This window comes from Chitinophaga chungangae (genome assembly GCF_017742215.1).
GTDB classification, from domain to species: domain Bacteria; phylum Bacteroidota; class Bacteroidia; order Chitinophagales; family Chitinophagaceae; genus Chitinophaga; species Chitinophaga chungangae.
This window is the reverse complement of the sequence record NZ_JAGHKP010000001.1, coordinates 1613824-1670309: the sequence shown is the minus strand read 5'-3', so window position 1 is coordinate 1670309 and position 56486 is coordinate 1613824. Positions and strand designations below refer to the sequence as shown.

Annotated in this window: 58 protein-coding genes; 20 read left to right on the top strand and 38 right to left on the bottom strand. The window is 52.2% G+C overall.

The window, feature by feature from the left end; translation table 11 throughout:
• Positions 1 to 215 precede the first annotated feature (215 nt).
• From J7I43_RS07090 to J7I43_RS07065, 6 genes are all read right to left on the bottom strand, one after another.
• Positions 216 to 794 (bottom strand): YdeI/OmpD-associated family protein, encoded by a 579-nt coding sequence (locus tag J7I43_RS07090; RefSeq protein ID WP_209144666.1) that lies wholly within the window; start codon positions 792 to 794, stop codon positions 216 to 218.
• Positions 795 to 835: 41 nt separating this feature from the next.
• Positions 836 to 1408 (bottom strand): DUF4256 domain-containing protein, encoded by a 573-nt coding sequence (locus J7I43_RS07085; RefSeq protein ID WP_209144664.1) that lies wholly within the window; start codon positions 1406 to 1408, stop codon positions 836 to 838.
• 69 nt (positions 1409 to 1477) lie between these two features.
• The gene (locus J7I43_RS07080; RefSeq protein ID WP_209144662.1) at positions 1478 to 1873 is read right to left on the bottom strand and encodes a DoxX family protein; all 396 of its coding nucleotides are present in this window, start codon (positions 1871 to 1873) and stop codon (positions 1478 to 1480) included.
• A gap of 6 nt (positions 1874 to 1879) precedes the next feature.
• Positions 1880 to 2344, bottom strand: coding sequence for an SRPBCC domain-containing protein (locus J7I43_RS07075; RefSeq protein ID WP_209144660.1), 465 nt, complete (start codon positions 2342 to 2344; stop codon positions 1880 to 1882).
• Between the two features lie 6 nt (positions 2345 to 2350).
• On the bottom strand, positions 2351 to 2674 hold the full coding sequence (locus tag J7I43_RS07070; RefSeq protein WP_209144658.1) for an ArsR/SmtB family transcription factor: 324 nt from the start codon (positions 2672 to 2674) through the stop codon (positions 2351 to 2353).
• Positions 2675 to 2823: 149 nt separating this feature from the next.
• Positions 2824 to 3504, bottom strand: coding sequence for a hypothetical protein (locus tag J7I43_RS07065; protein WP_209144656.1), 681 nt, complete (start codon positions 3502 to 3504; stop codon positions 2824 to 2826).
• 180 nt (positions 3505 to 3684) lie between these two features.
• Between J7I43_RS07065 and J7I43_RS07060 the strand changes: the two genes are divergently transcribed.
• From J7I43_RS07060 to J7I43_RS07045, 4 genes are all read left to right on the top strand, one after another.
• Positions 3685 to 3876, top strand: a complete 192-nt coding sequence (locus tag J7I43_RS07060) for a hypothetical protein (RefSeq protein ID WP_209144654.1) — start codon at positions 3685 to 3687, stop codon at positions 3874 to 3876.
• A 228-nt stretch (positions 3877 to 4104) separates the two neighbouring features.
• Complete coding sequence (locus tag J7I43_RS07055; protein WP_209144652.1) at positions 4105 to 5391, top strand: DEAD/DEAH box helicase; 1287 nt, start codon at positions 4105 to 4107, stop codon at positions 5389 to 5391.
• Between the two features lie 100 nt (positions 5392 to 5491).
• Positions 5492 to 5836, top strand: a complete 345-nt coding sequence (locus J7I43_RS07050) for a YciI family protein (protein ID WP_209144650.1) — start codon at positions 5492 to 5494, stop codon at positions 5834 to 5836.
• A complete protein-coding gene (locus J7I43_RS07045; protein WP_209144648.1) occupies positions 5829 to 7058 on the top strand; it encodes an RNA polymerase sigma factor in 1230 nt (409 codons plus the stop codon). The genes J7I43_RS07050 and J7I43_RS07045 overlap by 8 nt, the downstream gene beginning before the upstream one ends.
• Here J7I43_RS07045 and J7I43_RS07040 read toward each other — a convergent pair.
• A complete protein-coding gene (locus tag J7I43_RS07040) occupies positions 7055 to 7483 on the bottom strand; it encodes an SRPBCC family protein (protein ID WP_209144647.1) in 429 nt (142 codons plus the stop codon). The two genes, J7I43_RS07045 and J7I43_RS07040, sit on opposite strands and share 4 nt — an antisense overlap.
• A 109-nt stretch (positions 7484 to 7592) precedes the next feature.
• Here J7I43_RS07040 and J7I43_RS07035 point away from each other — a divergent pair, with 109 nt between their 5' ends.
• The 8 genes from J7I43_RS07035 to J7I43_RS07000 all read left to right on the top strand — a co-directional run bounded on the left by J7I43_RS07035 (position 7593) and on the right by J7I43_RS07000 (position 19448).
• Positions 7593 to 7904 carry a DUF6660 family protein gene (locus J7I43_RS07035; RefSeq protein WP_209144645.1) on the top strand — a complete coding sequence of 104 codons (312 nt, stop codon included), beginning with the start codon at positions 7593 to 7595 and terminating at the stop codon, positions 7902 to 7904.
• Positions 7905 to 7993: 89 nt separating this feature from the next.
• Entirely contained in the window at positions 7994 to 12358 is a 4365-nt protein-coding gene (locus J7I43_RS07030) for a CusA/CzcA family heavy metal efflux RND transporter (protein ID WP_209144643.1), read from the top strand.
• Between the two features lie 2 nt (positions 12359 to 12360).
• A complete protein-coding gene (locus tag J7I43_RS07025; RefSeq protein ID WP_209144641.1) occupies positions 12361 to 13533 on the top strand; it encodes an efflux RND transporter periplasmic adaptor subunit in 1173 nt (390 codons plus the stop codon).
• Between the two features lie 77 nt (positions 13534 to 13610).
• Positions 13611 to 14426: an SDR family oxidoreductase gene (locus J7I43_RS07020; RefSeq protein ID WP_209144639.1), complete on the top strand. Its 816-nt coding sequence runs from the start codon at positions 13611 to 13613 to the stop codon at positions 14424 to 14426.
• Between the two features lie 129 nt (positions 14427 to 14555).
• Positions 14556 to 15380, top strand: a complete 825-nt coding sequence (locus J7I43_RS07015; protein WP_209144638.1) for an SAM hydrolase/SAM-dependent halogenase family protein — start codon at positions 14556 to 14558, stop codon at positions 15378 to 15380.
• Between the two features lie 11 nt (positions 15381 to 15391).
• Positions 15392 to 15676 carry a putative quinol monooxygenase gene (locus J7I43_RS07010; protein WP_209144636.1) on the top strand — a complete coding sequence of 95 codons (285 nt, stop codon included), beginning with the start codon at positions 15392 to 15394 and terminating at the stop codon, positions 15674 to 15676.
• A 108-nt stretch (positions 15677 to 15784) separates the two neighbouring features.
• Positions 15785 to 19024, top strand: coding sequence for a glycosyltransferase family 117 protein (locus tag J7I43_RS07005; RefSeq protein WP_209144634.1), 3240 nt, complete (start codon positions 15785 to 15787; stop codon positions 19022 to 19024).
• Between the two features lie 91 nt (positions 19025 to 19115).
• Positions 19116 to 19448, top strand: coding sequence for a DUF2185 domain-containing protein (locus J7I43_RS07000; protein ID WP_209144632.1), 333 nt, complete (start codon positions 19116 to 19118; stop codon positions 19446 to 19448).
• Positions 19449 to 19567: 119 nt separating this feature from the next.
• Here the strand turns inward: J7I43_RS07000 and J7I43_RS06995 are convergent, their stop codons facing one another.
• Positions 19568 to 20410, bottom strand: coding sequence for a sugar phosphate isomerase/epimerase family protein (locus tag J7I43_RS06995; protein ID WP_209144630.1), 843 nt, complete (start codon positions 20408 to 20410; stop codon positions 19568 to 19570).
• Between the two features lie 130 nt (positions 20411 to 20540).
• Between J7I43_RS06995 and J7I43_RS06990 the strand changes: the two genes are divergently transcribed.
• The 4 genes from J7I43_RS06990 (at position 20541) to J7I43_RS06975 (ending at position 25371) form a co-directional block, all read left to right on the top strand.
• The gene (locus J7I43_RS06990) at positions 20541 to 21635 is read left to right on the top strand and encodes a vWA domain-containing protein (protein WP_209144628.1); all 1095 of its coding nucleotides are present in this window, start codon (positions 20541 to 20543) and stop codon (positions 21633 to 21635) included.
• A 3-nt stretch (positions 21636 to 21638) separates the two neighbouring features.
• Positions 21639 to 23141 carry a hypothetical protein gene (locus tag J7I43_RS06985; protein ID WP_209144626.1) on the top strand — a complete coding sequence of 501 codons (1503 nt, stop codon included), beginning with the start codon at positions 21639 to 21641 and terminating at the stop codon, positions 23139 to 23141.
• A 197-nt stretch (positions 23142 to 23338) separates the two neighbouring features.
• The gene (locus J7I43_RS06980; RefSeq protein WP_209144624.1) at positions 23339 to 24622 is read left to right on the top strand and encodes a Gfo/Idh/MocA family protein; all 1284 of its coding nucleotides are present in this window, start codon (positions 23339 to 23341) and stop codon (positions 24620 to 24622) included.
• An 8-nt stretch (positions 24623 to 24630) separates the two neighbouring features.
• A complete protein-coding gene (locus J7I43_RS06975) occupies positions 24631 to 25371 on the top strand; it encodes a 3-keto-disaccharide hydrolase (RefSeq protein WP_209144622.1) in 741 nt (246 codons plus the stop codon).
• A gap of 93 nt (positions 25372 to 25464) precedes the next feature.
• Here the strand turns inward: J7I43_RS06975 and J7I43_RS06970 are convergent, their stop codons facing one another.
• Both J7I43_RS06970 and J7I43_RS24985 read right to left on the bottom strand, forming a co-directional pair.
• Positions 25465 to 25770, bottom strand: coding sequence for a hypothetical protein (locus J7I43_RS06970; protein ID WP_209144620.1), 306 nt, complete (start codon positions 25768 to 25770; stop codon positions 25465 to 25467).
• A gap of 428 nt (positions 25771 to 26198) precedes the next feature.
• On the bottom strand, positions 26199 to 26426 hold the full coding sequence (locus tag J7I43_RS24985; protein ID WP_209144618.1) for a helix-turn-helix domain-containing protein: 228 nt from the start codon (positions 26424 to 26426) through the stop codon (positions 26199 to 26201).
• A gap of 139 nt (positions 26427 to 26565) precedes the next feature.
• Here J7I43_RS24985 and J7I43_RS06960 point away from each other — a divergent pair, with 139 nt between their 5' ends.
• Positions 26566 to 26799: a hypothetical protein gene (locus J7I43_RS06960; protein WP_209144616.1), complete on the top strand. Its 234-nt coding sequence runs from the start codon at positions 26566 to 26568 to the stop codon at positions 26797 to 26799.
• Between the two features lie 252 nt (positions 26800 to 27051).
• Here J7I43_RS06960 and J7I43_RS06955 read toward each other — a convergent pair whose 3' ends face one another.
• The 27 genes from J7I43_RS06955 to J7I43_RS06825 all read right to left on the bottom strand — a co-directional run bounded on the left by J7I43_RS06955 (position 27052) and on the right by J7I43_RS06825 (position 54152).
• Positions 27052 to 27675, bottom strand: coding sequence for a hypothetical protein (locus J7I43_RS06955; RefSeq protein ID WP_209144614.1), 624 nt, complete (start codon positions 27673 to 27675; stop codon positions 27052 to 27054).
• Positions 27676 to 27849: 174 nt separating this feature from the next.
• Positions 27850 to 28512, bottom strand: coding sequence for an SOS response-associated peptidase (locus J7I43_RS06950; RefSeq protein ID WP_209144612.1), 663 nt, complete (start codon positions 28510 to 28512; stop codon positions 27850 to 27852).
• A 55-nt stretch (positions 28513 to 28567) separates the two neighbouring features.
• Positions 28568 to 29077, bottom strand: a complete 510-nt coding sequence (locus J7I43_RS06945) for a glycoside hydrolase family 108 protein (protein WP_209144610.1) — start codon at positions 29075 to 29077, stop codon at positions 28568 to 28570.
• Entirely contained in the window at positions 29077 to 29562 is a 486-nt protein-coding gene (locus tag J7I43_RS06940; protein ID WP_209144608.1) for a hypothetical protein, read from the bottom strand. The genes J7I43_RS06945 and J7I43_RS06940 overlap by 1 nt, the downstream gene beginning before the upstream one ends.
• Positions 29540 to 31321 carry a right-handed parallel beta-helix repeat-containing protein gene (locus tag J7I43_RS06935; protein WP_209144606.1) on the bottom strand — a complete coding sequence of 594 codons (1782 nt, stop codon included), beginning with the start codon at positions 31319 to 31321 and terminating at the stop codon, positions 29540 to 29542. Before J7I43_RS06935 ends, J7I43_RS06940 begins: the two co-directional genes overlap by 23 nt.
• A gap of 34 nt (positions 31322 to 31355) precedes the next feature.
• Positions 31356 to 31640 (bottom strand): hypothetical protein, encoded by a 285-nt coding sequence (locus tag J7I43_RS06930; RefSeq protein ID WP_209144604.1) that lies wholly within the window; start codon positions 31638 to 31640, stop codon positions 31356 to 31358.
• Complete coding sequence (locus J7I43_RS06925) at positions 31637 to 31882, bottom strand: hypothetical protein (RefSeq protein WP_209144602.1); 246 nt, start codon at positions 31880 to 31882, stop codon at positions 31637 to 31639. Before J7I43_RS06925 ends, J7I43_RS06930 begins: the two co-directional genes overlap by 4 nt.
• Positions 31883 to 31900: 18 nt before the next feature.
• Positions 31901 to 34342, bottom strand: a complete 2442-nt coding sequence (locus J7I43_RS06920) for a glycoside hydrolase family protein (protein WP_209144600.1) — start codon at positions 34340 to 34342, stop codon at positions 31901 to 31903.
• Positions 34343 to 34372: 30 nt separating this feature from the next.
• Complete coding sequence (locus J7I43_RS06915) at positions 34373 to 35446, bottom strand: hypothetical protein (protein WP_209144598.1); 1074 nt, start codon at positions 35444 to 35446, stop codon at positions 34373 to 34375.
• A 3-nt stretch (positions 35447 to 35449) separates the two neighbouring features.
• A complete protein-coding gene (locus tag J7I43_RS06910; RefSeq protein WP_209144597.1) occupies positions 35450 to 36385 on the bottom strand; it encodes a hypothetical protein in 936 nt (311 codons plus the stop codon).
• Positions 36385 to 38460 carry a hypothetical protein gene (locus J7I43_RS06905; protein ID WP_209144595.1) on the bottom strand — a complete coding sequence of 692 codons (2076 nt, stop codon included), beginning with the start codon at positions 38458 to 38460 and terminating at the stop codon, positions 36385 to 36387. Before J7I43_RS06905 ends, J7I43_RS06910 begins: the two co-directional genes overlap by 1 nt.
• Entirely contained in the window at positions 38460 to 41759 is a 3300-nt protein-coding gene (locus J7I43_RS06900; RefSeq protein WP_209144593.1) for a tape measure protein, read from the bottom strand. The genes J7I43_RS06905 and J7I43_RS06900 overlap by 1 nt, the downstream gene beginning before the upstream one ends.
• Entirely contained in the window at positions 41734 to 42303 is a 570-nt protein-coding gene (locus tag J7I43_RS06895; RefSeq protein WP_209144591.1) for a hypothetical protein, read from the bottom strand. Before J7I43_RS06895 ends, J7I43_RS06900 begins: the two co-directional genes overlap by 26 nt.
• Positions 42304 to 42353: 50 nt before the next feature.
• Positions 42354 to 42713 carry a hypothetical protein gene (locus J7I43_RS06890; protein ID WP_209144589.1) on the bottom strand — a complete coding sequence of 120 codons (360 nt, stop codon included), beginning with the start codon at positions 42711 to 42713 and terminating at the stop codon, positions 42354 to 42356.
• Entirely contained in the window at positions 42685 to 42987 is a 303-nt protein-coding gene (locus J7I43_RS06885) for a hypothetical protein (RefSeq protein ID WP_209144587.1), read from the bottom strand. Before J7I43_RS06885 ends, J7I43_RS06890 begins: the two co-directional genes overlap by 29 nt.
• 12 nt (positions 42988 to 42999) lie before the next feature.
• Positions 43000 to 43962, bottom strand: a complete 963-nt coding sequence (locus J7I43_RS06880) for a hypothetical protein (protein WP_209144585.1) — start codon at positions 43960 to 43962, stop codon at positions 43000 to 43002.
• Positions 43963 to 43980: 18 nt separating this feature from the next.
• Positions 43981 to 44511, bottom strand: a complete 531-nt coding sequence (locus tag J7I43_RS06875) for a hypothetical protein (protein ID WP_209144583.1) — start codon at positions 44509 to 44511, stop codon at positions 43981 to 43983.
• 2 nt (positions 44512 to 44513) lie between these two features.
• On the bottom strand, positions 44514 to 45596 hold the full coding sequence (locus tag J7I43_RS06870) for a hypothetical protein (protein WP_209144581.1): 1083 nt from the start codon (positions 45594 to 45596) through the stop codon (positions 44514 to 44516).
• Positions 45597 to 46619, bottom strand: a complete 1023-nt coding sequence (locus J7I43_RS06865; RefSeq protein ID WP_209144579.1) for a hypothetical protein — start codon at positions 46617 to 46619, stop codon at positions 45597 to 45599.
• Positions 46620 to 47102: 483 nt separating this feature from the next.
• The gene (locus J7I43_RS06860; RefSeq protein WP_209144577.1) at positions 47103 to 47936 is read right to left on the bottom strand and encodes a hypothetical protein; all 834 of its coding nucleotides are present in this window, start codon (positions 47934 to 47936) and stop codon (positions 47103 to 47105) included.
• 3 nt (positions 47937 to 47939) lie between these two features.
• Positions 47940 to 48311 carry a hypothetical protein gene (locus J7I43_RS06855; protein ID WP_209144575.1) on the bottom strand — a complete coding sequence of 124 codons (372 nt, stop codon included), beginning with the start codon at positions 48309 to 48311 and terminating at the stop codon, positions 47940 to 47942.
• 10 nt (positions 48312 to 48321) lie between these two features.
• Positions 48322 to 49920, bottom strand: coding sequence for a zinc finger-like domain-containing protein (locus tag J7I43_RS06850; protein ID WP_209144573.1), 1599 nt, complete (start codon positions 49918 to 49920; stop codon positions 48322 to 48324).
• Between the two features lies 1 nt (position 49921).
• A complete protein-coding gene (terL, locus tag J7I43_RS06845) occupies positions 49922 to 51292 on the bottom strand; it encodes a phage terminase large subunit (RefSeq protein ID WP_209144571.1) in 1371 nt (456 codons plus the stop codon).
• Entirely contained in the window at positions 51276 to 51908 is a 633-nt protein-coding gene (locus J7I43_RS06840; protein WP_209144569.1) for a terminase small subunit, read from the bottom strand. Before J7I43_RS06840 ends, terL begins: the two co-directional genes overlap by 17 nt.
• Positions 51909 to 52002: 94 nt before the next feature.
• The gene (locus tag J7I43_RS06835) at positions 52003 to 52563 is read right to left on the bottom strand and encodes a hypothetical protein (protein WP_209144567.1); all 561 of its coding nucleotides are present in this window, start codon (positions 52561 to 52563) and stop codon (positions 52003 to 52005) included.
• 400 nt (positions 52564 to 52963) lie between these two features.
• A complete protein-coding gene (locus tag J7I43_RS06830; protein WP_209144565.1) occupies positions 52964 to 53596 on the bottom strand; it encodes a hypothetical protein in 633 nt (210 codons plus the stop codon).
• Positions 53597 to 53606: 10 nt separating this feature from the next.
• Positions 53607 to 54152: an SHOCT domain-containing protein gene (locus J7I43_RS06825; RefSeq protein ID WP_236023299.1), complete on the bottom strand. Its 546-nt coding sequence runs from the start codon at positions 54150 to 54152 to the stop codon at positions 53607 to 53609.
• Positions 54153 to 54383: 231 nt separating this feature from the next.
• On the opposite strand from J7I43_RS06825, the gene J7I43_RS24980 reads away from it, so the two are divergent.
• Positions 54384 to 54713, top strand: coding sequence for a helix-turn-helix domain-containing protein (locus J7I43_RS24980; protein ID WP_378108703.1), 330 nt, complete (start codon positions 54384 to 54386; stop codon positions 54711 to 54713).
• A gap of 264 nt (positions 54714 to 54977) precedes the next feature.
• Here J7I43_RS24980 and J7I43_RS06815 read toward each other — a convergent pair whose 3' ends face one another.
• On the bottom strand, positions 54978 to 55358 hold the full coding sequence (locus J7I43_RS06815; RefSeq protein ID WP_209144561.1) for a hypothetical protein: 381 nt from the start codon (positions 55356 to 55358) through the stop codon (positions 54978 to 54980).
• A gap of 126 nt (positions 55359 to 55484) precedes the next feature.
• Here J7I43_RS06815 and J7I43_RS06810 point away from each other — a divergent pair, with 126 nt between their 5' ends.
• Positions 55485 to 55724: a hypothetical protein gene (locus J7I43_RS06810; RefSeq protein WP_209144559.1), complete on the top strand. Its 240-nt coding sequence runs from the start codon at positions 55485 to 55487 to the stop codon at positions 55722 to 55724.
• Between the two features lie 66 nt (positions 55725 to 55790).
• Positions 55791 to 56075 carry a hypothetical protein gene (locus J7I43_RS06805; protein WP_209144558.1) on the top strand — a complete coding sequence of 95 codons (285 nt, stop codon included), beginning with the start codon at positions 55791 to 55793 and terminating at the stop codon, positions 56073 to 56075.
• Positions 56076 to 56486: the final 411 nt, after the last annotated feature.

Sequence of the window (56486 nt, the reverse complement as noted above, 5' to 3'; positions counted from 1 at the left end):
CATGTACGTTTATGCAAGGGGCTTTATGAATGCGGGAAAATCCAACATCAAAGGCAGGTTCCGCATTAAAAAGTTTTTGGGAATTAAACTGAGGATCAGGGCCGGAGCACGGCTTTAGCCGGGCAGTTCAAATCCATGCACTTTCAGTGCAGGGAATACATGGCCGGCATAAGTCGGAAAGTCTCCGGAAATTGACAGCCTGCGACGCAACCGGGTCAATCTTCCAGCCCTTTGCCGTCGAGGATCTGCTGCGTATATTTTTCAACCCGTGATTCACGGGTTTTGGATTGTTTGGCGGAAGAAAAATACAACAGGTACCCTCTTTGCCGGCCCGGCGTTAGCGCTTCGAAAGCGGTTTTCAGCGCCGGCATTTTATCCAGTTTCCGCTGAAATTCCTCAGCAACGGGGAAATCCTTCACTTTTTTGAGCGCCACTTTCGCGCCGGCTTCTTTCAGCTCCACCGCTTCAAAAACATACTTTTTGATAACGGGCGCCAGTTTGGTGATCTCGGCAAGACCGGTGAAGCGCATCTGCCGGGCGGATTGTACATTTTCCGTTTGCTGCACCAGCAAGCCTTTCGGGTCTTTCATCAGGGCGCCGTTGAAGAACAGCAACGCGCAATATTCCTTAAAACCGTGGATCAGCACGATGTTGCTTCCTTCGAAGGTATAACAGGGGCAGCCCCATTTTAATTCCTCGGCCAGGTGGCTATCCAGCACGATGGAACGCAGTTTTTCAAATTCTTTCTGCCATTTGTCGGCCTTTGCAAAAAACCAGTCAACTTTCGGGTTCATGGCTGTTCATTTTTGAATGAAGAAATAGTGTCCGCTGAAATTCAGACTTTCAGCAAACCGCGGAACGCCCTGGAGCTGTAATAGGATTGGGCGCCGTTGTGATAAACGAACACATGGCCGTAACGCCAGTCGCAGAAAAGCGCGCCGCCCAGTTCGCGGATATCATCAGGAGTTTTTATCCAGCTCGACGTTTTTACGTCGAATTTGCCGAGCTTCTGCAGTTCGCGGTATTGTTCCTCCGTCAGCATCTCGATGCCCATTTCGGCGGCCAGGTCAATCGCGTTATGTTTAGGCTTGTGCTCTTTCCGCTCCTGCTGGGCTTCGTAGTCGTAGCAGCAATTCCTGCGGCCTTTCGGGGTTTCCGGCGAACAATCGCAGAAGATATATTCGCCGGTCTTTTTATCGTAGCCGATCACGTCCGGCTCGCCTTCGGTGTTTTCCATTTCGTTGAGCGACCAGAGTTTCGCGGCCGCGCCTTCCAGCCTGGCGGCTACTTTCGCCCATTCAATGCCTTTGTGGCGGGGCATGTTTTTCCCGAAACGTTTTTTTAAGGTAAGGAGAAGCGCTTCCTCTTCCGCCGCAGACAACTTCTTTTTGCTGTTACTTTTGCTCATACGTTGATATTATCGCTGATGAATAAAATAAGGTTAAATGAGGTATAATTTACAAAATCCCGCCGGAAATCACACAGCCGTGGCCGTAAGCGGGCTTGCCACCTTGCGGTCTGCCGGCCTGAAATACCACGAGATCACCGTGAGCGCCAACAATAACAGCGGCGGGAAAAGCTCTCCTGTAGCATGGCCTGCAGCGATATGCGAAAAGATCGCGCCGGTCATCAGGAAAAAAAAGCCCGCATACGCCCATTCTTTCACCAGCGGAAAACGGGGCGCCAGCACCGCGATAACACCCAGCAATTTCCATACGCCGATGATGGTCAGGAAATACGAAGGGAAGCCCATGTTATAACCGAAAGTTCCTTCCGTATTCTGCTGGAATACCTGCATGATGCCGGTGGCAACCATGCCCAGGGAAAGCCACAGCGTGGCGATCCAATAGATGATCTTATTTGTTTTTGACATGATGTGTTATTTTAATTTTTCTGCCACTTTTTGTAAACGGTTATGCGCCAGGTCCATGCCGCGCGACATGCCGAACTGCAGGTACTGGTCGCGGATGGCGGCGGACCTGTATACGATATGCATATTGAGTTTGCTGCGGTCGTCGCCGAGTTTTTCAAACTCCAGGAACTCCAGCTGCGCGCCCAAAGACGTGTTCTCCATTTCGAACGTGCGTGTAATGCGCTGCTGATCTATAAACTCATGGATAACACCGCTGAAGCCATGTTTGTTACCCTGCGGGTCGGTGGTTTCGAACTGCCAGCTTCCGTGTTTTTTATTTTCCAGCTTCAACACTTTCGTGCCCATCCACTGTTCGAGGATCTCCGGCTCCACGTATGCTTTGAAAAGCAATTCCAGCGGCAGGTCGAACTCCCTTGTGATCAGCAGTTCCTGCTTGCCGTCTTCGGCGTTGATCTTGGTTTTTTGTTCCATGTTCTCCTATTTTTTCGGTTTATAGTTTTTCATGATCGTTTCGAGTTTATTAAAACGATCTTCCCACAATTTGCGGAAAGGCTCAACAAAGTCTGCTATCTCTTTCATTTTCTTAGGATTAAGATGATAATAAATTTCGCGGCCGTTCTGCTCCTGCGTGAGCAGTTCGCATTCGGTCAGTATCTGGAGGTGTTTGGAAACCGTAGGCCGGGCAGTGTCGAAGTTGGACGCGATCGTGCCCGCGGTCATGGACTGCGACGCTACCAGCACCAGTATCGCCCTTCTTGTAGGGTCCGCTATGGCCTGGAATACGTCTCTTCTTAAATTCATTGCGTAGCTATTTGACTACAAATATAAGCGTAGCTATTTAACTACGCAAATATTTTTTGAGAAGATGAACAGCTGCGGTTGTCAGCCTGGCAAAAAAAAGACCGCTCCCCTTTCGGGAGCGGCCGCGCCATTTCAAACAAACAGTCGCGCTATCTATGGGGAAGCTGCGCGATCCTGCCATGCTGCGCCGCGCTCAGCGCATTGCCTTTCGTCACCTCCCAGATGGCTTCCTGGGCTATGGCTTTATTATGTTCGTTTTCAAGGTCTTTATCCCGGAGGGTGAGGATGACGGTCATGAGGCCGGGATGCTGTGTAACGGGGCCGATACGGTAACGGTCGCCCGAAACGGTCACTTTACGGTCCGCGTTCAGGCAAAAAAGCGCCAGGTTGTACGCCACGGTGGTTCCGGCCGGTATCGTAAAGGTTTCGCTGCGCACGAGCAGTCCGTTTTGCGTGGCTTTGTTCTCCGAAATAAAGACGAGGCCCTCCGGCAGCGTAACCGTCACGGGGGCTGCCGTAGTGTTGCGCAGGCGGAAACAAAGCCGCACCAGCTCGCCGGCGCCCAGGCGGCAATGCTCCTGGTCTGCCCGGCATTCGCAGCTGCCGTAATCATAACCTTTTATTTCATTTCGTACGACGCTGATACCGCGCGGCAGCCTGAAATCGGCGCCAACGGGCGCTTCCTGCGACATGCCCAGGCCTGCCCTGTTGTTTTGCGCGGTGATCGTTTCTTCGGGGGCGGGGGCGGCCTTTTCTATTCTTTTGCCACATGCCGTGGCGATCATCGTCCAGCACAGGAGCCCAACAAACAATTTTGTTAACTGGTTCATTTCATTTCTTTTTGACGCCGCAAAGTTCCGCCCTCCCGCGTTATCTCTTGCTACGCAAAACGGATTAAAACATACGCGGAACGGAGCTATTTCAGCGGCAAAACCGATATAGCCGCGGCTACCACCCGCCTCTTCGAAACCGGGTTCTACCTGCTGAACCTCGGCTGCGCGTTCCATATCATGCAGATCAGCACAGATATTGCGGAGACCCCCACCATGCTGGAACTGCTCAGCACCAAGATCGGCGGGTACTGCATCTATCTCGGCGTCATGCTTTTCCTTAATCTCTACCTCTTTTTCCGTGGCCGCAGGATCTCCCGGCAGAAAAGCCGGCTGGCCGAAGCCGCCGCTCAACTGGGGCAGCAGCCCTGATAAAAAAAAGCCGGCCGTTTGTGTGTTCGGCCGGCTTTTCCTTTTACCTTTCCATCTTCCCCAAAACCCTTTCCCATCAACGTTTTCCGGCCTTTCAACCTCGTTGCTCCCTCTACGTTAACGGCTGTACGAATTTTTTTCAGGTCATCAAAATCGCGGAAACCTCCCCGCAGTGCCAGATTATCGTTATCTTTACATATTACCTATATTAACAAAAGTATATATACATTGTATTTTCACGAATTTGATTTTGACGACGATTTACTGGATGGCATAGAAGCGATGGGTTATACAACCGCCACTCCGGTACAGGAGCAAGTGATCCCCATAATTTTGTCAGGGAAAGACCTCATCGCCTCCGCCCAGACCGGCACCGGAAAAACCGCCGCCTTCCTGCTCCCCACCATTCAGAATATTCTTACGTACACGCACGATGCGCACCAGATCAACTCCCTGATCATCGTTCCCACGAGGGAACTGGCCGTACAGATCTCCCAGGCGCTCGAAGGCATGTCTTATTTCACGAACATCAGTTCCATAGCCGTTTACGGCGGTGGCGACGGTGCCTCTTTCGCCAACGAAAAAAAGGCGCTCTCCTCCGGGGCCGATATCGTGATCTGCACGCCCGGCCGCATGATCGCCCATCTCAACATGGGCTACGTAAAGCTCCAGGGCCTCAAATACCTCGTGCTCGACGAAGCGGACCGTATGCTGGACATGGGTTTTCACGACGATATCGAAAAGATCATCTCCTACCTGCCGAAAGACCGGCAGACGCTGCTCTTTTCCGCCACCATGCCCGATAAAATGCGCAAGCTGGCCCTCAAGATCCTCAACGAGCCCGAACAGGTGAACATCGCGATCTCCAAGCCCCCCGAAAGGATCAAACAGGAAGCCTTCGTGGTGCATGAAGACCAGAAAGTGCCGCTCGTGAAACACATCCTGAGCGGCAGGAAAAAAGAAAGCGTGATCATTTTCTGCTCGCGCAAGCAGAACGTGAAGCAGCTTACCCATGTGCTGAAACGCGCGAAATTCTCCGCAGACGAGATCCATTCCGACCTTGAGCAGAACGAACGCGAACAAACGCTGCTGAACTTCAAGAACAAAAAGCTGAACATCCTCGTGGCGACAGACATCCTGAGCCGCGGGATCGATATCGAAGATATCGACCTGGTGATCAACTACGACGTGCCCAACGACGGCGAAGACTACGTTCACCGCATCGGCCGTACCGCCAGGGCCGCTACAGACGGCACCGCGTACACTTTTATCAGTCCGAAGGAACAAGGCCGCTTCGCACGCATCGAACAACTGCTGGGGCATGCCGTTACCAAAGCCGTTGTTCCGCCGGAACTGGGGCCTGTGCCCGAATACCAGCCGAAATTCCGCGGAGGCGGAGGAGGCAATGGCCATGACGGCGGAGGCGGGCGCAAAAAAGGCGGCGGCAAACCGAAAAACGGGCAACGCCGCAACTACAGGCCGAATCCAAACAAACCGCAACATAAAAAGCCATAAGATCCCCTCTTATGGCTTTTTTTTATCCAATGAAAAAATTCCCGCGCGGCTGTCCGGATTTTTGAAAGGGATGGCACTATATTTAAAAAACAGTCACACCATGAAAAAATTCCTGTTATTGATCCGGGAAGACCTGGAGCGCATGCAGAACATGACGGAAACGGAATTGCAGGCGGACATCGCGAAGATGACGCGCTGGGCCGAGCAATTGGCCGGTTCTGGCAATTTGCTGGGCGGCGAGCCGCTGGAAGCGGAAACGCGGTATGTAAAACGGTCGCACATCGCTACAGACGGGCCTTTTGCCGAATCGCGCGAGAGCGTGACCGGGTACATGTTGATACAGGCGGAAAACATCGAAACGGCCGCGGCGCTCGCCGCCTCCTGCCCTTCCGTGCAGGACAATGAAATCGCTATAGAAGTAAGACCTTTGATGGTACATGAGTGAACAAGACGCCATGCAATTGACGGGGCTCCTGCAGCAGCTTTACCGCGCACATTTCGGGAAAATGGTGAGCCACGCGCTGCTGCGCTACAGCGGCCTCCAGCTGGCCGACGCGGAAGACCTGGTGCAGGAAGCCTTTACCTCGGCGGCGGCCAGCTGGCCGAAAAACGTGCCCGACCGGCCGGACGCCTGGCTTTACGCCGTGGTGCGCAACCAGGCCGCGCGTTTCAGGGAGCGCAGGCAGCCGCATGCGCCGCTGGAACATTTGCCGGCGGACCCCGCCATGCCGCTGCAAAACGAAGACGGCGACCTTCATCTCCTGCGCCTGCTTTTCGCCTGCATGCACCCCCGTTTCGCCGTAAAAGTGCAGCTCGTTACCGCGTTGCGTTACGTCTTCGGCCTGCAGGTGCAGCAGATCGCGGATTTGTTGGGCGCCGAAGCGGACAGCATTTCCAAGATCATTTACCGGCAGCGGCAGCAGCTCAAAAGCGGCGACATCGCCTTTCGCAGCGGGTTTGTATGGTGGAGCGAAGCGAAGGTGGACCTTGCGCTGAAAACGCTGTACGTGGTGTTCACCGAAGGCTGGAAGATCAGGGAGGAAAGGTTGTGTGAAGACGCGCTGAGCCTTACCCGCGAAGTGATCCGGAGGGCGAGGGTATCCGTTCCCGACGCGAAGGCGCTTTACGCGCTGATGCTTTTCCAGCTGAGCCGCTGGGAAACCCGCACCAACGAAGCGGGAGAATTGCTGGAGCTGGAAAAACAACCCAGAGAACGCTGGAACATAGACATGATTCGCGTGGCCACGGACTACCTGAAACAGGCCGGGGCCGTGCCTGCGCCTTCCACCTACATCCTCGAGGCCTCCATCGCCTACCTGCACGCGGTATCGCCGGGTTTCGCGGAAACGCCCTGGCAGCAGATCGCCAACCTTTACGCCCAACTGCAGGCCATGGCGCCTTCGCCATTCGTGCAGCTGAACCAGGCCGTGGCACTGCATTTCGCGGGGCAGCCGAAAGCCGCGATGCATATGCTGGAAGAACTGGAACGGGAGCCCTTCATGAAACATCATCACCTGCTGCATTGCAGCATCGCCCGCATATATGCAGACGGCGGGCGGAACCACCTGGCCCTGCAGCATTACCGCAAAGCCTTATGGGGCAAACCTTCGCCGGAAGAAGAAATCTTCATCCGCAAAAAAATAAAGGCCTGTTTACAGGCCCCTTAAGCTTCCGTTCTGTCTTTGATGATGTCCAGCGCCAGCTCCCAGTGCTTTTCCGTGTTCTGGTAAGCGGTTTCCGTGGGAAAATTGCTGTGTTTTACGCTCAGCCGCGTACCGTTCTCCGTCTGCTCGAAATCCATGCGCACCACCGTGTAATTCTCAGATTGGTCCGGCACGCCGCTGAACGAACTGTAATAAGTGTATTCGAATGTTTTGCCGGGGTCCATCACCTCGATGGTGCCTTTATCTTCAAAAGGTTTCCCTTCCCATTCCCCCGTAAACCGGATGAGGCTGCCCACCTTCCAGTCGCTGATCACATGAGAACCGAAAAGATACTCCTTCATGCCGGCCGGGGTGGTGACGAATTTCCACACTTTTTCCAGCGGCGCGGCGATGTCGATGGTTTTGTTGACAACAAAGTCCTGTAACATATGTATCTGCTTTTAAACCGCTGATTCAGCTGCAAAAACCAGTCCTTTTTGCAACCATTTTGTAAAAATACTTTATGTATCACCCGCTGGTTTCTTTACCTTCGTGACGATGAAAGTGCTTTGTTTCCTGTTCAGCATCTGGATCATATTCTGCGCGGGCACGCCCTGTGCGGACGGTCATACCCACTCCACGGAGGAAACGGGCGTGATCGTTCATATGCCCATCACCGAACATGAAGCCGGCACCGATCTTTGTTCTCCTTTTTGCGCCTGTTACTGCTGCGCGGTGACCACGGCGCTTCCTTCCACCACCACCTTCGTTTCCCGGCCGCAGCCCCTGGCTGTGATCGAAGACAGCTACCTTTGCCCGCCGGTGCATGATTTTACCGTCATTCCCTGGCAGCCGCCCCGGTTTTCCTGATCATTATTTTACTGCAAGACCAACCCTTTAACGTATATGGCCATACGCCGTAAGCGCGTGCGTATATGCCGTTAAATTCAGCTTTCGTAATGCTCAACAAGATTATCCGGTTTTCGATAGACAATAAACTGATCATCGGGCTCGGAACGCTGGCATTGATCGCCTGGGGAGTGTATTCCCTGACGCGGCTGCCGGTAGACGCCGTGCCCGACATTACCAACAACCAGGTGCAGGTGATCACCCAAAGCCCGTCCCTGGCGCCGCAGGAAGTAGAGCGGCTCATCACTTTCCCGGTGGAACAGACCATGGCGGTGATACCCGACATGAAAGAGATCCGTTCCATTTCGCGTTTCGGGCTTTCCGTGGTGACCGTTATTTTTCACGACGACGTAGACATTTACTGGGCGCGCCAGCAGATCAACGAAAAGCTGGGCGAAGCCATGTCGCGCATCCCGCCGGGCATCGGCAGCCCCGAGATATCGCCCATTTCCACCGGCCTCGGGGAAATTTACCAGTACGTGCTGCATCCCAAACCCGGCTTCGAAGAAAAATACGACGCCATGGAGCTGCGCAGCATACAGGACTGGCTGGTGCGACAGCAGTTGCTGGGCACGCCCGGCGTGGCGGAAGTGAACAGTTTCGGCGGAAAACTGAAACAGTACGAGATCGCGCTCGACCCGGACAAACTCGCCGGTTACCGCATCAGCATCAACGAAGTGTTCGCCGCATTGGAAAATAACAATCAAAATACCGGCGGCGCGTACATCGATAAAAAACCCAATGCTTATTTCATCCGCAGCGAAGGCCTTATCGGCTCGCTGGAAGACATCGGCTCCATCACCGTTTCGCATACCTCGCAGGGCTTTCCCGTGCTGGTGCGCGACGTTGCCGAAGTGCGGTACGGCGCGGCCGTGCGGTATGGCGCCCTTACGCATGCGGACGGGAAAAAGAAAGGCGAAGCCGTTGGCGGCATCGTGATGATGCTCAAAAACGAAAACGCCAGCACCGTCGTAAAACGCGTGGAAAAACGCATCGAACAGGTGCGGAAATCGCTGCCCGAAGGCGTGGAGCTGGAAACGTACCTCAACCGCAGCGACCTGGTGGGCCGTGCATTGGGCACCGTCAGCAAAAACCTGATCGAAGGCGCGCTCATCGTGGTATTCGTGCTCGTGCTTTTCCTCGGCAACCTGCGGGCGGGGCTGATCGTGGCATCGGTAATACCGCTGGCCATGCTTTTCGCCATCAGTTTGATGAATGTGTTCGGCGTGTCCGGCAACCTCATGAGCCTCGGCGCCATCGACTTCGGGCTGATCGTAGACGGCGCGGTGATTATCGTGGAAGCCACCATGCACCACCTGGGGCTGAGCCCGCTGAAGCGGCTCACACAGCGGCAGATGGACGGAGAGGTATACGAATCCGCCAGCAAGATCAGGAACGCGGCGGCTTTCGGCGAGATCATCATTCTCATCGTGTACCTGCCCATTCTCGCACTGGTGGGCATCGAAGGAAAAATGTTCAGGCCCATGGCGCAGACCGTGAGCTTCGCCATTCTGGGCGCGTTTATTCTTTCGCTGACGTACGTGCCGATGATGAGCGCGTTGTTCCTCAGCAAAAACGTTTCGCCTACACGCACTTTTTCAGACAGGATGATGGACTGGTTCCAGCGGCTGTACGCCCCGGTGATCCGCGGCACCTTGCGGAAAAAGGCGATGGTGACCGTGGTGGCCGTGCTGTTGTTCGTGGGCAGTCTTATCACTTTCCTGCGGCTGGGCGGCGAATTTATCCCGACGCTGGAAGAAGGCGACCTCGCCATCGAGATGCGCCTGAGCACGGGGCGTTCGTTGTCTGAATCCATCGACAAGATCAATCTCGCTTCGCAGCTGCTGCTGAAAGAATACCCGGAAGTGAAGGAAGTGGTCGGCAAGATCGGCTCCGCCGAAATCCCCACAGACCCCATGCCCATGGAAGCGGTAGACGTGATGGTGCTGATGAAAGACAAAGACGAATGGACCAGCGCATCCACACGAAACGAGATGGTAAATAAAATGCAGGAAACGCTGGAAAGCATACCCGGTGTGAGTTTCGGCTTCTCGCAGCCCATCCAGCTGCGGTTCAACGAGCTGATCTCCGGCGTGCGGCAGGACGTAGGCGTGAAAATATTCGGCGAAGACCTGCAAACCCTCACCCAAATCAGCGAAAAAGTAGGCAGGATCGTAAGCGGCACCGACGGCGCCAAAGATCTTTACCTCGAAAAGATCACCGGTTTGCCGCAGATCGTGGTGCGCCTGAACCGCGACCAGCTGGCTAAATACGGCATCAGCGTAGCCACCGCCAACGGCGCGCTCAACGCCGCTTTCGCGGGGCAAAGCGCGGGACTGGTATACGAAGGCGAAAAACGGTACGACCTCGTGGTGCGTTTTAATCAATCGAGCCGCGAAAACATCAGCGACGTTAAAAACATATTCGTAAGCGCACCCGGCGGCCAGCAGGTACCGCTGGACCAGCTGGCGGAGATCACCTACTCCCCCGGCCCCAACCAGATACAGCGCGAGGCCGCCAAACGAAGGATCATCACGGGTTTTAACGTGCGTGGGAGAGACATTGCCAGCGTGGTGGAGGAAGTACAGCGGAAAATAGACAAAGAAATAAAACTGCCGCCCGGGTATTTCATTACATACGGCGGTCAGTTCGAGAACCTGCAGGAAGCGCAGCGTCGTTTATCCGTTGCCGTGCCTATCGCGCTGGGGCTTATTTTTCTGCTCCTGTTCTTTACGTTCCGTTCCGTCAAACAATCGCTGCTTATTTTCACGGCCATACCCATGGCGGCCATCGGCGGCGTGTTTGCGCTGGTGCTGCGGGGCATGCCGTTCAGTATTTCCGCGGGCGTGGGTTTCATTGCGCTGTTTGGCGTGGCGGTGCTCAACGGCATCGTGCTGATCGCGGAGTTTAACCGGTTGAAGAACGAAGGCATGACCGACCTGCGGGAGATCGTGCTGGAAGGAACGCGGCTGCGGCTGCGGCCCGTGCTGATGACGGCTTCCGTGGCTTCGCTGGGCTTTTTGCCGATGGCCCTTTCCGGCAGCGCGGGCGCGGAAGTGCAGAAACCGCTGGCTACCGTCGTGATCGGCGGGCTGGTCACTTCCACCCTGCTCACCTTGCTGGTGCTGCCCGTGTTTTACATCTATTTCGAAAAGATCAGAACAAAAACAGGCCCTATGAACAAGCTCCTGATATTGCCTTTGCTGATGCTGCCGCTGCTTGCCGGTGCGCAGGAAAAACCGCTGAGCCTGCCCGAATGCATCGGCATGGCGGTGCAGCAGAACCGCGGCATACAGGCCGCGCAGATGGACGTGAATGCAGGCAAACAACTGCGCGTGGCGGCGCCCGAGATCGCCAAAACCGAGGTGATGCTGCAATACGGCCAGTACAACAGCTACGTGAAAAACGACAACAACATCAGCGTTTCCCAGAAGATCCCCTTTCCTACCCTGCTGGGCGCGCAGGGAAGTCTTGCCGGGGAAAACGTGCGGGCCAGCGAGCTGCAGCTTGCTTCCGATAAAAACAACCTCATCTTCCAGGTAAAAAGCGCGTGGTACCAGCTGCAATACCTGCTGGCCCTGCAGCACAAGCTGGAAGAGCAGGACACGGTGTACGCGCGTTTCGTGAAAGCCGCGGGCGTAAAGCTGCGCACCGGCGAAAGCAACCTGCTGGAGCAAACTTCCGCCCAAAACCAGCAGCAGCAATTGCGCACGCAGCTGCAGCAGGTAAAGGCAGACATCCGGTTGTACCACACGCGGCTGCAAACGCTGATAAACGCCGATGCGCCCGTAAACATCATCGAAGAGCCGCTGCGCCCGCTGGCGATGACGGCCGCCGATTCGGCCGCCGTGGCACAGAACCCCGGCCTGCTCTGGTACCGCCAGCAAGCCGTGATAGCGGGCAAACAGCAGCAGGTGGAAAAAAACCGGCTGTTGCCGGATATCAGCATCGGATTTTTCACCCAAACCCTTAACAGCACGCCGCTAAACGCTTCCGGCATGCCGCTCGCCACTTCCGGCAACCGTTTCAACGGCCTGGAAGCCGGTCTTTCCATTCCGTTGTGGTTCCGCCCGCAGGCCGCGAAAATAAAAGCCGCGGGGCTGCACCGGCAGGCGGCTTCGTACCGTTACGAACAGCAGCGGAAAAACTATGCCGGCATGTACAACGAAAGCCTCCAGGAAACGCTCAAATACCAGGAATCGCTGCAATACTACGAAAGCTCGCTGCTGCCGCAGACCGACCTGATGATCGATCATGCGGGCAAGGCTTACGCCAACGGCGAGATCGGGTACGTTGAGTACCTGCAAAACCTGCGCACATCCATGAACGTGCAGCAGAACCACCTGGAAACCATCAACAACTTCAACCAGCGTATCCTGCACCTGCAATACCTGGCCGGCAACAAACCTGAATGAACATGCAAAAACTACTGATCATATTCGCAGCCGCCGCGCTCGTTTCCTGCGGCAATTCGCCCACCCTCAACGGGAAAGACAGCACGGGCACAAACGAAACACATGCGGACGAACACGGCCATGGCGAAGAAACCGTGGAGCTTACCGAAGCCCAGGCCCGCACCGTGGGCCTGCAGACGGCCGCCATCGAAAACCGCTCCCTCAGCGGCGCCATCAAAGTGAACGGCATGCTCGACGTACCGCCACAGCAGATGCTCAGCGTATCTACCCCCTTCGGCGGCATCCTGCGCAACACCCAGCTGCTGGAAGGTTACTGGGTGAAAAAAGGCCAGGTGATCGCGGAAATGGAGCACCCGGACTACATACAGCTGCAGCAGGACTATCTCGAGGCTAAAGCCCAGTTCGGTTTCCTGGAACAGGAGCTGGAAAGGCAGCAGGAACTGAGCAAAGAGAACGTAACGGCCCGCAAAACGCTGCAAAAGACCGAGGCCGAGCACCGCGCGCTGAAAGTGCGCATCGAAGGGTTGCGCCAGAAACTGCTGCTGATGAACATCCACGTCGCCACCCTCGAAAAAGGCACCATCGTGCGCGCCATCCCGGTGCTGGCGCCCATCAGCGGCTACGTGACCAAGGTGAACGCCAATATCGGGAAGTTTGTGAGCGCCAACGAATCGATGTTCGAGATCGTGGACACCGAGCACCTGCATGCCGAGCTGACCGTGTTCGAAAAAGACATCCCGAGGCTGAAGATCGGCAGGAAGGTGCGCTTTGTTTTGTCTAACGAAACGAAGGAACGCACGGCCACCGTACATCTTATTGGCCGGGAGATAGACAGCGACCGTACCATCCGCGTACATTGCCACCTGGACAAAGAAGACAAGGAAATGATGCCCGGCACCTACCTGAAAGCCTGGGTGGAGACCGGCGCCATGGAGGTGCCGTCTTTGCCGGACGAGGCCATTGTGATGGAAGGCGGGAAATATTATGTGTTCCTTGCGCAGGAAGAGCCTCATCATTTTAAAAGGCTGGAAATAAGCACGGGAGTAAGCGGCAATGGGTACACGGAAGTGCGGCTGCCGGAGGAAACGCCCGCCGGTGCGAAGTTTGCCGTAAAAGGCGCGGGCGACCTGATGGCCGCCATGATGAATGCCGGCGAGGCCGGTCATGCCCACTGACGGGAATTATTGCGGGCGGAGCACGTTTCGCCCGCAATAAATTTTTCTATTGGTTTGCTGCATATTATTTTTGCGGGATGCAAAGCGTATTCCAGCATAATTCCGTCGTAATCACAGGCGCATCTTCCGGCATCGGCAGGGCCCTGGCCATCGCCTTTCTGCGGGCAGGCGCCAACGTTTCCGTTTGCGCCCGCAACCGTGAAGCCCTCGAGGCCCTGGCGGCGGAGGCGGGCACGAACGCATTGCACATCTTCCCGGCAGACGTGAGCCACGAACACGAATGCAAAGCGTTTATAGACAGCGCGCTGGAACGTTTCGGCAAAATAGACATCCTGGTCAACAACGCCGGCATCAGCATGCGGGCTTTATTCAAAGATACCAGTCCCGATGTGCTCAAACCCCTGATGGACATCAACTTCTGGGGCACTGTGTATTGCACCAAATACGCGCTCCCTTCCATCACCGAGCACAAAGGCACCATCGTTGGCGTTTCTTCCATCGCGGGGTACCGCGGGCTGCCTGGCCGTACAGGTTATTCCGCATCCAAGTTCGCCATGCAGGGTTTCCTGGAAGCCCTCCGCACGGAAAATCTCCATACAGGCGTTAACGTGATGTGGGTATGCCCCGGTTTCACGGCCTCCAATATCCGCAATACCGCGCTGGATAAAACCGGTCATTCCCAGAAAGAAACCCCGCTGAAGGAAGACCAGCTGATGAGCGCCGAAGATGTGGCCCGCCATACCCTACGCGCCATCATCCAGCGGAAACGCACGCTCACGCTCACCACCCAGGGCAGGCTGACCGTATTGCTCAGCCGGCTGTTTCCCGCCTGGGCAGACAAACTCGTATTCAATCATTTCAGGAAAGAGCCCGGCTCCCCTCTTGAGGCCTGAAAACTGGTCCCCATTTTGTTATACATCGTTTTTTTATCGCTCTTTTGCACCTTTACACTGAATAATTGATTTTCTTTGCACAGGATTTTACAACACCCCTGTGTTTTACAGCTTCGGCTTTATCGTATTATGCCCATTATCACACTGACATCTGACATTGGTTTGCAGGATTACCTGACAGGCGCCATCAAGGGGCTGTTGCTGCAACACTGCGCGGATGCACAGGTGGTGGACATTTCGCATCACATTTCCCCCTTCAACCTGCCGCAGGCCACTTACATCTGCCGCAGCGCCTTTCAATATTTCCCGGAGGGCACCTATCACCTGGTGCTCAACAACCTGTTCGACCGCAAAACTGATTACCTGCTGATGGGCCGGCACAACAACCAGTTCATCCTTTGCGCCGACAACGGGTTGCTCACCATGATAGCGGGGGAAATGCCCGCCGAGGTATACCGCATCCCGCTGGACCCCGCCGAAAGCCGCAACACGCTGAACATGGTGGCCGTGATGGCAAAAGCGCTGTCCAAGCTCACCAAAGGCGCGCTGCCATCCGAGACCGGCACGCTCACCAGCGAGATCACCGTCAAAAACAACCTCCAGCCGCTTACCGGCGAAGACTATATCGAAGGGCAGATCCTTCACATCGACAATTTCGAGAACGTGATCGTAAATATCACCCGCGGGCAGTTCGACGAACAACGCAAAGGCCGCAAGTTCGCCATCCTGTTCCGGAGAGACGAGATGATCACGCAGGTAAGCGAAACGTATGCAGACGTGCCCGAGGGGCAGAAGCTGGCGCTGTTCAACTCCGCCGGTTACCTGGAGATAGCCGTGAACAAAGGCAACGCCGCGGGCCTGTTCGGCCTGCAGGGCTTTAGAAGAGATCAGTTGCAGCAGGGCGCTTACCAGCAGCTTTCCTTTTATCAAACCGTCAGAATCCTGTTCGAATAATGGTCCGTATCGTGAAACTAACCATGGACCCCGCGAGGGCCGCCGAATTTGAAGCCATATTCGCCGACAGGCAGGAAGCCATCCGGCATTACCCCGGCTGCCGGCACCTGGAGCTCTGGAAAGACCGCAGCCATATCGGCGTATATTTCACCTACAGCATCTGGGAAGGCCAGGACGCGCTGGATAATTACCGCCACTCTCCCCTGTTCGCCGAAGTATGGGCCGGCATAAAAGGCTGGTTCACAGGCAAGCCCGAAGCCTGGAGCCTGGACGACAGAACGCCCCGCTTACAATAAAAAAGCACGTTAAAAAGTTAAAGTATTTATAAAAAGTTAAAACTATTGCACACATTAGCTTAATTGGTTACTTTTTCTATTTTTGTCGGAATTATCTAAAACAACCTTATGAATTTTAACCGGATTAATAACATTACGGGCTGGATCGTGTGTATTATCGCCTGTACTGTTTATTTAATGACCATGGAAGCCACGGGAAGCCTGTGGGATTGCGGGGAGTTCATTTCCGCGGCCTATAAAGTACAGGTACCCCACCCCCCCGGAGCCCCCCTCTTCGTGTTGCTGGGCCGCATCTTTACCCTGCCCTTCTCACCGACGGAAGCATCCCTGGGCATCAACATCATGAGCGCCCTGGCCAGTGGTTTCACCATCCTGTTCTTATTCTGGACCATCACGCACTTCGGACGCCGCATTTACAGCAAAAACGGCGAAGCGCCTACCCAAAAACAAATTCATGTGGTAATGGGCGCCGGCGTTGTTGGCGCGCTTGCATATACCTTCTCCGATTCTTTCTGGTTCTCCGCCGTTGAAGGCGAAGTATACGCCATGTCGTCCCTTTTCACCGCGCTCGTTTTCTGGGCCATGCTGAAATGGGAGCATGAAGCCGATACCAAATACGGCGACCGCTGGATCATTTTCATCGCTTACATGATGGGGCTGTCTATCGGCGTCCACCTGCTGAACCTGCTCACGATCCCGGCGATGGTGCTGATCTATTATTTCAAGCGCGGTAAAAACGTGACCCTTTCCAACACTTTCTGGGTGTTTGTGCTGGGCTGCGTGATCACCGGCCTGGTGCAGAAGTTCATTATCCAGGATACCATCAAGGTTTCGGGCATGATGGACGTGTTTTTTGTGAACAGCCTGGGCCTGCCGTTCTTCTCCGGTTTTACTTTTTACTTCCTGGCCATTATCGCCCTGCTGATATACGGTTATTTCAGGCCCGGCAAGATCGGCCTGTATGCACCGCTGATTATCGTGGCCTCGCTGATCATGTTCCCCGCGTTTGCCGACGGCGAAAGCGGCGGCATCCGTGTGCTGCGCTTCGTACTGGGCGCGGGCGTGCTGTTCATCCCTTACTTTATGAAACTGTTCGGGATAGAACTGGGCGGCGCGGGCATGAAACGGTCCGTGCAACTGATCAACTCTTGCATATTTTTCCTGCTGATGGGCTATTCCACCTACATCACCACCATGATCCGTTCCAGCGCGAACCCTACGGTGGACATGTATAACGTGGACAATCCCGTTTCCCTCGTGGGTTATCTCGGCCGCGAACAATACGGCGATTTCCCGCTGATCTACGGCCAGGTGTTCACCGCGCGCCCCGAGAAATACGAGGAAAAAGGCAACCTTTACGCCCGCGGCAATAAAGAATATATCGTAGTAGGCAAAAAACAGGTGCCTGTTTACAACCCGAAAGACATGATGCTGTTCCCCCGCGTATGGGACGCCAGCAACGACCAGGGCCACGCCGATTATTACCGCGCCCACCTCGGCCTGCGCGAAGGCGAGGCGCCGACCTTCGCAGACAACATTAGTTTCTTCCTCCGTTACCAGGTAGGATTTATGTACCTGCGTTATTTCGGCTGGAACTTCTGGGGCAAACAGAACGACACCCAGGGCTTTGGCAACCCGAGAGACGGCAACACCATTTCCGGCATTCCTTTCGTGGATAATTTCTTTTACGGCGACCAGAGCATGATGCCGGACAGCCTGAAGAACAACAAGGCGCACAACACCTTCTTCCTGCTGCCGTTCATTATCGGTCTTTTCGGATTTTTCTTTCACTACAACCGTCATAAAAAAGACGCCCTCATTGTAGGCCTGCTCTTCTTCTTTACCGGTTTCGCGATCGTACTGTACCTCAACCAGGCCGGCAACCAGCCGCGCGAGCGTGATTACGCCTATGTAGGCTCTTTCTACGCCTTCGCCATCTGGATCGGTTTGGGCGCACTGAGCATGTTCGAGTTCTTCAAAAAACGCAAACTGCCCAAACCGGGCGTGATCGCCGTGGTGCTGGCCCTGCTGGGCGCGCCCGTACTGATGGCGCAGCAGGGATGGGACGATCATGACCGTTCCCAGAAAGTGCTGGCAAGAGACGTGGCCCGCGATTACCTGGAATCCTGCGCGCCGAACGCCATCCTGTTCACCGTAGGCGACAATGATACTTACCCGCTGTGGTATGCGCAGGAAGTGGAAGGCATCCGCCCGGATATAAGGGTGATCAACCTGAGCCTGCTGGGTGTAGACTGGTACATCGAACAGCAGACCAAAGCCACCAACAAGAGCCCGGCCATCGCGATGACGCTGAGCGCGGACAAATACCGCGGCGAGAACCGCAACTACGTGATGCATTACGACAACGGCAAAGTGCCGCAGGACCGTTTCTACAACCTGAAAGAAGTGATCAACTTCCTCGGTGAAGACAATCCCGCCGCCAAAGTGCAGCTGCAGAACGGCGAGTTCGTGAACTACCTGCCGTCCAAAAAGCTGTTCATACCCGTAGACGCCGCCGAAGCGGTGAAGTCCGGTACCGTGGACATCCAGGACAGCGGCCGCATTGCGCCGCAGGTGGCATTCGAGATCACCAAAGACGTGATCTATAAAAACGACCTCGCGGTATACGACATCATCGCCACCAACGCATTCAAACGCCCGATATACTTTACCGGCCCGGTAGATCTCGGCTTCAACGAATACCTTTCCATCGAGGGCCTTACCTACCGCCTGGTGCCCACGCGCAGGCCACCTTCAGACGAAATGCTGCCCGGCCTGAACGACCAGGTGAACACCCGCAGGATGTACGACAACCTGATGAACAAGTTCGTATACGGCAGCGTGAATATCGAAGGCGTATATTTCGACGAGCCCAACCGCCGTATGCTGCAAACGATCCGCAACGCATACACCAAAGGCAGCGTGGCGCTCACGAAAGAAGGCGATAAAGAAAAAGCGCTGAAGCTGCTCGAACGCCAGGATTCCGTGTTCCTGCCGGGCAATATGCCTTATGCAATGACCTCGCCCGGCAACATGCACAACCTCTGGAGCATGGAGATCGTATATGCATATTACATCGCGGGCAACGCGAAAAAAGCGAACGAGATCTCCGACCAGATCACCAAAGACCTTGAGCAGCAGATGCGTTATTACCGCGCCCTTCCGGCCGGCAAGTTCACCAACGACCTGCAGGACGACGCGCAGCGCGCGGAACGTTTCTCGCTGATGCTGAAACAATGGAAATCGGATTTCAGTAACGATTCCCTCCGCCGCAACGAGGTAGGCACCGGGCAGATCAATACTTTGCCGCAGGCGCCGCCCGCACCGGACAGCAACAAAAAACCGTAACTTCTATCTGTTACCAAATCATACAGAAAAAGCACCGGAGCATAAGCTCCGGTGCTTTTTGTTATATTGAGATACCATCAAACACCGGAAAATGGAGAAACGTTTCAAACTTCGCGCAGACCAGATCGTAACGCTGATACCCAATATGGGAGGATGCATCGCAACAGACATGATCACCGTGGAAGGGAAACCTGTGGGTTATATGTACCGCGAAGAACCGGTCGATGCCGTGGACAGCGGCTGGTGTTTTTTCTCCGGAGAAGAAGACCAGGATTACATAGATGACCCGAACAACGCTACCGTGTATGCCGTGAATACCATTGCGAACTACGACAGGGCCATTATTCCCTACCTGAACCTGCCCGTTGGCACCGAACTGGAGCGGAAACCCGGCACCGATACTTTTAACCAGGTGCCTGGTTGAGGAAAAATTCCCGGCCGATCCTGAAGCAAAACTGAAGCAACCCTGAAGCAATCTTAAACCCATGCATAAAAAAACGCCGGAAGTTCCCTCCCGGCGTTCTATTCGATGTTAAGTTCCTCTTATAACTTCTCGATCATCGCGCGTACGTTCTTCACGCTTTGCGTGATCTCCGGCACGCTGTTGTACCAGTTGTGCTCGTATTCAGCGGAGATCATGCCCTTGAATTTCTGGGCTTTCATCTCATGCAGCACCGCTTCCACGTTGCTGATGCCGGTGCCCCAGATCACGTCGTGCGCCTGGCGGCTCTTTTCGTTCAGATCTTTGAAGTGCATGCTGTAGATACGGCCGTTCAGCATTTTCATGCATTCCACGGGATCGAGGCCGGAACGTACCCAGTGGCCGATATCGGCGCAGGCACCCAGGTATTTGCTGCGGCCTTTGATGGCTACGGAAACACTGTCCGGGTGCCAGTAATGGCTCGGTTTCGGGTGATCGTGAATAGCTACCTTGATCTTGTACTGGTCCGCCAGTTTCGATACGATGTCCAGGTCTTCAGGGCGCGGCTCGGACGTAATGATCTGGATCTTCATGGCTTTGGCGAAGTCGAACAGCTGTTTCCAGTCCTCCTCGGTACGCGGGCTCACCACGCCGAAAGCAACGAGCGTTTTTTTCTTGGATTTCAGCAGGTTCAGCACCTCCTTTTGTTTTGCGGCGTCCATTTTGAAGTCCATTTTCCCTTCAATGCCGCCCCCGATGGTTTGCCCCGGGAAACATTCCACATACTGCAAGCCGCAGGAATCCAGCTTGTCCAGCGCTTCCGCCAGGGTAAACCTGTTAAATGAATAAGCCTGTGCGCCCAGCTTCCAGCCCAATTTTGCTTCCTTTTGCTGCGCCACGGCCGGCATTGCGTACATCAGCGCGCTGAAACCCAGTGCCAGCAGACCTTTCCTTAGTGTTCTCATAGACGTGATATTTTAAGATTTGACTTAGAAATGTATTTCTGACACGAAAATTAACAGCCTTTTCCGGATTTTGCAACACCGGCGTGACAAACGGTGCTGCATTTAATTTTTACGTAATTTCGAGGAAGATATGAAAGGCTTTATTTTCTCCAGGTATGATCCCTCCGAAAACAGCCAGTCGCCGTTCGACAAGTTGCTGGACATTTTCACCCAATTGCTCACCTACACCAGCGGCGATGTAGCCGAAGCCCTGCAGTGGCTCACCGAGCTGGACAAAGAATACCAGCTGAGCAACGACGAATATGGCATCGGGGATTTTATACAGGACCTGAAAGACAAGGGGTACATCCGTGAGAACGAAGAGCAGGGAACCTTCGCCATCACGTCAAAAACGGAACAATCCATTCGCAAACGCGCGCTGGAAGAGATCTTCGGCAAACTGAAAAAATCCGGCGTGGGCGACCACAACATCCGCAAATCCGGGCAGGGCGACGAGCTGAACGCTGAAACGAGGCCTTACGCCTTCGGCGACGCGCTGGAACAGATCGATATGACCGCTTCCATCCGCAACGCGCAGATCAACCATGGCATCGACGCGTTCAGCATGCAGCAGGACGATCTCGAGATCCGGGAAACGGACTTCAAAACGCAGACCTCCACCGCTTTGATGATAGACATCTCGCATTCCATGATCCTTTACGGGGAAGACCGCATCACCCCCGCCAAAAAAGTGGCCATGGCGCTCAGCGAGCTGATCACCACGCGTTATCCGAAAGATACGCTTGACATCATCGTGTTCGGCAACGACGCCTGGCAGATCGAGATCAAAGACCTGCCCTACCTTCAGGTAGGCCCTTTCCACACTAATACCGTGGCTGGGCTGGAACTGGCGATGGACATCCTGCGGCGCCGCCGCAACCCCAACAAACAGATCTTCATGATCACCGACGGCAAGCCCACCTGCCTCAAACAGGGCAAACAGTATTACAAAAACAGCTTCGGGCTGGACAGGAAGATACTCAACCGTACGCTGAACCTGGCCGCGCAGTGCAAGAAGCTCAAAATTCCCATCACCACCTTTATGGTTGCTACAGACCCCTGGCTGCAGCAATTTGTCAATGAATTCACTGAAACCAATAACGGTAAAGCATTCTTTTCAGGCACAGATAATCTGGGACAATTCCTGTTCTACGATTTTGAGAGCGGAAAAAGGAAAAAATTATAAGTAATGGAAAAGATCAGGACGCTCGGCGAACTTAAAAAAAGCGGTTATGTACACAGGTCTGTGAAGGAAGAGATCCGGCAGAACCTTATCGCGAAACTCAAACGGAAAGAAGCCACTTTCCCCGGCATTATCGGCTACGACGATACCGTGATACCGGATACGGAAAGGGCGCTGCTTTCCCGTCACAATATCCTCTTTCTCGGCCTCCGCGGCCAGGCCAAAACGCGCATGGCGCGGCTGATGACCGAATTGCTGGACGAATTCATCCCCATTGTGGCCGGTTCGGAAGTGAACGACAACCCGTTCTCCCCGCTGAGCCGTTACGCCCGCGATCTCGTGGAACAAATGGGAGACGAAACGCCCATTGAATGGATCGGCCGCGAGGCGCGCTACGGCGAAAAACTCGCCACGCCCGACGTGTCCGTCGCCGACCTGATCGGCGACGTAGACCCGATCAAAGCGGCGAACGAAAAACTCAGTTATGCAGACGAGCGGGTGATCCATTTTGGTATTATCCCGCGCAGCAACCGCGGCATTTTTGTGATCAACGAGCTGCCCGACCTGCAGGCGCGCATCCAGGTGGGGCTGTTCAACATCCTGCAGGAAGGCGACATCCAGATACGCGGTTTTAAAGTGAGAATGCCGCTGGACATGCTGTTCGTATTCACCGCCAACCCGGAAGACTACACCAACCGCGGCGCGATCGTAACCCCGCTGAAAGACCGCATCGAAAGCCAGATCATCACCCATTACCCGAAAACGCTGGAAAACTCGCTGCTGATCACCGAACAGGAAGCCGCCATCCACGCAGAACAGCAGGAAACGGTAAAAATGCCCGACATCGTGAAAAGGATCATCGAACAGGTGGCGTTTGAAGCGAGGGGCAGCGAATATGTCGATAAAAAAAGCGGTGTGTCCGCCCGTTTGACCATCGCCGCATTCGAAAACGCGGTGAGCGCGGCGGAACGCAGGGCGATCCTCAACAAAGAAAAGAGCACCTTCGTTCGCATCAACGACCTGCAGGGCATCATTCCCGGCATCACCGGCAAAATAGAGCTGGTGTACGAAGGCGAGCAGGAAGGGCCGCTGCAGGTGGCGCTGAACCTCCTTGAAAAGAGCCTGCGCACACTGTTCGCACAATATTTCCCGAACCCGGACACGTTCAAGAAACGGAAAGCGGGCGCCGCGGCGGATGCCAATCCCTACCGCCCCGTGATCCAATGGTTCGACCAGGGCAATTCCCTCCAGCTGCTGCAGGACACGACGGACAAACAATACGAAGCCGCGCTTACCAGCGTGACCGGGCTGCCCGGGCTGGTAAAACAATTGTTCCCCAAAGCCAACAAACAGGAGGCATTGCTGATGATGGAAATGGTGCTGCACGGTCTTTCCGCCTACAGCCTGCTGAGTAAAAAGACATTTGAAAAAGAGACCCGTTTTTCCGACTTGTTGGGCACCATGATGAATTTCAGCACCAGTTCCGACCCGGAAGAAGAGGAATTGTAAACGGGAAAGGAAGAACTTATAGAAAGGGAGCGGGCCAAACCGCTCCTTTTTGATTTTGACCGGATCAGACGCTTATTTCACCGGCGGGCCATTTCCCCTTTCAACTCTTTTCGGAAGGGGGTTGAACTGTAAAAGGAATTTTTTATCTTGTCTTTGTAACACTTAATTGCTCCACGTCAAAAAAAGCATGAAAAACTATGCATAGAAGGAACTTTCTCCAAAACACCTCCGCTTTCCTGGCGGGTTCCGCACTGTTTCCCTCCGCCTTGCGCGCCCTTGCCCCCAGCGACCGTGTAAACATTGCTGTGATCGGCGTGAACGGCATGGGCTTCAGCGATCTGAACGGCCTGTTGAACCATCCTGAAACCAATTGCGTGGCGCTTTGCGACGTAGACGAGAACGTACTGAACAAACGCGCCGCCGAGCTGGCCAAAAAGAACATCAAGGTGCAGCTGTATTCGGACTACCGCAAACTGCTCGACAATAAAGACATCGACGCCGTGGTGATCGGCACGCCCGACCACTGGCATTGCCTGCAGATGACGGACGCCTGCTCCGCCGGCAAAGACGTGTACGTGGAAAAACCCATTGGTAATTCCATCGCCGAATGCCGCGCTATGATGGAAGCCCAGCAGCGCCATAACCGCGTGGTACAGGTGGGCCAGTGGCAGCGAAGCATGCAACATTTCAACGACGCGATCGCTTTCGTGCATTCGGGGAAGCTCGGTAACGTGCGCCTGGTAAAGGTTTGGGCGTATATGGGCTGGATGAAGCCCGTTCCCAAACACGCGGCCACGCCCGTGCCCGCCGGCGTGAATTACGATGCATGGCTGGGCCCCGCGCAAAAACGCGCCTTCGACCCGAACCGTTTTCATTTTAATTTCCGCTGGTACTGGGATTATGCGGGCGGGCTGATGACCGACTGGGGCGTGCACCTGATCGATTATGCGCTGTATGGCATGAAAGCTTCCAATCCCGTGTCTGTCGTGGCTTCCGGCGGCAAATTCGCCTACCCTGACGATGCGGCGGAAACACCCGACACGCTCACGGCCATTTACCAGTTCGACGGTTTCAACATGCAATGGGAACATGCCACCGGCATCGACGGCGGGCCTTACGGTCGTACGCATGGCATCGCCTTTATCGGCAACAACGGCACGCTGGTGCTCGATCGCGGCGGCTGGGAAGTGATCCCCGAAAAAGACAAAATGGAAGCCGTTCCATTCACCAAAGCGTCTGACAACGGGCTGGTGAAACATACCCGCAACTTCCTGGACGTGATCAAAAGTCGCAAATTCTCCGACCTGCATTGCGACATCCAGACGGGGGCCAATGTGGCGATCAATGCGCAGATGGGCAACATCGCGTTCCGCACCGGCGAAAAAGTATACTGGACGGCGGCGGATGGAAAGTTCACCAATAAAGACGCCAACAAATTTATCACGCCTGAATATCACAACAACTATAAACTTCCTAAATAAAACGAAACATGCATTTTAAATCACTGTTGATCTGCACGGCACTGGCAGTGCCCGCTATCCACGCATGCGCACAGCAAGCCAAACCCGAAGACACGGAAGTATGGGAACCCGTACCCGCCGTGATCACTCCCGGCACCGCTACCAATACCGCCCCTTCAGACGCTATCGTATTGTTCGACGGAAAAGACCTTTCCAAATGGGTCTCGGATAAAGGCGACGGCGAAGCTCCCTGGACGATCCAGGACGGCGCGATGACGGTTGTGCCCCGTAAAGGCGGCATCCACACAAAAGAATCTTTCGAGGATTTCCAGCTGCACATTGAATGGAGATCGCCTTCCGTCGTAAAAGGCACCAGCCAGGGCCGCGGCAACAGCGGCATCTTTTTGCAGTCCAACTACGAGCTGCAGGTGCTGGATAACTACGACAACAAAACCTACGTGAACGGCCAGGCCGGCAGCATATACAAACAGGCCATCCCGTTGGTGAATGCCTGCAAAAAACCCGGCGAATGGCAAACCTACGACGTGATCTGGACGGCCCCGCGTTTTAACGACGACGGCAGCCTGAAATCGCCCGCGCGTATTACCGTGCTGCATAATGGCGTACTGGTGCAGAACAATACCGAATTAAAAGGGAAAACAGAATATATCGGGCAGCCGAAATACGTGAAACATGGCGCTTTACCGCTGGCATTGCAGGATCATGGGGATTTGGTGAGTTATAGGAATATTTGGATAAGGAAGCTTTGAGTTTTCGCGATGATATTAAAAAAGCCTGGTGTATTGAACATCAGGCTTTTTTAATGCTTTTTACAAAAGTCTTCTATTTTAGACTTCTTTCTATTATTCAAAACCGGGATAAAAAAAGCTATACTTCCCTGTTTTTATACGTTCTACGACATCATAAGGATTTACAATAACTCCAATCTCTCCTTCCCGGTTTTCACCTTCTAATTTCCCTACATCTTTAAACGGTTCATTAATTTTCCACACATACCATTTTTCCGATATTCTAACCGGCTCATCTTCAATCCATACCCCATAGTCATTCCCCTGCTCATTTTCCGGCAGGAAAATCGTTTTCATTTTTTCCTGCAAAGCCCCTTCAGGGCAGCCGGTCTTTAACAGGCGCAGCGCTTCGCCCACCATTTTGCGGTACAGGCTTACTTCCGCCGCACTGCCGGCAGGCTACGGTAAAATGAATCAATAATTTTAACAGGAGCAAATTAAAGGACCCTGCGCAACCTGCCCAAGCTAGGTAGCGAAAAGGTACATTTTGGCCGTTTTGATACGTTCTGATAGAAAAGGGTACATTTGAGCCGCAGCGCACGTGATCGCAGTGAGGCGGCAGGTGAATGACAGCGGGGTGATAAGGTAAAAGCGTTCGCACCGTAGTGATGCCGCAGGGTAAAAGCGCCGGCAAAGCAGCCGTAAAACAAAAAAAGGACCACCAAGTGATCCTTTTTCCTGAGGTACCGAGCGGATTCTGTAATCCTCTTTTTTCATCCGACAAAATACAGTACAGACAGCTGTATTATAATTTTAACTAAACTAATGTTGGCAATTTTGCACTCCATTTACAGACCCGCCAACAACTCCGAAACAGACATGTTCAAGGTCTTAGCGATGGCATTTATAGTTCCTAATGTAGGATTACCCTTTCCGTTATCTATGTTGTAGATCTGCGCATGCGATATGCCGGCAGTATCGGCGAACTCCCGGGTACTCATTCCGGTTTGTTGCCTGAGCTCTCTAAAGCGCTTGCCGAATGCCTTCGATAATTCTACGTCCTTAACACTGATCATTCTGTCAAATTGTCGAAAGCGCGAAATAATATTGACTTAATGTATTAAGTCAATTGAAAAAATATCCTATATTCGGTTAACTGCGGCGACACCGTAGAGTTCCGTTCCTTTTTTGCGGATTCCCTCAAAACCTGCACCCATGGAAAAAGAGATCTCCCCTTGCGCTCAGCTGGAGCAGCTGCTACAGCAATTCGTTTCCGATATGAAAAAAGCGGGTGTTTCCTTTATAGGGCTGAACCTCGAAGTGGGCCGTGAGCATTTTTCACCCGATCGGCGCATTCACTGCGTCGAGGGAGAAACGCCATTTGATTTCCAGGAATTCGAGCCCGCGGGCGATATTTCAGCGACCGTCCTGCTGCGGGCCCGGGATTAAGAATTTTTTTGCACAAATATTGGTTCTATCGACCCTGGCGATCACGCCGGGGTATTCCTCTCCACCTCCGCGACGAGCTCCTGCATATCCTCCGATGTGAACCATACTGGCGGCTTCCCTTGAAGAGCCACCTCCCACCTACCCTGCCGGAAAAGAATGTATCCCCAATGACGGTTGTTTACACGGATACCCCAACTACCGCCGGTGTGGGGAATTTCCTCAATTTCGAAAATAACCGGCTTTCCGTACACCTCAAAACGGTAACTCACCGTCGGATACTCCCGGTAGTAGTGTTTTCCATTGGTTAGCATCGTCCACGTTTTCAATCTCGCCCAAGGAAACAGATAACACCTCTTTCGGGAGGTGAATTTCAATCATCAGCTGGCCGTATACTACCGTCATCTGGATTAATTCCACAGACCGGATTGCCCCTTTCTTTTGCTGCTGCAGGTAGCGCCGGACACGCTGTTTGAGAAGCGGCGGCTCCTTTGCTACTTTCTCTTTTAGGATGGGGACGTAGGCTGCGGTGCCTTCCAGCTGGCCGGCGTAGGTGTATAGGCGTTCTCTATCTCCCGGGGAGTTGGCGTCAAGAATTTCCCGTTGGGAGATCTCGGGTATCGCATCGAAATGCTTCTGCGCCTCTTCCCGCTCCGCGTATGGGGTTATTAAAATACTTCGCGTCGGGTGAGCCGGCCCGCGGTCATACGGCTGTAGGACGAAAAACGTCTTCCCTTTCGAGAAAAACAGTTCCAGCAGGCCGGGCGCGAGCAAAATGAAGGGGTTATACCGCTGTTTTTGTGGCTTCGGGTAATTTCCGGAACCAAGATAGTCGTTTACGGACGGGATGCTGCTGGTGTAATCAAGGTTGTCTTCCATCACGCATATTTGTTTGCTAACGAAATTAGTAATATTTTGCTAATTACATTGGCAAATTTATTTGACGTAATTAAAACAGCCGGGTAGTCTTGCCCGGCTGTTGCCTCCGCATTGAATGTGCCTGAATATATCGTTCACGCCCATTCAGTAGGTGTGGCTGGGAGTTCATGGCATCTACTCAGCGGGTAAAATTAGTTCGGGGTAGTTGTTACGGCTGTTTCCCACGTCTTTGGAAACCCTGTACTTACACATTTGCTCAGCAGGGAAAGGCGCTAACAGATCCTTAGGGTTTGGGAATTCAGGATTGAGCCAGTCAAAGGCCCTCTCAGGCTGCAGGAAAACGGGCATACGGTCGTGGACTTCCGCCATGAATTCGTTCGCCGCCGTGGTGAGGATGGTAAAAGATCGCTTTACTTCTCCAGTATTACGGTCTATCCAATTATCATAAAGGCAGGCTCCCCAAAAAAACGCGGCATCATCCGGGTGTATTCGGTATGGGATTTTTGTTTTTGAATCGATTTTCTTCCACTCATAAAACCCGGACAACGGGAGTACGCAGCGCTGGGCTTTCAGGAGATTTTGCCAGTAGGGCTTGTCCAGTTCTTCGGATTTTTTATTGAACATGGAGTATTTTCCAGCTTTGAATTCCTTCTCGTATGGTGGTATCAGCCACCAGTACATTAGCTCCATCTGTTTGGGCGCGGTAAGGACAGGCACCGTCATTGTGGGGGCGATATTGAAATGCTTATATACCGACACGTTAAAGTCGTCCGGAAGCAAATTCTTTTCGATGATTTTAAAGGTTCGATTGTCGTTGAGTTCATACCGGCCGCACATATCATGGAATTTAGAATCCGAATTTACGAAAAAAGCCAGGGAATACCCGGCTGGACTACTTGAAAGAATTCACCCGGCGAAGCCACCCAGCTAAGAATTTAATATTGCTCTTCCTTTTTGAAGCAGCATGCAGGAATGCAATACGGGACGCTTTTAATTGATCAAACAGGCTGCCTGCCTTATTTATCGCGGCTAGTGTTTGAGGACCGAAAATACCATCCGGCGTTACACCTGCGACTGTTTGTATGGCTTCAACGGCATGGTACCCGGAATGAACGTAGAAGTCTAGCAGGAAGCCGGCAGTGCGCTGATCGTGTATCAGATCTCCCTTTATTGGTTCCCAATAGTGTTTTTCGTAGAATTCCTCGACAAACGGGTCTGCCAGTGGAATATATTTGCCTTTTTTTATTGGTTTCGCAGCGTCCACCTGGGCCCACCCAGGCCAGAACGGCCAGTTCTTCCTGGTTATTCCCCTGTAAGTCTCTCCGCCCTCATCGTCAGGGTCTTTTACGTATCCACCTTCCCACTTTAAAACGGGGGCTATTGCGAGTTTGAAGCCGGCCATTATTTGAACAATTTTGTAATGAAGGATAACTTGCCCCCGGCATACAAGAATACGAAGCCGATGGCAGATAAGGCGATCGTTGAAACCGTGAAGAACCGGGATATTTTAACCTGCCGGTCCAGCTTAACCTGTATTGAGTGGCTACGTAGCTGCTCCGCTGCCAGTGCTGCCCGGTTCTCTACCGTCGTTACAACCGTATCCACCTGGCTGACCGTACGGATCTGCACCGGAGGGCATGGCCGTACCTGGTTGATGTACTTTGTAATGACGCCCTTCACGGTATCGCAATCCACGGTCACCGTATCGGAAAACACCAGGGTGTCGCCGGGCAGGTAGGTTGTATCGTACCTGGTCGCGCCCTGCACGTATACCGTGCTCGCTTTGACCGGAAAACGCTCGGCGCAACCTTCGGCCCATTTTTTTTGCGTCATGCAGCTGCAGGCGAGCAGCAAGAGCAGGACGCTATATCTTTTCAATATCTCCATTGTCATACACTTTGATTGTAGTTAATAATTTTCTTTGCGGCACCGGAACCTCAGGTTCGGCCGGGCCACCGTCGATGACATTGCCGTCCAGCACCGACCTGGAATTATCCACGATCGCTGCCGCACAGTCTTTTATTCGGTTGTGGGATATACTTCCCGGCACCATGTACCCGTCGCTGTTCTCCACGCGAATTGGGCTGCGGAGGCAGCCGGAGATCACGTTGTCCTCGATAATAGGCTGGCAACGGCCGTAATCCTTGATCTTATGAGCGTTCACGTAGATCGCGTCTTGTCCTTCGCCACGCGCATCTTGAACCACGTTTCTGAGTATCTGCAATGATTCGTTACCGCTGCAGGTGATACCGGTGCCGTTGCCCCGGTTGATGTCGTTGTCCAGGATGCGCAGGTTTCTGCCGGCCGCCAGTATCCCGAAATTCTGGAATCGCTGATTCGCCTGGCCGTAGTCGGAGATCTGGTTGCCCTGCAGCAGCACCCCATCCCCGCAAGTCACCTGCAGGCCGTCCCAACCGGTACGCTGGATGAGGTTGTCGGTGATCACCAGGTTGCGCATGCGGAACGCGTAGACGGCTTTTTCGGCCGGACCTGACTGAACCACTTCGACACCCGAATTAGAATGCCCGATGTACATACCCTCGCCACGTACGTCGTGGATGTTCATGCCTTTGATGGTAATGTTATCATAGGCCCAGCCGTCGCCATAGGTGTTCGGGTCATCTCCTTTTGGTGTGGTTTTGATCATGAGGCCAACTGAGACGGTCCTCGCCTCAATTTCGGAAAGCGTGAAGTTCCGACACCTGTTCAGCGCCATGCCAACGGAATCGAAGCCGAGCGTGCCGCCGTCGATAATGATCTTTTGCTGGCCGTCAATCCGAAAGTGTTCCGATTCGCGCATGTTGAATGCGTAGCTCTTATTTCCGCCAATGATCACCTGGCCGTCCGGCACGATGATAACGGGCGCAGTTGCATTGCCCTTCAGGTTCCATAGGTTGAAATATTGGTAGGCGCCGCGGAGCACCACCACGTCGCCGGCGTTGATCCCCAGCACCGCGGCGTCCTTATAAACGCCGCCGTCTTTGCCCGGCTTCAGGACGTGTTCCTTCTGCTGCGGTTCGGGTTCCGGTTTGGTGACTGCCCCCTGCTGCAGCATCCAGTCGTAGGCGCCGAATCCCGGTTCATATGCCGCGTTCCACACGCTTCCGTCGTGCCCGCCGGGCAGCGCCGTGAATTTCTTCCCCAAACCCTCAAACAGTGCTTTCTGTTTATTGAATACGCTGTCCTGCGTGCCGGCCACGCCCCAAGCGGGAAGATCGCGCAGGTTCTCGCGGTTGAAGCCAGGATCGGGCTCCGGTGCGGACAATGCATAGATGGCGGTGAGCTGAGCGGCGTTTTCTTTGCTGGTGCCCGCGTACTGGATGAGCGCCCATGCGCCGGCGGATAACCCCGTAGCGAATATTCTGCCGTCCCAGCAATCCGCGTAGCGTTCTTTGAGCTGTTCGATGATCTTACCGGTAACGAGTACCGGTGGCCATGCCTGCCCGGACTGCACGGAAACCACGATCATGTTCGGAGCCCAACCGGAATTTACCAGCTTATTGGGCCCGTATTTCAACAGGCCGGCAGGATCACCCAGCTGCTCCCCTTTTCCGGGTGAAAAAAACACGATCGGGAATTTCCCGGAGCCTTTGGGGATATATTCGACGGCATTGTATCGATCGCCGAGTTTGAAAAAGAAGTTCATATTATTCTTTTTAATACCGTTCCTAATTCGATCATTATCTCAATATTTTATCGATGATTTCCCCTAAAGCCAATCCAGAAGCGGCGGCGGCTCCGATAATTAGCCACTTTAATCGCTCAAACATCTCTACTTTTTTTTCCAGCTTGTTTATGCGCGCAACCATACCTCCGTCGCCGGATACAGGATTGCCTCCAACTGCTTCAGTTACGCGGTGTAGCATCCCTTTTACTTCCCTGAGATCGTCTTTTACTTCGCTGACATCCTCAGCAAGCTTTTCATAGTTCTCCTGCATCCGCGATATTTGTGCTTCAGTTGTCATTTCTGTTTCCATTTTGGCTCTTCAACAGGAATCCCGAACATCTTAGCGATATAATGGAGGAAGCCTGTCAGGATGCTGATACCCAGCATCCATTCTACCTTATCTGCATCGTTCAGCATGCCAGTTGAGGCCACCCAGGTATTTCCTGCAATGGCCAAAGCGACGATGATGTTCATTGTGTAGCCTACCCACTTTGGTGTTGTATTTACAACCTGGCTGACGCCGAATTTTGTTCCTCCCATATCACACTATTTAAAATATTAAAGCGTCATAGATGTCGCGTAAGCGCCTATAGAAAACCAATTCGCCCCTGATGAATGGAATGCCACGGCGGAATATTGCAGCGTGATCGTTTTCGTTGGCTGCCCGTCAATACTCTCGCTCGCATTGGGATCTATCACCACATCGTTACCGTTTGCGCTGATCTTCTTTATGATGTAGACGCGTCCCGGGCAGCTGGATGCCGCGGGAAGAGAAATAGTCGCGGTTCCTGTGTTGTTTGCGTAGAGTACCACCTCAGCCCCCGCTGTCGTGTTGCCTGTGATCACCCGGTGATTAATGGCCATGCTGCCGGTAACCTGAAATGTGGAGGTCAACGACGTCACGCCTATCCCCATACCGCCAGAAGAATACAACGGGCCGGTAATTCGGCCGGTGAAACTTTGATCCACAGCGTTCTGGTTCAGCATGCTATGTCCGTACCATCGGTTATTTTGGAAAGTATTGAGGCCAGTCGAACGGGTATATACTGTTGCGCCATCCCGTCGTACCAGGTCGGTGGTATCATCCAGAATGACCGTTGGCAGATTCAGCCATATTTTTTTCCCACCCTTTGCGATGGGCACATAGCTGTTGTCCTGGGTAACATTGACTGCATAGCCACTGATCCGTACGGTGTCGCCGCCGAAATTCGACGCTGAACGGGTATAAAGGCCTTGAGGGAACAACCCGGCACTATCCAGCAGCATAACGTTGCTCAGGTTAATATTTCGGATGGTCCCCCCGTCATTGATAAATGTTATCCGGGCGCCGTTCGCTTTTACGGAAATATTCGACAGGTTCATATTCCCTATTATGGAGCTGTCCTGCGTCTTGATCATGTCCGCCGGCGAAGAGTACGTGTCATACCGGTTCACGTTTGATATCGATATATTGTCGATGAACTGGATCGCGTTGAACCCTATAATGCCGAACCCGTTGTACGTGGACGGGCTAGTGGGGATGAACACCGAGCTTCCGTTGATGTTATTTATCTTTACATTCCGGAAATTCGCACCGACCCCGTTCGGATCACTCATAACTACCGCGCCGGCGGAAGTATTGCCGTTTATGCCGTCGATGGTGATATTACTCAGCTTGTAGCCATTACGGGAATATAGGCCCACGCCGCGGTGGGTGGTAACACCCTGTCTAGACGACGGGAAAATATCACGTATCGTAATATTTTCATAATCTCGTAGATCTACAGGCGGCAACGGCGTGCTGGCGATGGTCGGGCCACCGCATCCGAACGCGACCATGTCGTCGTTCGTGAAACCAGTGATATTCTCTATCAACGCATTCCCGGCGTTGAAGGTTACGCCGTCACCATTAATACCAACCGCTGGGTTCCCCGACGCGTCGAATGGGTTCTGCTCAAAGTGAACATTGTAGACGTGTATCTGATCGCAGTTAATGCCTGAAACACCCCATGCCTTTGTGCTGTCCACCTCCAGGTCGTGGATGCGCAGCTTCGACGAGCGGTAAAAAAAGAAGCCAGCGCACGCCCGGGCGCTTTCAATGTCCGTTCCTGCGCTTACCGTCTGTGTCAACCCGTTTCCGTTCCAACGGCCTCCGAACACCTCTTTGTTCGTGTTCCCATTCACGAAGTCTGCATTCCGCACCAGGTACTCGTTGCTGTATTTCTTCACCTGGATATAACTGCCGGTTGCATCCAATGTCATGTTTGAGGGAAGACGTATAGCCGAATCAATGAGTATATTCATCCCTCTCATGGTCACCAACCCTACGCTATCGGCCGCTGCGCGGTTGATAGCAGCCTGGATCTTCGCGATATCGTCCGTCAACGAATCTGCTGCTGGACCATACCATCGGACATTGATCCCGCCGGCAGGATCGTACACCCTTCGCCAATATCCACCATCAGAAGCATCGAAGACTACGCCGCCGTCTGCACTACCCGCCGCCTGGCTGGCGAACAGGCCGCCCCGTACGGTATCCGCGACGAAGATCAAAGAATCGGTGGTTGGGTATGCGGGCAGCTGATCCACCGTTTGGACTATTTTGCCTGATAACTTCCTGATGAGACTATCAGCCAACCCGTTGATCCCGGCAATTTCAATCCCCTCCATCTTTACCGCGATCTCTCCGCTTGCAGTGCGAAAATAAAGCGTATCGTTCGAGCGGCGGACGGAATCGAGCGAAGAGCCGGAAACAATTTTAACCCAGTGCCCGAGCGAGCAATTGTAACGGTACAGGTTTCCGTTTTTAATTGCAAGCTGCCGGCATGTGTCGGCATTCTTCGCCGTGCTCTTTACAGTATCACCCGGCAGCATAAACGCTTTCTGGACTTGAATCGCTTCGTGGATCTGCCCCGTTCCTGGCACAGGCGTAAGATTCTGTGCCAATGCATTTGAGGCGAGAATCAAAAGGACTGCCAGATAGCTATTCCGGAAAGTCCGTAAAAGTTTTCTTCTCATCATGTAAAATTAAATAATGAACTACTTTAAGCCCTACAACCTGATTATCAGATAATAGCAATTTATGTTAGTAGTGACCGGGCTCATCTTCCTGAAAAATAGATCAAACTCATTCGCGCTCCGTGAGTTACCCACTGTAACGAACACATCATTGTCGTCGTTCCACTGCGCGCCGCGTCCTTCGATCTGCGCCCATATGAAGTGCGGCACGGAAATGTTGAGGTTATGGCGAATGGTCACCTTCGTGTCGAATCCGCCGGAATTGACGACATTAACGACCTTGCTATTACCAGACACTGAGCCGATGTTGCCAATGAAAGCAAAATCTGCCTTGATGATCGAGGCGGTATTGATGGATTGCGCCAGGGCATACAATGCAGCGGCGGTTGCCAGTTTATTCGCGTCGTTCTCGTTGTAGCTATTGCTCGTCGCATTTGGCAGATTCCCCAGCCCAACCTGTGCTTTGGTAACGGAGTGCGGGTTACTTACGTTTCCGACGTGATCCAATATGAGGACGTTTAAATCATTGATCGCATCGCCGGTATTATTTTCGTAAAACGGCGCCCATTCGATGCGTAAAATCTCGCCTCCGAGATCACTGGAATAAAAAACGTCGTCAGGCTTGAGCAGGCGAAGGCCTGGCGCGCCGAGACTGGTGGTGATCGCATACTCGTCTTCCCTCATGTACCGGCCGGCAGCAACGCGGAAGATCCTGGCCACCTGGTAGACGCCCATACATGGCATGGCCACCTCCGTGCTCCCTGCAGCAGGATCTACGATCACTTCCGGATCGGTAGGATCAATCGCCGTGTTGCGGCCTGCTTCCAGCTCCAGGTCGGGAATGAACCGGCCGTTGTAGAAGTTGGTTTGAGCATCATAGGAAATCACTTGCACACCAGTCGTGGCGTCATCAGGAGTTTTGTATACTGTTACCAGATGCGTTCCGGGGGTGGGTACATATATTGAAACACGCTTGGGGTTCGCATGAGGTGGGTCAAAAATTATATTCGCAGCGATAGTTGACAGATCTCGGCGGGGCCGCGCGATAACGCGCACCTTACCATTATAGGCCGGCTCAAAAAATAAAACCAATGGTAATTGTGCCATTCTTTATTCGTTTTCGATTATAGAAATTGTTTCATCTCCTGGTGGGAAGGTACCGAACAGCGTGGTTTCAATATTGTAGGCCACAACGATTTCATCGTCGAACTCATCATCATATTCCTCGAAGTCCAGGTTGCGCGTCGGGCTCAGCTGAATTGTCCATCCGTACATCGGGTAGTTCGGAACCTCGGTCTTTTCAAACTTCGCCCCTTCCGCTTTAGCGAACCCGCGGCCGTCAATCGTCACGGTATCGAAGCTGAACAGCTGATTCAGCTTATCAATCACCCATACCGGGACACCGAAAGGTGAGCCGATGGCGAAAGAATACAGATCGAACGGCGTAGAGCTGAGCGGTACAACGTTGTGCGGCTGGTCGATGTACAACACGTCCTCGCTTCCCGGCTGGTCGTAGCTCACAATCCCTTCCACGCGGAAGTTCATCTTGATTCCCGTATCCCAGACGATGCCGCCTTTATTGAAGCTGTTGGAATATTCTAACAGAACGGTATCCGGGTGCTTCAGGCGCAGGTCGATACCTTCGGAAACCATCAGCTGGACCGTTTCGCCAAAGCCGCCCTTCAACAGGAGGTAGTAATACCCATCCGGATAATCAGCCCAGGAAATGGTCAGCTCGTAGGTAGAATACGGTTGCCCAACAATGGCCGTCGGTACTTTTTCGAAGGGAAGGCTGGCAACCAGGCTTCCGTCGCAGCGGATCAGGTCAATGGAAATAGGGTCGTAATTCGCCTCAAGCTGCAGCGGCATGTTGTCCGTCCGTTGCCATTTCTGGAAATACGTTGCCCGGTCCTGAAAGTCGCGGATCGTGTTCTTGAACCAATCCTGATCCCAATACACGGTATTGTACCGCTGGTCCACCGGCGGGCTGACCCGGTAAAATTTTACCGGCAATCCTTTTCCTATGCGAATAATATTTCCAGGCATCAGCGTATCAGTTTTGTAAGGTCATTGCCGGGAGCCGCCAGCAACTTAATCGTTTGCTCTTCCAGCGCGGCCTGCTTTATCCCTCCATCAATCAAAAAACCCGTCCACTGCTTACCCAACCAGGTGAACTGGCCATTTCCAGCACGGGCAGCTGCATGCAATGCCAGGTAATTGGCGGCAGTTTTCGTTTTGATGTTGAAATAGTAGGGAAGAAACAGCGCGCCGTCAATAGTCGCGGGAATGTTCGCCTTCTCAGCGATGGTTACAGGGCCTGAACCGTCGTCGTAGGTCGTCACCAGTTCAGCGTTTTTTTCCGACTTCTGAAAGGTCACCTCTTTGCCCACCATTTTGTAGAATATCGGCGCCAGCTCAGGGTAATGTAGAAGAAGCAATCTTTTTGGGCTCAGTTCGACGTTGAAGATGGTATCGGTAATTATGCCGGTCATTTCCGTATAAGCCTTTCTGTAAGGCCGCCACACCAACAGACCGGTTTCGTCCCTTACGCCAATGGCGTCGATCAGGAATACGTCGTTGTCGGAGCTGTTGTCCGTAGTCGTTTTCCCTTCCATGTTCACCCGGGTGTATTCGATTCCGTAGCAATCATGCCGGTATGGGCTGATCAGGTCGCAATCTGTTACAATGCGGGTCACGGGTAGGCCGTATTCCTGGATGGTGTTCACTTCCGACCGGCCGTTCACGTCATCGTAATCCTGATCCGGGCTACCAATCTTCACCTGGTTGTAGATGATGTCTTCGGCCAGGGTCACTTCGCAATCCTTTGCCTCGCCGTAATCGTAAACAACCGGGTCATCGTAGAATTTCGCCCTGGGGTGAATTTCGATCTGCTCGTTGACGATATCCAAACCGACGAACTTCACCACGTTCATTGCTTTATAGAAGTCGTTGAAGGTGGTTTTGATGACCGCGTTTTCGAACCGGCGAATGCCATCACCGGAAATTACCAGTAAGGAGCGGTAGGGATCGGCTTCCGTGCCCGCACCAGTAACTGCCAGGCCAGGCGCGGAGAGGGTTGCCGTACCTTCTGTGATCTTGTCTCCCAGTTTGGCACCCAGGGCAACCGCCGTATATGCGCGGTGGCGGGTTGCCGGCATTCGATAATCGAATTTTATATCCAATGTGCCGCCTTCGCTATAAATAAACGGATTGGGAGGGAGTTCACCACCGCCGACGGTGTCGATGTGAAGCCGCTGGCCCTTCTCCAAAGTCACTAAGATATCAAACTCGACATGCAGAGGCTGATTCGCTGTAATTGTGCCGCTAAAGATTGTCGTCCTTGACCCTGTATAAGTAGTACCATCGGACACTCGATATCCGACACTTTGCGAAGTATTGAATGCTGCGGTTACGTCATACTTCGCCCTAAGATTGAAAGTATAGGCCGGGCCGTCGTTCCGAATCAAATAATCAGTGTTTTCGGGCGCCTCGCTGAGCGTACCTCTGGTAAAGGAGCTCGGCGAGTTAAATAAGATGTCCCGATAAACGCCTTCTGAACTGATAAAAATGCAGCCCAAAAGCGTGTTTCCAAATGCAAGCGCCGGTCCGGGCTGAATTATATAACTGATTCCGTTTTTCAGAAGAATCCCGTCCAGCTCCAACACTTCTGCATTCACATCCAGCGGAAACTCATACGTTTTTCCTTCATTGGCTGACAACAACTTTCTCGTTCCGCCTTCCAGCACGTTCACTTCGAAATAATCGCGGCGATCACGGGCCTTTGAAAGATCGATCTCGCCCTTGTACCAGCTCTCATGCTTCATGGTCTGGTAGTTCAATTTCAGGATGATCAGGTAACAAATACCCTCAAAACCTGACCCGTACTGCACCTGCCGGATTATTTTCGCGCCGGCCTTGACGAAACGCAGGGGTATCGTAAAACTGCGAAATAGGCCGAAATATTTCGCGCTACGGCCAAACTGGACCATCTTATCCTGCCAGCCGTCCGGAGCGTTTTTTTGCGGCACAGGGAGCGTGCTGGTAACGACAATATTATTCTCGTCAACCCGGAAGCTCTGTCCCTGAGCATTGGTAAGAAAATATAAAAACTGCTTCGGCATTATCTATGATGTACGAATTGATTAACATATGTTTGCCAGGCATGGCCGTCGTATGCCTGTCGGCGTATTCCATCAGCGTCGATAATCGTTCGCTCAGAAGGCCGGTTCATGATGGCCTTTTCCACCCTCCGCATGCTCCTGTCTACGCCGCGCACGATTTCTTCTGCGAGGAACGGATCAGATACGGACTGCCCACCAACATCTGGTGGCGCTGGGAACATCATGTGCGGATTCCGCAGGAAATACTCTTTCGCGTCGGGCAGTACCTTGGCATGTGGCATCAAATCCATATAAGTCGGCCGGTTGGGCGTGATCTGCATCGTACCGTCAGGGTTAACCACGAGCTCATGCCGCCAGGCGTCGCCTAGCATTGCCCAGCCGCCAGGGTGATCGTCCGTACCTTCGGCGTAACGAGGAATTCGTTTGGCTGCAATGGCGGCAGCCTGGAGGGCGCCTGAGGCGATGACGATAGGGATCTGCGCGTAAGCGAGTGATGCCAGCGCCGCCGTTAACGGATTCGAAGAAAGGACGGCCGCTTGAGCTTGAATTTTGAAAAGCGTTTCGGCGGTTGTGATTCCGATTTGGAAAAGCGAAGCGAATTTTTGGAATTGCGCTGCGCGGGCGTCTATTTCTCGTTGACGACGTTCAAGCGCCTCCCGTTTTACCTGTGCGGTTTCCTTAATTACCGTGATCTGGTTCTCCTTCTCTTCCGTCGAGGCCGCTGAGCGGGTAATCGCTTCAATCTCTTTTTTCTCCTGCTCGCTGATTAGGTCGATTTGATCCTGAAGGCGGTTCTTTTCCTTTTCAAAGAAGGACAGCCCCAGGTCGGTTGCGAACTGCAACGCATCCTGCCTGAGTGAGCTAATCCGGTCATGGTACTGCTGCTCTAGATCACGCCGCTTCTCCAGCTCGCTTTGCGTGGCTTCCGTTTTGTTCTTCTCGCTCTGTTCGTGGAACTCCTGGCTTTCCTTCGCCAGCTGCATTTCCAGATCGTGCAGCCTCTTCAACGCCGCCTCCACCGGCTGGCCATTTGCCTGGAGGATCTCCAGCGACTTCTTCGCTGCAGCGATCTCCGCCTGGAGGCGCAACGTGTTGTACTTATTGGCGATCTGCAGCTTGATCAATTCAAACTGCTCCTGGCTGTACTGTTTTTTCTGATACCGCTCTGTTTCGCGTTCCAGTTCGGCGGCCTCCCGGCGGTCAATTTCCGCAGATTCCCGGTCGAAGGCTTCAAGAACCGCTTTTGTTTGCTCGTCTGCAGCGGATTTTGCAACACCCGTATATTCTTTCCAGAATTCCTTCCGGTTCTCCAGCCGCTCGGCGTCTGCCTTCTTTTCGAGCAGGGCGATTTCTTCGGGGAGAAGCCCCTCCTTTTGCTTTTCAATAGCAAGGTTTTCGGTGATCAGCTGATCACGAAGCTCGTAATAGGTGCCCAGGGCATCGAGCCTGCCCTGGAGGGATACTTTTTCGTTTTCGAAAATTTCTTTTTGGGAATCAATGGCAGCCTGCAGATCGATGCCCTTTGCGTCCAGCAACGCTTTGCGCTGGCGTTCGCGCAGGCGCGCAGCGGCGTTTTCCTGTTCTTTCGTAACATTAGCCGTAGCCTTTGTAGCTGCGGCAGCTTCTTCTGCAAGTATCTGTTGGAACTGCTGCACTCGGTCTGATTCCTGGAATGCGTAGTCCTGCGCCCGCCTGGCTTTTGCAATCGCCTCGGCGTTTTCGCCCAATTGCGTAGGATTGGCGCCGGTTAAGAATCCGGGCACGGATGCTTCTTCCGCCGCTTTGGCGGTGATGGCAGCCATCTTTTTCGCCTCTTCCAGCATCACCTTGCGTTGTTCTGCGGAAGCTTTTTTAAACTCTTCGATATAGGCATTGTTGCCAGCCCTCAGTTCATCTCGCTTCGCCTGATTGATCAGCTCTTCGGTTTGCCTGTTTGCCTGAGCCAATACATCACGCCCAATGGTTAGATCGCTTAAGTACTCTCCAAGGCTGAATTCTTGTACCTTTTCCAGGAAAATATTGAACCCGTTCAGCGCTTCGCGGGAAGCATTCACGATTCCCTTGAAAAAGCGCGAAAGCCCGCTTTCATTATTCTGGACCAGTTCGGTGAATTCGTTGCTCAGCTTATTGATGGAACCTTGCAGACTGTCTACCGGCCCATCCGTTCCATACGTTTTTCTCAATTCAGCGGCGAACTTGGGCAGGAAATCCGAAGCGATCACCTCGCCCTTCTCCAACATCTTGTTCAGCTGCTGCTCAGTTACGCCAATGCTACGCGCCGCAATGGCGAATGCGCCGGGTATGCGCTCGCCGATCTGACCGCGAAGTTCTTCGGCCTGTACCTTGCCCTTGCCGAGCACTTGAGAAAACGCCAGCAAAACACCTTGCGTGTCCTGTGCCGATAATTTCAGTACCGCGGCTGATTCAGCCACGGATTCAAAAATGGTTCTGGTTTCGCCGGCCGACAACCCTGACTGCGTGGACGCTGCATAAAACAGTTTATATGCACCGGTCAGCTCCAGGATGTTCAAGCCCAATCGTTCAGACACGTCGAGCAAAAACTGCTGGTTTTTGGCAAACTCTTCTTCAGAGCCGGAAACAGCCCGCAACGCCGCATTCATGCTATCCAGCTGTACGGTGGTATCGAATACTTGTTTCGCTATCAATCCGATGCCGGCCGCCCCGAGGGTTACCCCGATACCTGCCCCTCCGAGGAACCCTTGAAGGCCCCCAACGAGTTTTGGGTAATTGCCGACATTGCGCTGAAACCTACCTGTGGTAGCCTCCAGTTTCTTCAATTCGGCATCAACCTTCCTGATATTTGCCAGCATTTCCCGGCCACCTATAGCATTCCTCGCTTTGGGGCCGAGAGCGTCGTATTGGGCCTGTAATTGGCGAAGAGTGTTCCTCAGTTGGAGGATAGAGCCAGTTTCTGCAACGATCGAATCTTTCAGGGCCTTCTTGGCAATCCTGGCTTTCTGCTCTGCTTCCCGCGTCCGGTCCATTTCAGTCTTCAGCTTCTGCTGCTCCAGGCGGGTTTCCGCGATCGCGTTGCGGGTGGCTTGTTCTTGCTTGCGGAGTTCCTCCCGTTCTTTGCGGAGGGCTTCAGTGGCGGCGCGGGCTTCCTGAGCTGCACGGGCAGACTCGGTGAATCCTTTGGAGAAATCAATGGTTTTCCCCAGCCGGTTTATCTCGATGATCTTCTTCACCACCTTTTCCAGGCGTTCGTCCAACCGGTCGAGCTGAGCGTCAACCTTTGGACTGTTGATCACCTCATCGATGAGGTCTCTTCTTGCCATTGGTTTGCGCTTTTAACTGTTCACAGTGAGAATTGTAATGTTTCATGATGGTGGCATACCTGGCCACCGTGAGCTCGTCAGGGTTTAGGTTATGGCCCATGAATTTGGACAGCACCACCAGCCAGGATTCGAAATGGTCCCGGCCAATTTTTTCCGCCCCTTTCGAATCGTGTTGCTTGGCCAGCATTGCTGTTTTCGTTTCCAGCTCGACGATCAGGGTTTTGGCCCTGGTGCTCACACGGGAAAGATCCTTGTAATATGAAACCAGGTCATCAGGATTGAACGGGAACCGGTACCCCTCTTTTCGTAGCAAATCCACCAGCTCATCAACCCGGTATGTACGCAGTATCTCAATGGTCTCGTAGATCGATGTAATCCGGTGAGTAAGCGCTTCCACTTCGAGTTCCAAGGAAATGGCTACTTTATTCAGCGTATCCCCGGCCAGCTCGACGTATTGCTGGTTGATGATCACCCAATGAGCATGAAGGGAGGTATCGTCTGATTCCCCCTCCTTGACCAGTGCGGTTAAATCCCCATCAACCACGCAGCGGATGAAGCGGCTTAGCGGCAGCTCGAAACAGTCTTTGTATAATGTTACAGGTGTAATGATTCGCGAATTTTGTCGATGAAAACTGGTTGCAGGTCGTCGATATACCCGATTTTGAAAACCCCGCCGAGTCCGAAAATGCTCTCACCGTATTTGTCCACCAGCCACGGTCCCTTACGGTCCGTGCTCACCACCCCGAAATCATTCTGGCCGACTACCAGGAAGAGGGAGGCATGGAAGAACCCGGTATCTTTCAGCGTTACCCGATCAGTTGGTTGCCCTTTCTTCCGCTTTATAGCCTTGGTCGCTGGCCGGTACTCCGGCTTGATCCTTCCGCCGGTTTTTCGCTTTCCCGCGTTCAGTTGCTCTTCCTGCCACTCAATGAAGTCCTTCTTCGTCTGCTTCATGCTCTCCCGCGCCAGCATCTGTACGTTCGTCCGTCGGATTCGGTTCTGGAGTTGTGATATCCGTGTCAAAGCCCTTTAATTTAACGGAGGCAGGCCTGCGCCGGCCCCCGTACGGTTTCTCCTCTTTTATGGCAACAGGCTTGATACCGAGTTCGGCGGCATAAGAGTTGAGATCAGCATCCGGGTAAATCGGCTGGAAGCGAGCCATGAACTCGTCATAACTCAACTTCTTCACCGATTCACCAAAACTGATATTTGTGATCTTTTTCCTCATGCGATATGCAGTTTATACGCCGCGAACGACAGTTAAAGGAATCCCTTCGTAGCCAGTGATATCTGCGGCATCGAGCGCCGCGGCGTCCGCAAGCTCAATACGCACCTTCCCGGTGGCAGTAGCTGCAGTGTAATCAGGATCGGCTGTGTCCGCAGTAACAGTGATTGCCTTTAACCCCGCATTGGCAGCTACGGAGTCGATGTCGATTTCGTTACCCGTGGCGACGTTGTACATCTTCCACAAGCCCGCAACAGCCAACGCAGCTGAATACTGGTCAAACAGATTCGTTTGACTACATCCGGCCAGCGGGAGCACTTGGTAAACGCCCCCTGTAGGAGTTCCGGAAATCGTCAGGCCGATATCAACCAACCCCTTGATATCCTTTATCCAGGAATCAGCCTGCACAAAGCCTACGTTTTCATTTACATAGTTCGGCGCAAATGAATACCGGCTCCGGTAAATTGAAGGGTTGGTAAAATCATTCTCTCCCACCGGGTAAGTATAGTTTACCTTCAGCGGAATCGGAGCCAGGCCGGGGTTTCCATCGGCGTCAAGCTTGGTTGTACCTTGAAGCTTAAACTCCTCGTCATACCGGAAAAGGCCATAACTGAAATCGTTGTTAAACGACCTCATGCGATTTGACAGGCAGAGGCCGACATCCAGGAATTGATACGTTACATCGATATCCCCTTCTTTCACAAACACCTGCCTACCACTTGGCATAGCAGCAAATGTTGGATCATGGGTGTTGGGAGTTACCCCTTCCCATCCGTGAAAAGGGAATATTCTCTGGCCGATGTCGGCCAAAACCAAACTTTGGAATGTAGCTTGGAGATCGGCCAGCTGCGCTTTGGTCAATACGAGACCAATAGGCGCAAGGAAACCGCCGATAAATGCGAGAAAATCAACGGGGCACTTTCCGTATCCCGTGTTTTTGACCTTCTTTTCGCATTCCAGTTTATTTAATTCTGCCATTGTGATAGCATTTAAAAGTTAACAGTTATTGATATTGTACCTTAATTCGAAGTCAAACCGAAAGCAGTGATATGGATGCATGTCCCGTGCGTAAAGGCCGTCCAGATTATCCCTCTGGGCCATAGTCGTTCCAGCGTATTCTTGGAGCACCCTTTCAATGCCTGTCGAAATTTCTGTTACGGTGAAGCCGTAGATTCCGCCTTTAATGAGGTTCAGCACATCAACCCGCACTTCCTCATCGCCACGGTGCCCGATGGCTGGTTTAAGCTTTTCCAGGTTCACGAAGAAAACCAGGTGAACACTCGCCGTACTGGCAATATCTAACTCAGTGTCCCCAGAGATTCCGAAAAAGGAAAGAGCCGAAACCGTGTCATCTAGATAAACCTCCCGATACTCCCTGTTCCCCGTGTAAACCTCGGCTACGTAACCATCATCCTTTTGATTCCGGTAGCAGCGGCCGTACGCCGAATATTCGGCCGGTGTAATTCCCCAAACCGCGGGAAGCTTGCTGAACAAGTATCCCTGCAGCTTCTGGATGGGAATATCCATCCCTACCGGTTGAACCTTGGTGTATAGCATGGATCATTTGGTGAGGTGATTGTAAAAGGCTTCTCCTTTGGGAAAAAATTCAGGTTCAACCGTTTCATTTCCCTGTTAAGTTGTCCCTTCAAGCCGGTAGAGAACGGCAACTCCTCAGTCATCTTCTCCAAGTTGAGATCGATATACAACTGGTGGGCCTGCTCTTTCGATATCCTCTCCGTGCCGTTTGACCGTACACTGTTCATGATCTGCTCGACTACCATGGCGCCCATTTGCAGCCCGATGGCTGTGTCGAATGCCTGGGGGTTTTGCTTGATCACTTCTGTGTAATCATTGACGGAGGAGAATTCGATGTTGAGCCCGTAGGTCCGGGACGTGATGGGCGGGTTTGTACGCACAAAGTCCGTAGCAGTTGGCGCTTCGGCCTCAATCGCATCTGAGCGGTAGCAGTTAGCGCAGATCCAGGACCACGGGCGTTGATCGTAGGCTTTTACTCCAACCAGGTCACTTTGAAAGTACCCGATGTAGAATACTCCACTTTTCACCCCGCCGTCCATGTAGTTCAATATCCAGTCATCCGGCTCAACTACCACGATGGAATCCGCCTCAGTAGTTACTTCTAGAGTTTTAATCGGCAGTTTCTTTAAGGAGTTGAACAGGTAGATATTGAACGTCCCAGCGCCGTTGAAATAAAGCGATATGGCGTTCACCCGTACGGATCTAGCCGCATTGGACGAAACCTTTATCTTCCTACCCACGAACAGTCCACTATTCTCAATCAAAACGGGCTCCTGGTCGCAAACGTCGAACTCAAGCCTTTGCTCGATGATTTCGGACTGGTTAAATACGCCATCCAGAACAGCCGCAATTGAGCTTTCCTGCATCGTTTTGAGAAGTGCATTGAATGCAGCATCATTCATATTCACTTCCCCGGCAGTTTCCTTTATGCGCTTGAGGGAAATGATCGAATGAGCACCCTGAAAGTACCGCTTGGACTTGCTGGCCAAGTTGGCGGAATCGACAACCGGCGCACCGGCCTCTTGCCGCCAACCTACCCTACCAAAGAGTTTCGATATGACTTCGGTCCTGTACACTTACGCGATCAGTTGAGCGACTTCGTAAATGATGGATTCAGTTGCAACAGAAAGCGGGGCAACAGCCGGGGCGATATCCACGGAAATCTCCAGCTGCAGCACGTTGTCCTGCGCATTGCCGTTGGCCGCGGAGGTGTCAGCACGCTCTGTGTAGCCGTGAACAGCCAACACAAGACCGCTGCCCAGGGGATCTTCGATAGAGCCGTAGCCACCTGCGTAGGAATTGTAATCTCCCCATCCTTCACGGTTCTGTTTGGGAATCCACGGAAGCATTGCGAATTGACCCGCCGGCATGATTAGGGAGATACCACCAGCATAGTTGGCATCCTCCAGCTCCACGGATTCAACGATATTGAGCCCGTCAAACTGGAAATTGGTGTTTGTGGCGTTGCCACCGCCCTGGTTAGCGTAGAACTCACCATCTACATAGGTCTGCGGTGATGCGATCACGTCGAAGGTGCCTTTGTAGTTGTTCTGGCGCATCATGGACTTCGCCAGCTGGTAGAAACGCGCTTTGTTCGCCAGGGCGATTTCGAAGGCGTCATTGGTCGCATTGAAAGTGCCGCCTTGGGTGGCTGCGTTGATCTGCGTACGCTGTGCAAACAGGTAATCGATCAAAAAGGTCTCGATCGATTCATGAATGTTGATAGCTGCGTTCAGGAGTTGCTGCGCCAGGGTTTCTTCGAAGCCGAAGACGTTATTGTCCATCTGTTTGAGGGAAATGGAGAACTTGTCCACAAACTGCGTCCAGGTGAACGGCAAAACAAAAGAATCGCCGCGGGCGCCAGTGTGATTGTGGGTTCTTGCTGTGGTGGTTGCGCGTTTGCTGCGGGCAAGGATGTTACCTTCAACAGGGCGATCTTCGCGCTTGCGGAGTTCCTGGTGAGAAGGGATCAGTATGTCGAGGTTCTTTTGTGCCAGAATGGTGGCAGCAGATTGTCTTTTGCGAAGTTCGGCTTCAGTGAAGCGCTTTTTTAAACGAGCCTGAGCTTTTACAAGGTTCGTTGCTGAAAAATTTGGCATTGTTCAGAGTATGAATAATACTCCCATCATCTTGGGAAGATGCTTTGCGCAGTGTCTTGCGCTATATACTTTGCCAAATATCCTAGGCGAGTTTCCGGGCTTAATGGGACCACGTATCCTGGGTAATCCATCAGTGTCCAATGCAAATGTACTTTAAAATAAAAAACTCATAAAACAACCGAACAATTCTCTGAAATGAGCCACCGGCAATCATTACAAACGAATATAAATAAAACTCATGCTTCATGATGCGCTCATGGTGAGGTCCTTTTCTTCTGAGAGTTCGAAATGGTAATGACTGGATTCCTGAATGCCACATACCACCGTGTACATAATTTCTCCTGCCATATAGATGCGGAAAGAAGTTACAATGCGAACGTTTTGATCCGGGTCGCTCACCAGGTACACCTTCTGTCCTATTTCGTATTTGTTGTTTATGACCATCATGGCAAAATAAGGCCCCGCCGAAACGGGGCACTTTTATCAGTTATCAAGGTCGAAATCCTGGTTGTTCTTCACGAGGTCAGTCACGTAAGCCTGGAATTCGGAACTGTTGGGGCTTTTCCCCTGTGCCTTCCATTCGGCTTCCGCTTCGGACATCTTGCTTATGCTGGCCGGTGTACGGTCACTGTTCCCACCGCGGCCACCTTTTGGAGGTTCACCGCCGGCAACCGGAGCCCATTTGCGCTCGGTAATGTAGTCGGTCAGTACCACCTTGTAGTCTTTTTCTGCCTGCGTCTTTTCGTCGCGGATCACCTCTCCGTTCCGTTTGGCGATGATTTTACCAGATTCATCTTCTTCGAAGACAATCCCCCGGGCCTGGGCGCTCAGCAGGACCTCTTCCTGATCCACCGGCAGGCCGCTGGGTATCACGGCCAGGAGTTTGCTCTTCGTACCCAGTTGCTTTACCCTCTGGGCTTCCGCGTTGTACTTCTTCTCAAACTCCTGAATGTTGGTCTGAAGCTTGGCAATTACAGCGTCTTTCTCCTGAAGCTTTTGGTTCGGCTCGATCTTCGCATCCGCCAGGATTTTTGCCTGGAATGCGGTTACAAATTTGTCCGGATCCTTCCCCTCGAAGTCGAGGCCATGCTTGGTCCTCTGCTCCTTGATGAAGATTTCCAGGCCCGCATCTTTGCCTTCCGTGTACCCCAGCTTTTTCTGGTTCGTATCGCGGGTGCTCAGTTCATCCGCGGTGAAAATGGAAAGCTCCGGGATTTCCAGGGCAACCTCTTTATCGCTCTTCAGGGCCTCAGCAAACTTTGTTTCGTCCAGTTTCAGGAGCTTGGCAATCTTTTTCTGTTCGTCAGCTGTCAGCATAGGTTATTTTTTGAAGTATTTGATACGGGTGTTCTCAGAGTGGAGATTGAGGCGCTCGGCGCGGGCGTTGTCAATTCTAACGTCCTTGATCTTTTTGATCTTCTCCAGTTCAACCTGGCCGTTGCTGTCGCGGGTGATCCCCATTTTCCACTCCTCGTAATTGGGCCCGTCTTCATCAGCCTGATTTTTTTTGGCTGGCTTAGGCTCTTTCGGTTCTTTGGGGTCTTCGGGAAGTGCGGGGGCGTACAACTCTTCGATGAGCTTATCTGCTTCCGCTTCAGGCACTTCATTTTGCAGCATTTCCGCTTTCAGCTCTTCAGCAGTAAGCCCTGTTTCTTTCAGGCCTACATACTTTTTTCTTGTAGTGTGATGCATATTGTCAGTTTTAGTGAACGAATGTTTTCTCTTTCTCAATTACCATATCCTCTTTCGTATCCGCATACTCGCGGAGCGAGGTTCTCAACTCTTCAAGCTTTGCAAACAAGAGGATTGTTTCATGTTGTGTCCCGAGCCATTCAGTGAAATAGAGCTTCATTTTGTAGTCAGGGGTGCCCATTGCAACGTTCTTTGCCTCATTGATTGAGAGATGTACGAACGGCTCCAGCTTCATGAGGCGAAGGTGCTTTTGGAGTTCCAGGCTGTCATTGGAGTATTTCGTGTAATAGTAGTCCCGCAGGAGCTCATCGAGAGATGACTGTGGGGCGCCGGATGTTCTGGCATTGATGTACTTTTCCCAGATGGTGTCGGGCGATTCCACCAGGTATCGCCGGCCGTAATTGACAGAGCACCCTTTGAAGGATTTCGGGAAGTAGAAGGTTCCCAGTTCCTGGGTAACGAATTTTTCGATATCCTCGCCCCATTCCGAAAATTTACTGAGGCGCCGGATAACAGGCTGCGTGTCAATGAACCGGCCCGTTGCGGTATTGTTGTCGGCGTCTTCTCGCTGATGCGTCCCCCATACGGTTTGATTCATCAGATCCTCGAGCAACTTCAATTCTTCCGTCATTTTTGCCCAGCCGTCAATGTCAGGGGTGACATATCCAGCCACGTCCGGGGTAATCTTAGGATCACCCTGCTTCGGAATCGGCACGTTGATCGAATCCGCCACATCATGCCGCAACTTTTTGCCGGTGCCCTTACAGGTCTTACACGTTTCCCCGTTCTTCTCACCTACCCCCTGGCATTCTGAGCAGGTCGTGGTCAGCTGCCAGTACTTGGGAAAGCCGTGCATCAGCTTGAATACGCTCTTTATAGAGCCCTCACGAAGGAATTCATCCCCCAGCTCCACAATAGCCCAGAAAGGGGACGCAAAGACGTTCATACCGGGCTTTATGATATCTGAGACAACACGCGCCGGCACATGGCCGAAGTAGTTGGGAAAGGTTGAATTGGGTACGATTGAAAGGGTGTCACCCTCGTATTTATAAAGACGGTCAAAAGAGTCATCCACAATGCGAAAGATGTTCTTCTTCTCTGTGTTGAAGATGACGTAATCGAGCCTGCGGCCGTTCAGTTGGTAGTCATACACCCCCGCGATGCTTTTATGCGTCGGGTACGCCTCTCCCTTTGCGTTTACCTCTATGAAGATAAGGCCCATTGGGTCCATGAGGTACGCCGGCCGGGCGATATGGTCCATCCACTTCCGCAGGCTGTAGCCCCATTCTACCTCGCCCAGGTAATCCCGGAAAACGGGCTCGTCCGATTTTGGGAGGTTGTAATACACAGATCCCCCGCGGGCAGAAAACACCTCGTCGATTGGGCGACCGATCCTTTCGAACAGGTCTACATTTGAACGCGCGTACTTCTGGCGGATAGCCTTCTGGTCATCGTTCTCGAAAGTGTTGATCTTTTCCAGGTAGGTACTCATGCCGATCCCGGCAATATGAACCGCCAGCTTCTTGTTCATCCGCTTGCCTTCATCAACAATGGCGGCATTTGGCCGCTCCTTGAGAATTCTCTTTATGTCAACTGTACGCAGATTCATATTAATAGATTTTGTATTCTTCCGTTCCTTCAGCTTCAACCACCATGGTAAGCGCATCCGGGCCATCGTCGAACTCATTGCCTCCTTGTGCCATGTAGCCAGTAATTGCAGAATAAAACTCCGGCCACTTCAGGTCCCAGCCTTCCGGGAAATACACCATGTTCATAACTTCAGCGGCATTTGTGAATATTCGGACCTCTTTATTATCAGTTTGGTGATACCAGTCGAACGCTGTTTTCCTGTTTTTAAGTTCACGACAAATCTTCTCCACGTTACGGGCGAACCCGCGGCCGCCATTGTTCGATTCAACCCGGGCCCTCTGCGTATCCCACTTCGTCAACTGTACTGCGGTCTTATTCTCTGTCACCTCCATTCCCTCGGTAGTATACAGGACATCCAAAAGGTAGTATCCTGAAACTGTTGGCGCGTACACGATGCTGCAGAGGTAATCTTTCCCGAGGTCTGCGGTATCAACGACCGCCTTTCGCGTCTTCGCAGTCGCCGGAAGCTCCCGGTATATTTTCAAATTCTTATACAGTAAGCCTTCTCTCGGCTTGGGATCTCCCTGGTAAAGGCTTTCAAAAACATGAGAGTTTCTCAGCCGGGTCTTTTCGAGCTTCTCTTTGTTATGCCTTTCGGGCCATAGCGCTTCTCCTTCTTTCCGCGGATCGTGGTCTGTAGGCGGCCCCTTTTTAATTGCCGGGTAATTGATCACCACCCAGTCATCCTCCTTGGAAAGTAAATGCCCCAGCAGGTCCTTTTCGTGCCATCTGGTGAATACAATCAGCACCTGGCTGTCGTTGTGCAATCGCGAATCGGCTACCGTATCGTACCAGTCCTGAACATTCTCGCGCACCGTATGGCTCCAGGCCGACTTCTGATCCTTGTAGATGTCATCGATAATCATGATGTCTACCGGATCACCGGTAAGCGCACCACCAACGCCAACCGTCTTTATATTCCCTTCCTTGCCTGCGATATCGAACTCATCATGTGTTCGGACATAGTTCTTATCGCGTTCAGACGGAAGCCTGGCCTCCGGGAAAATTAGCTTGTAGTCGGGCTCATCCATTACTCGCTGAATCTCCCGGTTAAACTTCCGGGCCTTTGTGGCGTTGTACGACGCTATAGCTATTCGTAGATTAGGGTTTCGCCCGATCATGAATGCCGGTAAACGTCGGGTGCTGCCTTCAGACTTTCCGTGTTGCGGGGGAACGGAAATAGCAAGCTTCTTTATCTCACCCTTGGCAAACTTGTTAAGAACTTCGTAATACTTATCGTGAAACCAGTTAGGTTTGAAATTCGGTTTTGTAATCAGCGTGAAGTCACGCAAATGGCGTCGCGCAAGCTCAGTCTCATATATGTTCAACATTTAGCTTGCGTTTAATCTGTGCCATTACACGTAATTCTTCGTCCGTGAGCTTGGACAGGTCCGGCTGGGGAATGAGCGGAGTGCCGTCTTTACCGGTTAACTCTTTCTTTTCGGGTGCATTCCAGCCCATCACTTTACAGATGCTGTCCAGGGCTCCTTTCTTATCCCACATTTTGATCTTACGTGTCACTCCGACCTGGTGCCGCAGATCTCCATGGCCCTCAAAAAGCTCGTCAGTTTCCACACTGGATAAAGCTGCTGCGGCATCATCATCCAGTTCATGCAAGGGCTTCAATTCCCCTTCCGTGGTGAAATAGGCCCGGATGTCGGACAGCGCAATACGCGCATACTCCTTCATCACCCGTTCCTGGGTAAGCTCCAGCTTATCGAAAATCTTTGTGGTTCTTGCCTCGAGATAGGCTTTGATATTGGGTTTGTCCAGTAGGCGGGAGGCCACGACCATGGTGCCAGCGCCGTCTTTGTAACCTGCTTCAATAGCAGCCTGCCGGCCAATTCCGTGAATAAGGAAGCGGTCGGCAAACAGTCGCTCTTTAATTGATAAGGGCTTATCTGCGGGCGCAGCAGCCTCTTTCTTTGCGGTTACTTTCTTCGCCATTATAAACCAGCCCTGTAGTTATCAGGGAATGTTTATGCGAAGGTACAAAGTGAAAAAAATGCAAGTTAACTAATTGTATTTCATGTGAATACAATCACTGTTCGTATACGTGAAAATGGAGATTCGCAATCCTGCCGAACTCATAGGACCGCAACCACAGCTCACACCTTTTCAGAGCATAGCCATCCAGGTACTGGTTCAGCCAACATTTAAGGCTCACAGCCGGCTTTTCCTGCGAAAGTGCCAGGTCTCCGCCAGTGTACTTACCGGCGCCCTCTGATACATACGGAGTGCCGTAACAGGACACCAGGCGGGCGCAGAGCTCCTGCATGTATTGCGGGTTAACGTGGTTCATAAAGACGTCAATAGTCCAGAATGGCCGGCCGTTTACGTCCTCCCCTGTTTCGGCGTTCACAAAGTAATTTGCGTGAATAAGGGCCTGCCCGTTATATGTGCTGCCGTCTAGGGTCTGGTAAATGCCGATATCGACCGGCTGCAGCTTATCGCGTGTCAGCCGGCGCAGGTCGAAACCGATCAAACGATACAGATTCCCCAGAAGCGGGAACCTGCTGATCACAGATGTGGGGATGATGGCTCCCGGCAAATCCTGTGCATCTTGTCGCACTCGTCGCCCAAACCATTCGGCTATTTTCATTTTGCGTTTTTAGAATAATGACGCCCAGCCCCTGATGTCGAACATGCCATCCGGGCCTACCCAAGGTGTTTCCTTGCGTGTAACGCGGGCCCGCAATTCCTCCTTCCTGTCTCGCTGGACTGGTGGCTGAACAGTAAAAGAGAAAAGGCCTCCTGCCAACGGTTTACCGTTCGCGATGGCCTTCAATAAGAAATACCTGCTGGTCCGCTCTTTCTCCTGAGCTTCGGCTACAGAGGTGTAAGACTTAACCAACCTGCCGCGCAGGCTGAACTTGTAAATTGTGACTCCGTTTCGACCCATTTTATTAAAAAAAATGCGGCCTACTTAACTGGCAATTAGAATCTTAACAATTATTAGCTAAGATAGGGGTTTTGTTTTTATCTCACCATCTTTACTCCTTCTACGCCCTAAGTTTCTGATGAAGCGTCCCTTCGCTCGTGCCATTTGCGAAAAAACACTCGACACCACCGCCACTCCTTGAATATGCTGGAAGCGCGATACCTTGCTGAAACTCATCCCCGTTGGCAGCTTTGATTGAAAATACCCAGGATATTGGTAGATTGTTAGGAAGCGCATACCTTTCATGGGGAATTCGTAGGTGTGGAGTTGTGTCGCCAGGGATCATAAGTCCCATATTTGTAAAGTCGGTAATCCGAGTTGTAAATGAACCAGGTAATAATCTGCCTGTGCGACCATCAATTCTCCGATCTTGCTCAAAAGCTGAAAGCCTAACCCAGTAATCCGCTTCTGTTCCTTTGGCTTTTTGAATTGGCGCTTCGATTGCCGGAACTGACAACCGCCCGAGCTGGAAGACTGGCTCAAAATTTATTTCCTGGAACATCGAGGCGTCTTTGTATTCAAAACTGGGCACGAATCCCAATTTAATTTCAATCAATACCTCTGAATTCAAAACCAGCCAGTTCTTGCTGGATATTGCATCTGCAACAAACTGAAACCCCATTCCAGATTCAGGCAGCTGTAATAACTTTTTCTGAAGGCTCGCTGCGGCCTTGAAAATTGATTCTCGTGCCATATCAAAACAGTTACTGTTTATTCAACAACTTTTTCTTCTGGGTTTCAAACTCCAGCTGGGTTATAACGCCCTCATCCAATAACGCTTTCAATTTCCGAATTTCGTCTGCTACGGAGGTCATTTCCGCAGGTACGGGTTTCCACGTCGAATCTTCTGGCAATAAAATCTCCCCCGATTCGATTGCCGCATCAATCGTTGAAAAATAATTCGCAAGATTGCCTCCACCAAGTTTCAAAATAGGTATATAGCCATTTTTTTTATTCCCCGATACGAGGATATCTTTGATTTGAAACTTTGAACCTTTCCATCCCCCATTTAATGGAATAGCGCCAACTGCCACACTTCTTGTCGAAATATATTGATATTTTCCTCCTTGGTCGGACCCCATGCCGATCAACACGTACTCCCCTTTTTTAAAAACATGCCCTTTGGCTGTTATATAAACTTTCTCCTCTGGTAAGTACATACCAAAGGCCGTTTTCATTGTGTCCTTCTGCGCGCTCGCGGACGCTGTTAAGAACAAGAGCAAGGTAACAATTCCATTGAAGCACTTCATAAATAGGATTTGCCGTCAAGCGCCGAGCGCTATCTGTTTTATTTTGGTTTAATATAATCCTTAATAACTTTCAGTAAATCAACGTCCCAGGCTCCGTATGCAGACCGCAGAACAACCGACGCCTTCCTGATCTCCATCAACGCCGTTGAACCCAGATATTCCACTATATATCCCCGGTGAGGCGTGTGGACCAGGCGGAACCCCACCCTAACGACTTTGCCGTTCAACTTTATGTTCCGCAGCTGCTGGGTCATGCCCTTAGACCCCAAAAAATATGCCCCTGTTATCAACTTTGGTAACGCCTTTCCCGGTTTTCTTCGCCTTTTTCGCACTATGAAATCCAAGCAGACGGAGAAGTATTTAACCAAGCTGGGCGAACACATCAAACAACTACGCGAATCTCAGAGGTTAAGCTATCGGGAACTTAGTGCCCGTTGTTCTATTGAACCTGGGAGAATCCATGATATAGAGACAGGCAAACTAAATATCACAGTGTCGACCATCGTAGAGCTTGCTTCCGGCCTGGGCGTTCATCCTACAGAAATCCTGAACTTTGAGTAACACACAATAATATAAGAACTTTTCCTAATTTCTACACCCTTTTTGTTATTGGCAATCCGGCTGTTTAGCCTTTTCTTTGCCTTGTAGCCTGTGAAACCACATTACTACGCACCTACGAAATCCATAACCACAAAGTATTTATTTTAACTGCGCACATTCAGGGCGTATTGCCCCGTATATTTGCTAAAGAATTTAGTATTTTGAATGTTCGTTAATTCCAAACTCCCTCAGCTATGAAAAAGAAAAAACAAACCACCAAATCAATCAAAACTCAAAATCCAAAGTCTTTACAAGATTGGTATTTTTCCTTATCGCTGCTACAGCTTCATCAAAAGAAATCCCTTCCTTCTCCGATTTCAACTGAGCCACTTCGAACAACAAGGCCTTAATAATCGACCGGTCGTCCATACTTCCAGAAGAGGCGGGTGGCTTTTCTATACCGGTTAGTTCATCTTTGAAGGCTGCCGTGAACTCCGCAATATGATCAGCAGTAACCTTTCCTGAAGTCCCTACCAACGTTCCGAAATAACTCTTGTTATACCCCAGCCTAGCAGCAAAATCTTCGTTTTTCAGCCTCTTTCCTTTATTTAAATAAAGCTTTCGCACTGAATTTACTAACTCCTGATACTCTTTTTTGAGTTTCATTTAACAAACAATTTGTTTTACTGAACAAAATCTAAATCTTTCCATTTGTAGCTATTTCTATTGTTTTCTATCTGTTTCTGTCTTAATATTGCATAACAGTTAGCAATTACGAAAACGATTATGGCTATGAACGATGCAAATATAAAGAATGATTGCAATACACGCAGTTTGACACCCGTGGTTTACGAAACATTAACTAAACCGCAGCGAAATAAGCTTGCCAAGGTGATCCTTGGCCGAAATAACCTTAAAGCTACCTATCTGGCGTGCGACTGCAGCGAGTTGACCATAAAGAGGGCTATTGCCGGGATGAATCTTTTCCCCGAAACGGCCGCCAAGATCCGCGCTTTCCTCGAAACTAAATAATCACTCACCTGGCTTACTTAACTGGCACTTTTGAAAAGCTGGGATCACCCTATAATATCTACAAAAATGCAATTTCTCGACAAAGATCATATCGCCCAGGAAGCTGCTTTCCACATGGCCTGCCACAATGGTTGCAAAGCCGACGCTGAAAAAGCCAGGAAACGGGCAGAAGAAGCCCAATCTACCGGAGCGCGGATATGCATGGAAGGATTGGCCATTGCCTACGAAGAAGTGGCCCAAAGACACCTTGCATACTATCAGGAGAAAATTGAACAGCTGACCGGTCCTGAATCCTTCCAGGCTCAGCTGGAAATAAATGCCTGTGGTATTCTCATTCAAAAACATGCTTAACCTTTAAACTCATTATATGGAACAACTTTCTACTCTCTACGCAAATATCCAGGTGATCCTGGTGGTTGCTTTTGCCTTCGCCGGCGTGGTGCTTTCTTTCAAACTCCGTAAAGACGCCAGACAATGATCTGGTACGTAGTGGCACTCGTTGTATGCTGCTCCGCCGCCCTTTGGTACATCTACAGAAAGGCCCCAGGATCTACCGGGGAGATGGACAAGGACGATGATGATGATACCCAAATGTTCTTGTGATGGCAGTTTCTAAAAGGATTCGACGCCTTAGGGCATGGGATCATGTGAAGGGGATTATCAGTCTGGCAATACTGGCAGCGGCATTTACCATGATTGGGTTGGAACTTATTAAGCGGAGTTAGTTGCATACGGGACAAACGACGATATCATGCCGGCGCC

Bases quoted from the DNA above. Each gene is read 5' to 3' on its own strand.
- J7I43_RS07090 (WP_209144666.1), bottom strand. From the start codon at position 794: ATGAACCCGAAAGTTGACTGGTTTTTTGCAAAGGCCGACAAATGGCAG.
- J7I43_RS07085 (WP_209144664.1), bottom strand. From the start codon at position 1,408: ATGAGCAAAAGTAACAGCAAAAAGAAGTTGTCTGCGGCGGAAGAGGAA.
- J7I43_RS07080 (WP_209144662.1), bottom strand. From the start codon at position 1,873: ATGTCAAAAACAAATAAGATCATCTATTGGATCGCCACGCTGTGGCTT.
- J7I43_RS07075 (WP_209144660.1), bottom strand. From the start codon at position 2,344: ATGGAACAAAAAACCAAGATCAACGCCGAAGACGGCAAGCAGGAACTG.
- J7I43_RS07070 (WP_209144658.1), bottom strand. From the start codon at position 2,674: ATGAATTTAAGAAGAGACGTATTCCAGGCCATAGCGGACCCTACAAGA.
- J7I43_RS07065 (WP_209144656.1), bottom strand. From the start codon at position 3,504: ATGAACCAGTTAACAAAATTGTTTGTTGGGCTCCTGTGCTGGACGATG.
- J7I43_RS07060 (WP_209144654.1), top strand. From the start codon at position 3,685: ATGCAGATCAGCACAGATATTGCGGAGACCCCCACCATGCTGGAACTG.
- J7I43_RS07050 (WP_209144650.1), top strand. From the start codon at position 5,492: ATGAAAAAATTCCTGTTATTGATCCGGGAAGACCTGGAGCGCATGCAG.
- J7I43_RS07045 (WP_209144648.1), top strand. From the start codon at position 5,829: ATGAGTGAACAAGACGCCATGCAATTGACGGGGCTCCTGCAGCAGCTT.
- J7I43_RS07040 (WP_209144647.1), bottom strand. From the start codon at position 7,483: ATGTTACAGGACTTTGTTGTCAACAAAACCATCGACATCGCCGCGCCG.
- J7I43_RS07035 (WP_209144645.1), top strand. From the start codon at position 7,593: ATGAAAGTGCTTTGTTTCCTGTTCAGCATCTGGATCATATTCTGCGCG.
- J7I43_RS07030 (WP_209144643.1), top strand. From the start codon at position 7,994: ATGCTCAACAAGATTATCCGGTTTTCGATAGACAATAAACTGATCATC.
- J7I43_RS07025 (WP_209144641.1), top strand. From the start codon at position 12,361: ATGCAAAAACTACTGATCATATTCGCAGCCGCCGCGCTCGTTTCCTGC.
- J7I43_RS07020 (WP_209144639.1), top strand. From the start codon at position 13,611: ATGCAAAGCGTATTCCAGCATAATTCCGTCGTAATCACAGGCGCATCT.
- J7I43_RS07015 (WP_209144638.1), top strand. From the start codon at position 14,556: ATGCCCATTATCACACTGACATCTGACATTGGTTTGCAGGATTACCTG.
- J7I43_RS07005 (WP_209144634.1), top strand. From the start codon at position 15,785: ATGAATTTTAACCGGATTAATAACATTACGGGCTGGATCGTGTGTATT.
- J7I43_RS07000 (WP_209144632.1), top strand. From the start codon at position 19,116: ATGGAGAAACGTTTCAAACTTCGCGCAGACCAGATCGTAACGCTGATA.
- J7I43_RS06995 (WP_209144630.1), bottom strand. From the start codon at position 20,410: ATGAGAACACTAAGGAAAGGTCTGCTGGCACTGGGTTTCAGCGCGCTG.
- J7I43_RS06990 (WP_209144628.1), top strand. From the start codon at position 20,541: ATGAAAGGCTTTATTTTCTCCAGGTATGATCCCTCCGAAAACAGCCAG.
- J7I43_RS06985 (WP_209144626.1), top strand. From the start codon at position 21,639: ATGGAAAAGATCAGGACGCTCGGCGAACTTAAAAAAAGCGGTTATGTA.
- J7I43_RS06980 (WP_209144624.1), top strand. From the start codon at position 23,339: ATGCATAGAAGGAACTTTCTCCAAAACACCTCCGCTTTCCTGGCGGGT.
- J7I43_RS06975 (WP_209144622.1), top strand. From the start codon at position 24,631: ATGCATTTTAAATCACTGTTGATCTGCACGGCACTGGCAGTGCCCGCT.
- J7I43_RS06970 (WP_209144620.1), bottom strand. From the start codon at position 25,770: ATGGTGGGCGAAGCGCTGCGCCTGTTAAAGACCGGCTGCCCTGAAGGG.
- J7I43_RS24985 (WP_209144618.1), bottom strand. From the start codon at position 26,426: ATGATCAGTGTTAAGGACGTAGAATTATCGAAGGCATTCGGCAAGCGC.
- J7I43_RS06960 (WP_209144616.1), top strand. From the start codon at position 26,566: ATGGAAAAAGAGATCTCCCCTTGCGCTCAGCTGGAGCAGCTGCTACAG.
- J7I43_RS06955 (WP_209144614.1), bottom strand. From the start codon at position 27,675: ATGGAAGACAACCTTGATTACACCAGCAGCATCCCGTCCGTAAACGAC.
- J7I43_RS06950 (WP_209144612.1), bottom strand. From the start codon at position 28,512: ATGTGCGGCCGGTATGAACTCAACGACAATCGAACCTTTAAAATCATC.
- J7I43_RS06945 (WP_209144610.1), bottom strand. From the start codon at position 29,077: ATGGCCGGCTTCAAACTCGCAATAGCCCCCGTTTTAAAGTGGGAAGGT.
- J7I43_RS06940 (WP_209144608.1), bottom strand. From the start codon at position 29,562: ATGGAGATATTGAAAAGATATAGCGTCCTGCTCTTGCTGCTCGCCTGC.
- J7I43_RS06935 (WP_209144606.1), bottom strand. From the start codon at position 31,321: ATGAACTTCTTTTTCAAACTCGGCGATCGATACAATGCCGTCGAATAT.
- J7I43_RS06930 (WP_209144604.1), bottom strand. From the start codon at position 31,640: ATGACAACTGAAGCACAAATATCGCGGATGCAGGAGAACTATGAAAAG.
- J7I43_RS06925 (WP_209144602.1), bottom strand. From the start codon at position 31,882: ATGGGAGGAACAAAATTCGGCGTCAGCCAGGTTGTAAATACAACACCA.
- J7I43_RS06920 (WP_209144600.1), bottom strand. From the start codon at position 34,342: ATGATGAGAAGAAAACTTTTACGGACTTTCCGGAATAGCTATCTGGCA.
- J7I43_RS06915 (WP_209144598.1), bottom strand. From the start codon at position 35,446: ATGGCACAATTACCATTGGTTTTATTTTTTGAGCCGGCCTATAATGGT.
- J7I43_RS06910 (WP_209144597.1), bottom strand. From the start codon at position 36,385: ATGCCTGGAAATATTATTCGCATAGGAAAAGGATTGCCGGTAAAATTT.
- J7I43_RS06905 (WP_209144595.1), bottom strand. From the start codon at position 38,460: ATGCCGAAGCAGTTTTTATATTTTCTTACCAATGCTCAGGGACAGAGC.
- J7I43_RS06900 (WP_209144593.1), bottom strand. From the start codon at position 41,759: ATGGCAAGAAGAGACCTCATCGATGAGGTGATCAACAGTCCAAAGGTT.
- J7I43_RS06890 (WP_209144589.1), bottom strand. From the start codon at position 42,713: ATGAAGCAGACGAAGAAGGACTTCATTGAGTGGCAGGAAGAGCAACTG.
- J7I43_RS06885 (WP_209144587.1), bottom strand. From the start codon at position 42,987: ATGAGGAAAAAGATCACAAATATCAGTTTTGGTGAATCGGTGAAGAAG.
- J7I43_RS06880 (WP_209144585.1), bottom strand. From the start codon at position 43,962: ATGGCAGAATTAAATAAACTGGAATGCGAAAAGAAGGTCAAAAACACG.
- J7I43_RS06875 (WP_209144583.1), bottom strand. From the start codon at position 44,511: ATGGATATTCCCATCCAGAAGCTGCAGGGATACTTGTTCAGCAAGCTT.
- J7I43_RS06865 (WP_209144579.1), bottom strand. From the start codon at position 46,619: ATGCCAAATTTTTCAGCAACGAACCTTGTAAAAGCTCAGGCTCGTTTA.
- J7I43_RS06860 (WP_209144577.1), bottom strand. From the start codon at position 47,936: ATGCTGACAGCTGACGAACAGAAAAAGATTGCCAAGCTCCTGAAACTG.
- J7I43_RS06855 (WP_209144575.1), bottom strand. From the start codon at position 48,311: ATGCATCACACTACAAGAAAAAAGTATGTAGGCCTGAAAGAAACAGGG.
- J7I43_RS06850 (WP_209144573.1), bottom strand. From the start codon at position 49,920: ATGAATCTGCGTACAGTTGACATAAAGAGAATTCTCAAGGAGCGGCCA.
- terL (WP_209144571.1), bottom strand. From the start codon at position 51,292: ATGTTGAACATATATGAGACTGAGCTTGCGCGACGCCATTTGCGTGAC.
- J7I43_RS06840 (WP_209144569.1), bottom strand. From the start codon at position 51,908: ATGGCGAAGAAAGTAACCGCAAAGAAAGAGGCTGCTGCGCCCGCAGAT.
- J7I43_RS06835 (WP_209144567.1), bottom strand. From the start codon at position 52,563: ATGAAAATAGCCGAATGGTTTGGGCGACGAGTGCGACAAGATGCACAG.
- J7I43_RS06830 (WP_209144565.1), bottom strand. From the start codon at position 53,596: ATGGCACGAGAATCAATTTTCAAGGCCGCAGCGAGCCTTCAGAAAAAG.
- J7I43_RS06825 (WP_236023299.1), bottom strand. From the start codon at position 54,152: ATGAAGTGCTTCAATGGAATTGTTACCTTGCTCTTGTTCTTAACAGCG.
- J7I43_RS24980 (WP_378108703.1), top strand. From the start codon at position 54,384: ATGTTCCGCAGCTGCTGGGTCATGCCCTTAGACCCCAAAAAATATGCC.
- J7I43_RS06815 (WP_209144561.1), bottom strand. From the start codon at position 55,358: ATGAAACTCAAAAAAGAGTATCAGGAGTTAGTAAATTCAGTGCGAAAG.
- J7I43_RS06810 (WP_209144559.1), top strand. From the start codon at position 55,485: ATGAACGATGCAAATATAAAGAATGATTGCAATACACGCAGTTTGACA.
- J7I43_RS06805 (WP_209144558.1), top strand. From the start codon at position 55,791: ATGCAATTTCTCGACAAAGATCATATCGCCCAGGAAGCTGCTTTCCAC.